The 57671-nt window shown below is 48.5% G+C and carries 49 protein-coding genes and 7 tRNA genes (1 of these 56 running past the window's edge); 5 read left to right on the forward strand and 51 right to left on the reverse strand.

Annotation, left to right across the window (positions count from 1 at the left end; translation table 11 throughout):
• From OCV62_RS13995 to OCV62_RS14020, 6 genes are all read right to left on the reverse strand, one after another.
• Positions 1-1005, reverse strand: a 1005-nt coding sequence (locus OCV62_RS13995) for an RNA-guided endonuclease InsQ/TnpB family protein (RefSeq protein ID WP_262587388.1), incomplete at its 3' end; no start/stop codon positions are given.
• Entirely contained in the window at positions 917-1591 is a 675-nt protein-coding gene (locus OCV62_RS14000) for an IS607 family transposase (protein ID WP_262587461.1), read from the reverse strand. The genes OCV62_RS14000 and OCV62_RS13995, both read right to left, overlap by 89 nt.
• A 55-nt stretch (positions 1592-1646) precedes the next feature.
• Entirely contained in the window at positions 1647-1835 is a 189-nt protein-coding gene (locus tag OCV62_RS14005; protein ID WP_262587389.1) for a hypothetical protein, read from the reverse strand.
• A 111-nt stretch (positions 1836-1946) separates the two neighbouring features.
• Positions 1947-5738: a phosphoribosylformylglycinamidine synthase gene (locus OCV62_RS14010; RefSeq protein ID WP_262587392.1), complete on the reverse strand. Its 3792-nt coding sequence runs from the start codon at positions 5736-5738 to the stop codon at positions 1947-1949.
• A 103-nt stretch (positions 5739-5841) separates the two neighbouring features.
• On the reverse strand, positions 5842-6537 hold the full coding sequence (locus tag OCV62_RS14015; RefSeq protein ID WP_118496385.1) for a trimeric intracellular cation channel family protein: 696 nt from the start codon (positions 6535-6537) through the stop codon (positions 5842-5844).
• A gap of 116 nt (positions 6538-6653) precedes the next feature.
• Positions 6654-7508, reverse strand: coding sequence for an AraC family transcriptional regulator (locus tag OCV62_RS14020; protein ID WP_262587395.1), 855 nt, complete (start codon positions 7506-7508; stop codon positions 6654-6656).
• Between the two features lie 219 nt (positions 7509-7727).
• On the opposite strand from OCV62_RS14020, the gene OCV62_RS14025 reads away from it, so the two are divergent.
• Entirely contained in the window at positions 7728-9503 is a 1776-nt protein-coding gene (locus tag OCV62_RS14025; RefSeq protein WP_262587396.1) for an ABC transporter ATP-binding protein, read from the forward strand.
• 6 nt (positions 9504-9509) lie between these two features.
• The gene (locus tag OCV62_RS14030; protein ID WP_262587399.1) at positions 9510-11294 is read left to right on the forward strand and encodes an ABC transporter ATP-binding protein; all 1785 of its coding nucleotides are present in this window, start codon (positions 9510-9512) and stop codon (positions 11292-11294) included.
• 156 nt (positions 11295-11450) lie between these two features.
• Here OCV62_RS14030 and OCV62_RS14035 read toward each other — a convergent pair whose 3' ends face one another.
• The 24 genes from OCV62_RS14035 to OCV62_RS14155 all read right to left on the reverse strand — a co-directional run bounded on the left by OCV62_RS14035 (position 11451) and on the right by OCV62_RS14155 (position 38614).
• Entirely contained in the window at positions 11451-12425 is a 975-nt protein-coding gene (locus tag OCV62_RS14035; RefSeq protein ID WP_117962031.1) for a translation initiation factor 2, read from the reverse strand.
• Between the two features lie 14 nt (positions 12426-12439).
• The gene (locus tag OCV62_RS14040; RefSeq protein WP_021915292.1) at positions 12440-12877 is read right to left on the reverse strand and encodes a DUF4869 domain-containing protein; all 438 of its coding nucleotides are present in this window, start codon (positions 12875-12877) and stop codon (positions 12440-12442) included.
• Positions 12878-13002: 125 nt separating this feature from the next.
• Positions 13003-13140 (reverse strand): hypothetical protein, encoded by a 138-nt coding sequence (locus OCV62_RS14045; RefSeq protein ID WP_262587405.1) that lies wholly within the window; start codon positions 13138-13140, stop codon positions 13003-13005.
• Positions 13141-13241: 101 nt separating this feature from the next.
• A complete protein-coding gene (locus tag OCV62_RS14050; RefSeq protein ID WP_262587407.1) occupies positions 13242-15083 on the reverse strand; it encodes a glycoside hydrolase family 127 protein in 1842 nt (613 codons plus the stop codon).
• Between the two features lie 364 nt (positions 15084-15447).
• Complete coding sequence (locus OCV62_RS14055; RefSeq protein ID WP_262587408.1) at positions 15448-16587, reverse strand: aldo/keto reductase; 1140 nt, start codon at positions 16585-16587, stop codon at positions 15448-15450.
• Positions 16588-16604: 17 nt separating this feature from the next.
• Positions 16605-17270, reverse strand: coding sequence for a GTP pyrophosphokinase (locus OCV62_RS14060; RefSeq protein ID WP_262587410.1), 666 nt, complete (start codon positions 17268-17270; stop codon positions 16605-16607).
• Positions 17271-17376: 106 nt separating this feature from the next.
• On the reverse strand, positions 17377-17883 hold the full coding sequence (locus tag OCV62_RS14065; protein WP_262587412.1) for a GNAT family N-acetyltransferase: 507 nt from the start codon (positions 17881-17883) through the stop codon (positions 17377-17379).
• 163 nt (positions 17884-18046) lie between these two features.
• Complete coding sequence (locus OCV62_RS14070) at positions 18047-19135, reverse strand: hypothetical protein (protein WP_262587415.1); 1089 nt, start codon at positions 19133-19135, stop codon at positions 18047-18049.
• Positions 19136-19452: 317 nt separating this feature from the next.
• Entirely contained in the window at positions 19453-19995 is a 543-nt protein-coding gene (yfcE, locus tag OCV62_RS14075) for a phosphodiesterase (RefSeq protein ID WP_262587417.1), read from the reverse strand.
• Positions 19996-20118: 123 nt separating this feature from the next.
• A complete protein-coding gene (locus tag OCV62_RS14080) occupies positions 20119-20730 on the reverse strand; it encodes a uridine kinase family protein (RefSeq protein ID WP_117962048.1) in 612 nt (203 codons plus the stop codon).
• Between the two features lie 147 nt (positions 20731-20877).
• Complete coding sequence (locus OCV62_RS14085) at positions 20878-21654, reverse strand: sulfite exporter TauE/SafE family protein (RefSeq protein ID WP_118496362.1); 777 nt, start codon at positions 21652-21654, stop codon at positions 20878-20880.
• Between the two features lies 1 nt (position 21655).
• Positions 21656-22093 (reverse strand): MarR family winged helix-turn-helix transcriptional regulator, encoded by a 438-nt coding sequence (locus OCV62_RS14090; protein ID WP_262587419.1) that lies wholly within the window; start codon positions 22091-22093, stop codon positions 21656-21658.
• Between the two features lie 365 nt (positions 22094-22458).
• Positions 22459-25068 (reverse strand): glycoside hydrolase family 3 C-terminal domain-containing protein, encoded by a 2610-nt coding sequence (locus tag OCV62_RS14095; protein WP_262587421.1) that lies wholly within the window; start codon positions 25066-25068, stop codon positions 22459-22461.
• A 113-nt stretch (positions 25069-25181) separates the two neighbouring features.
• The gene (locus tag OCV62_RS14100; RefSeq protein WP_021914014.1) at positions 25182-26480 is read right to left on the reverse strand and encodes an alpha-amylase family glycosyl hydrolase; all 1299 of its coding nucleotides are present in this window, start codon (positions 26478-26480) and stop codon (positions 25182-25184) included.
• A gap of 32 nt (positions 26481-26512) precedes the next feature.
• Positions 26513-26872, reverse strand: coding sequence for a hypothetical protein (locus OCV62_RS14105; RefSeq protein WP_147342717.1), 360 nt, complete (start codon positions 26870-26872; stop codon positions 26513-26515).
• Positions 26873-26991: 119 nt separating this feature from the next.
• The gene (locus tag OCV62_RS14110) at positions 26992-28755 is read right to left on the reverse strand and encodes a glycoside hydrolase family 13 protein (protein ID WP_021914016.1); all 1764 of its coding nucleotides are present in this window, start codon (positions 28753-28755) and stop codon (positions 26992-26994) included.
• A gap of 29 nt (positions 28756-28784) precedes the next feature.
• Entirely contained in the window at positions 28785-29666 is an 882-nt protein-coding gene (locus tag OCV62_RS14115) for a carbohydrate ABC transporter permease (RefSeq protein WP_021914017.1), read from the reverse strand.
• A gap of 10 nt (positions 29667-29676) precedes the next feature.
• Positions 29677-30567: an ABC transporter permease gene (locus OCV62_RS14120; protein WP_021914018.1), complete on the reverse strand. Its 891-nt coding sequence runs from the start codon at positions 30565-30567 to the stop codon at positions 29677-29679.
• A gap of 16 nt (positions 30568-30583) precedes the next feature.
• Positions 30584-32275 (reverse strand): extracellular solute-binding protein, encoded by a 1692-nt coding sequence (locus OCV62_RS14125; protein ID WP_262587424.1) that lies wholly within the window; start codon positions 32273-32275, stop codon positions 30584-30586.
• 148 nt (positions 32276-32423) lie between these two features.
• Complete coding sequence (locus OCV62_RS14130; protein ID WP_021914020.1) at positions 32424-33200, reverse strand: sugar phosphate isomerase/epimerase family protein; 777 nt, start codon at positions 33198-33200, stop codon at positions 32424-32426.
• A 213-nt stretch (positions 33201-33413) separates the two neighbouring features.
• A complete protein-coding gene (locus OCV62_RS18335) occupies positions 33414-35267 on the reverse strand; it encodes a Gfo/Idh/MocA family oxidoreductase (RefSeq protein WP_330667400.1) in 1854 nt (617 codons plus the stop codon).
• A gap of 69 nt (positions 35268-35336) precedes the next feature.
• Complete coding sequence (locus OCV62_RS14145) at positions 35337-36386, reverse strand: Gfo/Idh/MocA family protein (RefSeq protein WP_262587426.1); 1050 nt, start codon at positions 36384-36386, stop codon at positions 35337-35339.
• Between the two features lie 158 nt (positions 36387-36544).
• Positions 36545-37516, reverse strand: a complete 972-nt coding sequence (locus OCV62_RS14150; protein WP_021914023.1) for a sugar phosphate isomerase/epimerase family protein — start codon at positions 37514-37516, stop codon at positions 36545-36547.
• Positions 37517-37666: 150 nt separating this feature from the next.
• Complete coding sequence (locus OCV62_RS14155; protein WP_262587430.1) at positions 37667-38614, reverse strand: AraC family transcriptional regulator; 948 nt, start codon at positions 38612-38614, stop codon at positions 37667-37669.
• 121 nt (positions 38615-38735) lie between these two features.
• On the opposite strand from OCV62_RS14155, the gene OCV62_RS14160 reads away from it, so the two are divergent.
• Positions 38736-39650: a deoxyribonuclease IV gene (locus OCV62_RS14160; RefSeq protein WP_262587432.1), complete on the forward strand. Its 915-nt coding sequence runs from the start codon at positions 38736-38738 to the stop codon at positions 39648-39650.
• Between the two features lie 2 nt (positions 39651-39652).
• Here OCV62_RS14160 and OCV62_RS14165 read toward each other — a convergent pair whose 3' ends face one another.
• The 16 genes from OCV62_RS14165 to OCV62_RS14240 form a co-directional block, all read right to left on the reverse strand.
• Positions 39653-42046, reverse strand: a complete 2394-nt coding sequence (locus OCV62_RS14165; protein WP_262587434.1) for an ATP-dependent DNA helicase — start codon at positions 42044-42046, stop codon at positions 39653-39655.
• Positions 42047-42074: 28 nt separating this feature from the next.
• Positions 42075-42956: a TIGR03915 family putative DNA repair protein gene (locus OCV62_RS14170; protein ID WP_262587436.1), complete on the reverse strand. Its 882-nt coding sequence runs from the start codon at positions 42954-42956 to the stop codon at positions 42075-42077.
• Positions 42953-44302, reverse strand: coding sequence for a putative DNA modification/repair radical SAM protein (locus tag OCV62_RS14175; protein WP_262587438.1), 1350 nt, complete (start codon positions 44300-44302; stop codon positions 42953-42955). Before OCV62_RS14175 ends, OCV62_RS14170 begins: the two co-directional genes overlap by 4 nt.
• A 97-nt stretch (positions 44303-44399) precedes the next feature.
• Positions 44400-45062, reverse strand: coding sequence for a YkgJ family cysteine cluster protein (locus OCV62_RS14180; protein ID WP_117962075.1), 663 nt, complete (start codon positions 45060-45062; stop codon positions 44400-44402).
• Positions 45063-45262: 200 nt separating this feature from the next.
• Positions 45263-45335 (reverse strand) — tRNA-Lys (locus tag OCV62_RS14185).
• Positions 45336-45375: 40 nt separating this feature from the next.
• A tRNA-Gln gene (locus OCV62_RS14190) sits at positions 45376-45447 on the reverse strand.
• Between the two features lie 4 nt (positions 45448-45451).
• Positions 45452-45525: transfer RNA gene (locus tag OCV62_RS14195), tRNA-His, on the reverse strand.
• Positions 45526-45554: 29 nt separating this feature from the next.
• Positions 45555-45628: transfer RNA gene (locus OCV62_RS14200), tRNA-Arg, on the reverse strand.
• A 71-nt stretch (positions 45629-45699) separates the two neighbouring features.
• Positions 45700-45770: transfer RNA gene (locus tag OCV62_RS14205), tRNA-Gly, on the reverse strand.
• 13 nt (positions 45771-45783) lie between these two features.
• Positions 45784-45858: transfer RNA gene (locus OCV62_RS14210), tRNA-Pro, on the reverse strand.
• Positions 45859-46165: 307 nt separating this feature from the next.
• The gene (locus OCV62_RS14215) at positions 46166-46651 is read right to left on the reverse strand and encodes a metallophosphoesterase family protein (protein ID WP_021914448.1); all 486 of its coding nucleotides are present in this window, start codon (positions 46649-46651) and stop codon (positions 46166-46168) included.
• Positions 46652-46675: 24 nt separating this feature from the next.
• The gene (locus OCV62_RS14220) at positions 46676-47311 is read right to left on the reverse strand and encodes an XTP/dITP diphosphatase (protein WP_021914447.1); all 636 of its coding nucleotides are present in this window, start codon (positions 47309-47311) and stop codon (positions 46676-46678) included.
• A complete protein-coding gene (locus OCV62_RS14225; RefSeq protein WP_262587444.1) occupies positions 47308-48477 on the reverse strand; it encodes a THUMP domain-containing class I SAM-dependent RNA methyltransferase in 1170 nt (389 codons plus the stop codon). Before OCV62_RS14225 ends, OCV62_RS14220 begins: the two co-directional genes overlap by 4 nt.
• A 270-nt stretch (positions 48478-48747) precedes the next feature.
• The gene (locus tag OCV62_RS14230; protein ID WP_021914445.1) at positions 48748-48873 is read right to left on the reverse strand and encodes a hypothetical protein; all 126 of its coding nucleotides are present in this window, start codon (positions 48871-48873) and stop codon (positions 48748-48750) included.
• 222 nt (positions 48874-49095) lie between these two features.
• Complete coding sequence (locus OCV62_RS14235; protein ID WP_262587447.1) at positions 49096-49692, reverse strand: HD domain-containing protein; 597 nt, start codon at positions 49690-49692, stop codon at positions 49096-49098.
• A gap of 203 nt (positions 49693-49895) precedes the next feature.
• Positions 49896-49969: transfer RNA gene (locus OCV62_RS14240), tRNA-Arg, on the reverse strand.
• 185 nt (positions 49970-50154) lie between these two features.
• Here OCV62_RS14240 and OCV62_RS14245 point away from each other — a divergent pair.
• Both OCV62_RS14245 and OCV62_RS14250 read left to right on the forward strand, forming a co-directional pair.
• The gene (locus OCV62_RS14245; protein WP_262587450.1) at positions 50155-50538 is read left to right on the forward strand and encodes a hypothetical protein; all 384 of its coding nucleotides are present in this window, start codon (positions 50155-50157) and stop codon (positions 50536-50538) included.
• A gap of 14 nt (positions 50539-50552) precedes the next feature.
• Positions 50553-51308 (forward strand): DUF975 family protein, encoded by a 756-nt coding sequence (locus OCV62_RS14250; protein ID WP_262587452.1) that lies wholly within the window; start codon positions 50553-50555, stop codon positions 51306-51308.
• A gap of 69 nt (positions 51309-51377) precedes the next feature.
• Here OCV62_RS14250 and prfB read toward each other — a convergent pair whose 3' ends face one another.
• The 5 genes from prfB to ybaK form a co-directional block, all read right to left on the reverse strand.
• A complete protein-coding gene (gene prfB, locus OCV62_RS14255; protein WP_117962106.1) occupies positions 51378-52502 on the reverse strand; it encodes a peptide chain release factor 2 in 1125 nt (374 codons plus the stop codon).
• Positions 52503-52523: 21 nt separating this feature from the next.
• The gene (secA, locus tag OCV62_RS14260; protein ID WP_118763677.1) at positions 52524-55091 is read right to left on the reverse strand and encodes a preprotein translocase subunit SecA; all 2568 of its coding nucleotides are present in this window, start codon (positions 55089-55091) and stop codon (positions 52524-52526) included.
• 301 nt (positions 55092-55392) lie between these two features.
• Positions 55393-56460: a butyrate kinase gene (gene buk, locus OCV62_RS14265; protein ID WP_021914439.1), complete on the reverse strand. Its 1068-nt coding sequence runs from the start codon at positions 56458-56460 to the stop codon at positions 55393-55395.
• A 39-nt stretch (positions 56461-56499) separates the two neighbouring features.
• Complete coding sequence (ptb, locus tag OCV62_RS14270) at positions 56500-57435, reverse strand: phosphate butyryltransferase (protein WP_118496425.1); 936 nt, start codon at positions 57433-57435, stop codon at positions 56500-56502.
• A gap of 78 nt (positions 57436-57513) precedes the next feature.
• A protein-coding gene (gene ybaK / locus OCV62_RS14275; protein ID WP_117962111.1) for a Cys-tRNA(Pro) deacylase crosses the window boundary here: on the reverse strand, positions 57514-57671 show its final stretch. The gene runs 325 nt beyond the window's last position; only the last 158 of its 483 coding nucleotides appear in the window; its start codon lies beyond the right edge, outside the window — the gene reads right to left on this strand; its stop codon occupies positions 57514-57516.

Genomic DNA, 57671 nt, shown 5'->3' on the forward strand with positions numbered 1-57671 from the left:
CCATCTGTCTACGACTCTTAATTCAATACCATTTTCATCACACTTCGCTTTAAGCTTAGTTCTAAATTCATAGAACTTTTGTGATGCAACGGCTTTTGATAGATGTCTGTTCTTCATCATTCCCGATACATTCAAATCTTCAATCGTTATATAAGATGGCTTGGTTTTCACTATCTCGGCTATTGATTTATTGATATAATCAGTACGGATATTATCTATTTTATGATGAAGTCTTTGCACTTTGAGCTTTTGCTTTTGTATATTCTTTTGAGTGGACTCCCCTTTCTTTAAATTTTCATACTTGCGTGAGAGGCATCTTTGTTCTCTGCGCAATTTCTTTTCCAATTTCTTAACTCTTGCTGACTTATTGATATTTTTATAAGTTTTACCATTAGAAACAATCGCCAAGTCTTTCAAACCTAGGTCAATTCCTATACCGTCATTGCTATTATTAGCAATCTTAGCGTCGGGAATTTCTACAAGAACTGACACATAATATCTACCTGCTTTGATGGATACTGTACCGCTTTTGATTTTCCATCCGTCTTTAGTTGTTGGTATATAGCCTTTTTCTTTCATGCGTACCCAACCTAAAGTTGGTATGTTTAATCTATGTCTCTCACATCTACAATCTTTAGGATTGTTCTTTACGAAATACATTTTTACATCAGACTTACCTTTCCTTTTGAAATTAGGAAAAGCACTTTGGTGTTTAAAAAATCTTGTAAATGCAGTACATCCATCTTCAATAGATTTTTTTACAGCTTTTGAATATGCTTCTTTGATCCATATTTTATCAGGATTATTAGGAATGTACTCATTATTGAGCCATACGCTAAAACTCTTGCCGGTCATAAACTTTTCACCCTTATCGTATAAAGCTTTGTTGTGACCGAGATAGAAGTTGTAGACGTATCTACAAATGCCGATAGTCTTGTTGATCTTGATTTTTTGCTCGACGGTCGGATTGATTTCCGTTTTGAAGCTCTTTAGCAATTTCCGCATCCCCTTCTATTTGTTTTTTATACTTACGAAGGCCGTACAATCTACAAGAAAAAACGTGAAGTATGGATACAATATCCTGTACAAGTTCTTCCTGCGGTGATAATTCTTCATTATTCACTACCACTATGGTTGTATTAAACTTCATACAGAATTTTTCAAACCAATCATAGCCAAATCTGACAAATCTATCTTTATGTGTAACTATAATAGTTTTGATTTTTTGTTCCATTACTTCATCTAATAATTGATTCCACTTTTTACGATTGTAGTTAAGCCCACTTCCATAATCTTCAATACATTGATCTACAATGATACCTTTAGCATTGCAAAACTGACGTAAAAAAGTTACTTGATTTTGTAAATCATCTTTTTGGTTTCTTGTAGATACTCTGGCATAAATAACAATCTGACGATTATCGTTTTCAGTATTTATGTCCTTAAACTGAAGATATTGGTCATAAGTATAATAACGCCTATCAGTTGGAGTTCGATTTGCTTTCAGAATCCCCTCTCTATCCCAGCGTTGTAACGTTTTGACAGAGACACCCAATAATTCAGCAAAATCTTTTGGTTTGTAATTAGTGATATTAGATGTGTTCATAACAATGCCCTCCTCGAGTATATTTTAACACATTTAATCACTATTGAGAATGATTTTGATTACTTAAAGTTTCCTCCTGTCCTTCCATTCCCAGTATAACAAATTCCACGCCATATACGGTAGACTTTTTTCGAATTTTGACCGTATTTCTCGACGCTCCGATGCTTTCCGCATATTCTTTATGCTCCAAAACGGAGGATTCTTCCGTATCCAAATCGCATTGTTCCATAATAGTCCTATCTTCGTACTACCTTAAAAGGTACTACCCCATAACCACGAAGACCCCACAGAAGAGATTTCTCCCTTCTGTGAGGTCTTCGGAATTATTGTTTACAGCCTTTTACTTAAAGTATGCCACACCGGACTCGAAGATCTTCAGATCCTGTTCGCCGTAGATATTCTGTGCAACGCTTCTGTCGCGGCGCTCGGAGTGCGCCATTTTGCCCAGGATACGTCCATCCGGAGAGGTGATGCCTTCGATCGCGCTGTAGGAGCCATTGATATTCCATTCTTCATCCATGGAAATTCTTCCTTCCGGATCGGAATACTGGGTTGCTACCTGTCCGTTTGCAAACAGCTTGTCAATCCACTCCTTCGGAGCTACGAAACGTCCCTCACCGTGGGATGCCGGATTGACATATACTTTTCCAAGCTCAGCGCCCTGCAGCCAGGGAGACTTGTTGGAAACCACCTTGGTGTATACCATCTTGGAAATGTGACGGTTGATCGTATTAAAGGTCAGGGTCGGAGAATCGTCCTTCTGTCCGACGATTTCGCCGTAAGGAACCAGACCGAGCTTAATTAACGCCTGGAATCCATTACAGATACCAAGACATAAGCCATCTCTTTCCTTCAGAAGCTTCATAACCTCTTCTTTGATCTTCTCGTTCTGGAATGCAGTTGCAAAGAACTTTGCGGAGCCATCCGGCTCGTCGCCTGCGGAGAAGCCGCCGGGGAACATGATGATCTGAGCCTGGCTGATCTCTTTTGCAAACGCATCGACGGAAGAACGGATGTCCTCTGCGCTCAGGTTTCTGAATACATGGGTTACAACCTGTGCACCTGCGCGTTCAAATGCTTTTGTGCTGTCGTATTCACAGTTCGTTCCGGGGAATACCGGGATGAATACGGTAGGCTTCGCTACTTTATTCTTGCATACATAAATGTGATTCGTCTCATACAGGCCGGTTTCTACTGCGTCCGTGTCCTTGACTGCCTTTGTAGGGAATACCTTTTCCAGAGGCTTCTTCCACGCATCCAGCGCCTCTTTTTCGGAAAGGGTCATGTTTCCATAGGTAAATACCGGCTCTGCCGTTACCGTGCCGAGCAGCGTATAAGCAACATCCATATCCGCCAGACGGTCTGCCGGAACTTCTGCCACCAGATCGCCAAGGCCGTTTGTAAACAGCTCCTCTGCAGAAACCGTTTCCTCAATTGCAACGCCAAGTCCGTTACCGAATGCCATGCGGGACAGGGCTGCTGCCACACCATAGCTGTCCAGTGCATATGCGGAAACGATCACGCCCTTGCCCATCAGCTCGGTAATCTTTGCATACAGTGCCATTACCTGCTCATAATCCGGCAGATCGTAAGCATCCTTCTGAATGGAGAAACGAACCAGACGGTTTCCAGCCTGTTTTAATTCCGGGCTGATAACATCTTTTTCCTTTGCAACATCCACAGCGAAAGAAACCAGGGTCGGAGGTACGTCAATATCGTTAAAGGTTCCGGACATGGAATCCTTACCGCCGATGGACGGAAGTCCGAATCCCATCTGCGCGTCATAAGCGCCCAGCAGCGCCGCAAAAGGCTGGCTCCAACGTTCGGGATCCTGGGTCATGCGGCGGAAATATTCCTGGAAGGTAAAGCGGATTCCGGAGAAATCGCCGCCTGCCGCTACGATTCTTGCCATGGATTCCACAACCGCGTAAATTGCGCCGTGGTAAGGGCTCCAGGAGGACAGATACGGATCAAAGCCGTATGCCATCATCGTTACCGTATCGGTCTTTCCTTTCAGGACCGGAAGCTTGGCAACCATCGCCTGGGTCTCGGTCAGCTGATACTTACCGCCGTAAGGCATCAGCACGCTGCCTGCGCCGATGGAGGAGTCGAACATTTCCACAAGACCCTTCTGGGAGCAGACATTTAAATCCGACAGCAGTGCTTTCCATGCCTTTTTCAGATCGCCGGCTTTTACGGCTTCCTTTACAGCAGGAACTGCATACTGCTCAAAATAGTTATCTTCTTTCGACGGAACATCTACAAAAACATCGGTTTCCTGGTGTGCTCCGTTGGTATCCAGAAATGCTCTGGACAGGTTTACAATGCTCTTGCCGCGCCAGTTTAAAACCAGACGGGGTTCTTTGGTTACAACCGCAACCGGAACTGCCTCCAGGTTCTCTTCTGCCGCATAGCCTAAGAAGGTATCAACGTCTTTCGGAGAAACAACGACTGCCATTCTCTCCTGAGATTCGGAGATTGCAAGCTCTGTGCCATCCAGACCGGCATACTTCTTGGGAACCTTATCCAGATCAACGGTCAGACCATCTGCCAGCTCGCCGATGGCAACAGAAACGCCGCCTGCGCCGAAGTCGTTACACTTTTTAATCAGACGGGAAACTTCTTCTCTGCGGAACAGTCTCTGAATCTTTCTTTCGGTCGGGGCGTTACCCTTCTGCACCTCAGCACCGCAGGTTTCGATACTCTTTTCCGTATGCACCTTGGAGGAACCGGTTGCGCCGCCGCAGCCATCGCGTCCGGTACGTCCGCCCAGCAGGATGATGATATCGTCCGGATCGGAGTTTTCACGGATGACGTTGCGTCTCGGAGCCGCACCCATAACCGCGCCGATCTCCATACGCTTTGCAACATAATCGGGATGATAAATTTCTTTTACATAACCGGTCGCCAGGCCGATCTGGTTGCCGTAGGAAGAGTAACCGGATGCTGCGCCGCGCACCAGCTTTTTCTGGGAAAGCTTTCCCTTTAAGGTGTCCGCAACCGGAACGGTAGGATCCGCTGCACCGGTCACGCGCATTGCCTGATATACATAACCTCTGCCGGAAAGCGGGTCGCGGATTGCGCCGCCCAGACAGGTTGCCGCACCGCCGAAGGGTTCGATTTCGGTCGGGTGGTTGTGGGTTTCATTTTTGAAAAATACGAGCCATTCCTCGGTGACAGGACCATCGCCGTAGTCCATTTCAACGGGAACAATAACGGAACAGGCGTTGATTTCATCGGACTGCTCCATATCCTCCAGCTTGCCCTCTTTTTTAAGCTTACGCATCGCCATCAGTGCAAGATCCATCAGGCAGACAAACTTATCCGGACGGTCTTTAAAGATCTCTGCACGCGCATCCAGATAACTCTGGTAGGTTTTTTCCATCGGTTCCCGGTAAAAACCATCTCCGAATGCGACATTTTTCAGTTCAGTGGAAAACGTCGTATGACGGCAGTGGTCGGACCAGTAGGTATCCAGCACACGAATCTCCGTCATGGAAGGATCTCTCTTTTCCTCGCCTGCAAAATACTTCTGGATATGCTTGAAATCCTGCAGGGTCATCGCAAGACCAAGAGAATCGTACAGCTGCTTTAATCCGTCTGCATCCAGCGTAGTAAAGCCGTCTAAAATCCTGACATCTGCAGGCTCTGCAAACTCGGTTACGAGCGTCTTTGGCTTTTCCATACCGGTCTCTCTGGAATCCACCGGGTTAATGCAGTAAGCCTTGATCTTGTCAAATTCTTCGTCTGTCAGATCTCCTGTAATCAAATAAGTAACTGCGGTACGGATAATCGGCTGCTCCTCCGCTTTTAAAAACTGAACGCACTGTACGGCAGAATCTGCACGCTGGTCAAACTGTCCCGGCAGATATTCAACGCTGAATACGCGTCCGTTTGCAGGGATTTCGATCGTCTCGCGATACAGAATATCCACGGGCGGCTCGGAAAAAACAGTACGGCATGCCTGTTCAAAAACCTCATCACTGATATTTTCCACATCATAACGAATGAACATCCGGACATCTTCGATCCCTGACATATTCAGATAACCGATCAGATCCTCCTTCAGTTCCTGTGCCTTAACCGCGTAACCGGTCTTCTTTTCCACATAGATCCGTCTTACGTTTTCCATTTGTCCTCCTTTTGCCGCACAGGCGGCATTTTACGTTTCCAGCTCAGTCTTACCAATTCTATCACAAAATTTCTTTTCATGGTAGCAAAAGTGTCGATTCTGCTCAAGTATCGTCGGCATTACTATTTTCGGACAGATTTTTTGTTTTCGTGTGTGCATCTTTTTCATGCAGCGGCCGCGGCAGATCCCAACAGTAATGTGTCGCAAGCACCCGGATCACAATCACCACCGCAGTTCCTGCTGCCAGCGCCAGATACAGATGGATATGGATCAAAAGCACACACACCAGTGCTCCCGCAAAAGCCGCCATCGCATAGATATGCTTATACAGGATAAACGGCATCGTATCCGCTAAAATATCCCGGATCAGACCGCCTCCGATACCTGTCATCATGCCCAAAAATACTAAAAAGAAGATCCCGTCATAGCCCTCGCCGTGTGCGGTATATACGCCGAGGACAGTAAAAATCCCAAGTCCAACCGCATCACAGTAATTCATAACCTGCTCATAAATCGTCAGATAACGGCTCGTCATGATCTCCTGCTTTCCATAGACAAGTAAAAATAAAAGAGTGGAAGTTCCCAGCGCCACCAGCGCATAAACCGGATCCCGGAATGCTCCCGGCGGCGTCCGCCCCAGGATAATATCCCGGACAATGCCGCCTCCGACTGCAACACACAGTCCCAGCACCAGTACCCCGAACAGATCCAGATTTTTGCGGATACCCAGCATTGCCCCGGACGATGCAAAAGCGATCGTCCCGATGATCTCCGCCGTAAAAATAATCGGATTTTCCATGATCTCCTGTCCCCAGTTCCTTTTTTGTTAATACAATAGAATGCACGCTCTGTGAGCATTCTATTGTCATGAATTATGGCAGGCCGTATTCAGCCGAATGGGCGTATTCTGCTGCTTTATAGTATCCTGCGCCGCACTGCAGACGGAGCCACCCCATATTTTTTCTTGAACAGCTTGCTGAAATGATAGGCATCCTCATAGCCGACCTGCGCCGCGATTTCCTGAATGCTCATTTCCAGATTCTGTGTCAGCAGGTTATAGGCCTTGGTCAGACGAATATCAATCAGATAATGAATCGGTGTGTTTCCGGTTTCCGCCTTGAAAATCCTGGACACATAAAAGGTGCTCAGATACATATTGCCGGCGATCCGGTCAAGAGAGATTTTCTCTGCATAATGATCCTCAAAGTAATCCGTGATCTTCTCCACGAGATATTTCCGGTTCGCGGATTCAAAGGAGCATCCACCTGCCTTCTGCGGCTTACCGGTCTCTTCTTCTTCCCGCAGCAGCAAAAGAAGCATTTGCATGGCATACGTCTTCATCATATAATAGCGCCCGATCCGGCAAAGCTCCTGCTCTGCCTCCATTGCCATACAGAGCTTGGAAAGCTTACGCTGCAGCTCTCCCTCCGTACGAAATACCGGGCAATTCCCCGGTAGTGGAAAGTGGTTGCGCCCAAGCCCCGCCAGATTTAAATCTGTCAGCCCCACGTAAAATTCCGCAACCGGCGTTTTATGCTCTCCCGCCAGGCTTTGATGATAGACTCCTTCATTGATGACCAGCAGGTCACCCTCTTTTACTTCATATATAGTATCGCCGATTCTGTGCTTTCCTGTCCCGGATTGGATATAACACAGCTCCAGATGCTCATGGCAATGATAGTTCGGCTCATCCTCCACACGTGTTCCCTTCCACATAAACAAGAAAGTCGGATTTAACTCATCCTGAAATACCGTGTTTTCCCGTTCCATATCCACCAGCTTCCTTCCCGGATGCCTGAAATTTATCTTTTATTTTCCTGCAACATCCCACAAAAACATTTAACGTAACTGTTCAGTTTCCTCACAGTTACCATTCAACAACATTTTACATGAAACCTGCAAGATTGTACATTCCAAATAAAATATTTTGCGATACACTTTTTTTATCAAAGCCCATGGATACTTTTTTAAGGGAGGAAAAAAGGAAATATGACACCAATGAAATGGTTCTGGGGATTTCTCAGAAAGTACCGCTTCAAGCTTCTGGGCGGCCTGATCCTGACGACTTTCATTTCCGTTCTCGCCATCGTAAACCCTTACGTTTCCGGCATGATCGTAGATGATGTCATTCAGGGCGGTCAGTATGACCTGCTTTGGAAGCTTGTTCTCATCCTGCTTTTAGTTACGCTGGTCCGCGGTGCCCTGCGTTTCTTTTATCAGGTTATTTTCGAAGTATGCTCGCAGGGCGTGCTCTACGACATGCGGGACGTTGTTTACCGCCGCCTTCTGACAGAGGACTTCGCCTTTTACAGCAAGAAAAAAACAGGCGATCTGATGAGCCGTCAAACCGGCGACATGGAAGCAATCCGCCACTTCGTTGCTTACATTATCTATCAGGTTTACGAAAATATCCTGCTGTTCTGCTTTGCGCTCTTCATGATCTTTACGGTAAATGTGAAGCTGGCGCTCTGCATGCTGATCGTTCTGCCCTTTACAGCCATCACCACAGCAAAACAGTCCAAAGAGGTTCGACCGACATTCCAGCGCATCCGCGACTGCTTTTCTTCCCTGAATGCCTTCGTTCAGGAAAATGTCAGCGGCAACCGTGTCGTAAAAGCCTTTGCCAAGGAAGACTTTGAAATTGAAAAATTTAATAAGGAAAACGATGCCTACATGGACGCACAGTTGAACTCCTCAAAGGTCTGGATGAAATACCTTCCAATCTTCGAAGTTCTGGCATATGTCTTAAACGTTGTCCTGATGCTCTACGGCGGCTGGATGGTAATTACCGGAGAAATGACAATCGGTAACCTCGTAACCGTCAACGGCTATCTGTGGATGTTAAACGCTCCGCTGCGTATGGCAGGCTGGTGGGTCAATGATACCCACCGTTTTATCACCTCCGTAGAAAAAATTTATACAACCTATGTGGAAGAGCCTCTTGTAAAAATGCCTCCTGTGCCGGTTTCCCGCAAACATATGGAAGGAAATGTTGAATTTAAAGATGTTTCCTATACGGCAGATGATGAGGATATCGTAAAGGATATCAGCTTTTCTGTGAAAAAAGGACAGACAGTCGGCATTCTCGGTTCCACCGGTGCCGGCAAATCCACCATCATGAACCTGCTGTGCCGTTTTGTCGACGCGACCTCCGGCGAGGTTCTGGTAGATGGCGTAAACGTCAAGGACTGGAACCTTTACGATCTGCGTGACAACATCGGCATGGCAATGCAGGATATCTTTCTTTTTTCTGATACAATTGAAGGGAATATTGCATACGGTCGTCCGAACTGTACATTTGAGGAAATTCACGAAGCTGCTGTCATGGCAGATGCCAACCATTTCATCAAGGCTATGCCCGAAGGCTATAATACCATCGTCGGCGAGCGCGGTGTCGGACTCTCCGGCGGTCAGAAGCAGCGTATTTCCCTTGCGCGCGCCCTGTTAAAGAAACCGTCCATCCTGATTCTGGACGATACTACTTCCGCAGTTGATATGGAAACAGAAAGCTATATCCAGCAGCAGCTCGGCAAATTAAACGGCCAGTGCACGATCTTCGTCATCGCCTACCGTATTTCTTCCATTAAAGACGCTGATCAGATCCTGGTTATGGATAACGGGCGGATTATCGAACACGGAACGCATCAGGAGCTGCTTGCAAATGACGGCTACTATGCAAGCGCGTTCCATCATCAATACGGTGAGCTTCCTTCCAGAGAAGAACAGGAAGAATACCGTCAGGTTACAGCCAACGAAAGGAAGTGAGAACTCATGGCACGAAATAAATATGATGTGGACGAAGTCCTGGAAGATAAATTTGACCTCAATCAGTTAAAACGTCTGCTCGCTTATCTGATTCCTTACCGGAAACGGTTTGTCAGTGTCGGCTTCATGATGCTCTCCGCTTCCGCTTTTACCATGCTGATTCCGCAATTTTTTCAGAAGGTCATGGACGTCTGCATCCCGAACAAGGACATGAAGGGAATCGCATTTTACAGCTTTTTGACACTGCTTGCCGCATTTTACAGTGCCTTCAGCCTTCGCTACAAGATCAAATACACTAACCAGATCGGACAGCAGATCATTCACGACATGCGCTATGATATCTTTGAGCATCTGCAGGAGCTTCCGTTCTCCTACTATGATGACCGCCCCCACGGTAAAATTCAGGTACGTGTTGTAAACTATGTCAACAGCATCAGCGACCTGCTTTCCAACGGTATCTTAAATACCATCACCGACCTGTGCAACCTGGTGTTTATCATCGTTTTCATGCTGATCTTAAATGTCCGGCTGACGCTTGTATGTCTCTGCGGTCTTCCGGTCCTCGCGATCGTTATCGTTGTCATCAAGAAAAAACAGCGTACTGCATGGCAGGTTCAAAGCAATAAGCAGTCCAACTTAAACGCGTACATTGCTGAAAGTATCAACGGGATCCGTGTTACCCAATCCTTCGTCCGGGAAGACGTGAACAGCGGTATTTTCAACAACTTAAGCGGCAGCTACCGGAAATCCTGGATGCGCGCCGTTATGTTCAACTTTACGATGGGTCCCAGCATCGATATCATTTCAATAATTACAACTGCAGCGATCTATGTGCTCGGTGTCAGCTGGATGATCAACGGCGAAACCGGCATTACCGTCGGTGTGCTGGTCGCTTTTACTGCTTATATCGGACGTTTCTGGGCACCGATCAACACGCTGGCTGGCTTTTACAACTCTCTGCTGACCGCGATCTCCTATCTGGAGCGTATTTTTGAAACTATCGACGAGCCGGTTGTGGTCAAAGACCGGGAGGATGCAGTTGAAATGCCTCCGATCCACGGAGATGTTGCCTTCGACCACGTTACCTTCAGCTATGAGCCTGGCGTTCCGATCTTAAAGGATGTTTCCTTCCACGCAAACCAGGGGCAGTCGTTTGCAGTGGTAGGCCCCACCGGTGCCGGCAAAACAACCCTGGTGAATCTGTTGAGCCGCTTCTATAACGTAGATTCCGGGCGGATTTTAATCGATGGCGTCGATATCGCAGGCGTTACCATCCGTTCTCTCCGCAAACAGATGGGTGTCATGATGCAGGACAGTTTCATTTTCTCCGGCACAATCATGGATAACATCCGCTACGGCAACTTCAGCGCTACAGATGAAGAGGTCATCCGGGCTGCAAAAACGGTCTGCGCCCATGACTTCATCATGGAAATGGAAAACGGTTATCAGACACAGGTAAATGAACGGGGAAGTCGTCTGTCCGCCGGACAGCGCCAGCTGATCTCCTTTGCCCGCGCACTTCTGGCTGACCCGAAGATCCTGATCCTGGATGAGGCAACCTCCAGTATCGATACCGAAACAGAGATCATCCTGCAGAAGGGCTTAAATGAACTGCTGAAGGGACGTACCTCTTTCATCATCGCACATCGTCTTTCCACGATTAAAAATGCTTCCTGCATCATGTATGTGGATAAGGGAACGATTCTGGAAAAAGGCACACATGATGAGCTGATGGCCCAAAAAGGAGAATATTACAAGCTCTATATGTCCCAGTATGCATCGCTGATGTGAGTGAAGAGTGCTGGTCGCTAAATTCGACATTGCAGGTGTCTGTGCCTGCGCAAGACGGCTAAATGCTTGAATACCTGTTATTGGAAAAATATCCCCCAGCGCGTCGCGGTTTATATGATAATCGCGGTAACGCTGGGGATGTTTTTGGGGGAAACATTATTTTTTTCTATCTATCTTTATCTTTTTCATTTGGGATAAAATTGCTGTTTTTATGCTCTCATTTAAATATACCGGGTTCAGGTTTCGTTTGAAATAAGCCAAATAAGTTCCTTTTGTTTCTTCTATCAAAAGCGCTGTAAAAAAACGCTCCCAGCTAAAATAGTTCCTGCTTTCCACATATTCAGATGGATTCTTCAAAATCTTCTCCATCGCAGCATTTTTTAATACTCCTGCTGATAAAATCAACCATTCGAATGATTCCGGCAAGTATAATACGATATTTTTTCTGCTCTCCATCAATCGCATAACCCGATCCATTTCAGAACCAAACGCAGCACCATCTGCAATGACAAGAATCTTTTCATTCTTATGCACTTTCAAATAACGGAAAATATTGGATTTCCCATTCAGGGTTTCACACGTCAAACCGTTTTCTCTGCACACTGCGTCAAAAAACTGATATCCCGAATTACTGTCTTCTGTAACAACAGCCTCCGGCTCTATCTCACCTTTCGTTTCATCTAAGTTATATATTCTGTAAAACTCGTGATAGATCTGCTTCAGTGTTCCATATTTTCCAGAAGTCCGGATTCCATAAATTTCTTCCACACTATAGGGCAACGCCGGAAGAGACTCTCTCGACACAATAACATAATAATTATCCGTATTTTGAATGACACCTGCAAATTCTTCTGCTTTTACAAAGGTATTTCCTTCATCGATAAAAACAATACTGTCAGTGATTCCAGCCAATTGTTCTTTCCATAAAGCGCCCTCCAGCACATAACACTTTTTATCACTGATCAACTCTACCGGGCTTCCTAACGGATCATTTTCATGATCCTGTATCATCTCAATCAATGTCGTTTTCCCAGTCGCACTGTCTCCACGAAGTATCGTCAAATTACGCCGTAATTCAAATTCATATTTCTGTCGCTTCGTTGAAACGACAATCCTATGCTTTCCCTTCATACCCTAACTCTCCGTTATACAAATTCTCCTGCTATCGGTACCAGCTCTTCCATCGAATGAACGATCTGATCTGTATTTAAAATACGAATCTTGAATGGTTTCTTTCCAAAATTCATCAAATGACGCAGATTAATCGTTCGATCCTCCTCTTTTGCTATTTCTAACAGCCACTTTGCGCAGTTGTCGCCGCAGGTAGACGCATTGAACACCTTATCTTTTTCGAATTTAACAAGAATCAAAGTCTTTACCCCACCCGATAATCCAACCGGCGGTATCTTTCCAGAAACGGGACTGTCTATTACCCCGCTGTCCATTACGGTCGATTTGTCCACGTCTAGAATCATTTCCTTTACAAAAGGATCTACAATCCATTCATCTTCATAATCATATTTAAAATAACCTGCCGTATTGTAAACAGCTTCTTTCATATCTCCATAAAAAATGTTCAGCATTTCTTGTCCTCTCTTTTTACCATACTAGATTTTTGATATCCCGTAGAGCCTTTGATGTAAAATTTTAAAATATTGCCTTTTATTTAAATATGATACCTCAAAATACTGGAGGATTTCAATACATCTCATGTTTCTATTAATCTCGACAAAGAGAAAACGGAATTTCTGGCAACTGAACCATAAAGTATAATTGCCGCAATATCTCCAGAAAAAATATCCAGCGGCCCTTTGATCAAATCTTCTTTCATAAGATCACGCAACATGAACTCGCCCCTCCCGCAGCAATTTTCCCATTACTGCAGAAGGGGCGGTCTGTTCTCTTTCTTTTTATTCATGACAATAGAATGCTCGCAGAGCGTGCATTCTATTGTTTGATATACGGCATTTCCGTCATGCGCAGGTTCGTGCATCCGTAGGGCTGCAGCAGCACGTCTTTTGCCTCCCCAAGCGCTTTTCTTTCTATCGGGGAAATAGCGCAAATGCCGCCTTTTTCTTCCCACGGAACCGGAACCATCTTCGCTTTGATCCTGATGGGCGGGTTCTCAACAGAAAACGGAGTGTCTGTGACAGGCTCAAACATCACTTCAAACGCTTCGCTGTAAAAGCCATAATTCCACTCAGAATCCGGGAACATCTCATAATCGCAGTACGGGAACCTGCGCTCTACGCCGTCCCGCACATATTCGATACGGTTCACCTTTGCCTTTACCGGCAGGGAGAACAGGAGCGGTCCCCGAACCAGCACCTTTGCATCGTAAGGGCGGTCCTGTAAAATAGCTTCAAAGGTCAGCTCCACCGTAACGCATGTTACGCCGTCAACCAGAATGTTCTGCTCGAAATAAGTTCCGGGACATGCTTCTATTCCGTTGACTGTCGCTTTCTTTGCAAAGCCGGGAATACGGATCTGCAGACAGGTTTCGGCAGGCTTGTCCGAGCTCAGTTCAATCACTGCATTGTCACGGAACGGGTACTTAGAAACAATATGTACCTGAACAGTTCCGTTGGGTGTTTCCGCCTGTGCACAGCAGGGCACAAGGCTCTGTACAACCGGACCGCGTTCATTTTTCATCACTGCGGAAATTGCAAATTTCGGCCATGCCTGATTAAAGTTTGCGGTACAGCAGCCAAAGTGAGGCTCCAGCCCGAACATGTTCGCTTCGTTATTATTGGAATTATACGGATTCTCTGCATCCGGAATTCGCGCTGCCGAAATCTGGTTTGTCATCTGAAGGTACTGATGCGCCCACATATCCGGCGTCGTCGTTGCAGGCATGGAATTGAATGCCTCTCGCTCCAGTAAATCACCCCAGAAGGGATTTCCTCCAATGGAAAGCAGGGTTTCACAGGAATACATCATCTCTGCAACGCTGCAGCACTCGCTGCCCTGGATCGGCGCATCACCGGACAGGCACTCGTCACCGGTAAAATGTCCGGTCGCCATACTGTTGTATTTCATCACCTTTTGATACATGGAAAGAGCGAACTCATCCGGATCTTCCTCTGTCAGACAGGACATCAGTGCACGGCACTTAAATGCCATGGCGGTATTTACCACATGGTTTGTCTGCGTCCAGTATTTCTTCGAAGCAGGCTTTTGGAAATCAAAATAGGTATAAAGCTTTTCGTAATCGATACCATCTGCATCCAGCAGCTCCATCAGCTGCAAAAGCCAGGGCTCCGGTCTGCGCTCATACATCCACAAAATCGGGATCAGACATTCATACCAGCGTGCTGCCGACCAGTTAAACAGCGTATTTCTTGCAATATGAGGAAGAAGCTGCTTTAACGTGCGGTATACCGCTTCCTCAATCCTTTCATCCCCACTGCAGTCCTGGTACAGCACCAGAACCTTACAGATCAAAAATGCCGCCCAGAGGTCGTAGCGGTCGCGCTCTTCCAACGCACAGGGGCAGATCCAACCGTCTTCCTTCTGGGCTGCCAGAATCGCATCGATATATCTTTTTGCACGCTTTTTCAGATCTTCATCGTTCAGCAGATATGCCAGCGGGATAAAACCGTCCAGCCAGTACGGTACGCGCTCCCAGCCTTCCTTATCTCCGCCGATCCATTTACTCTCCCGTATATCCGGCCATACCAGATCCAGATGTCCGCTCAGCCCCTCCGCCTGAATTTCCAGCTGCCGCAAAAGCCAGCCCTCCGGTTTGATCTGCTGCGCAGTAAGCGCACGATATTTTGCACCTCTCATTTTCTTTTCCTCCCTTTGTATTCTTTTCTTTTTCCTCCGTTATGCTATACTGTCAGTAGAATTCTACCCCTAACTAGCGTGTGCCGCACGGAACAATCCGCAGGCATCAAGGCCGGGGCTTTTGCCTCTGACATCATTATATAAGATTCCTCTTCATTTCCAAAGTTCAAAATCAGCCTTATACATTGCAAAATTGAAACATGCACAACAATAGTGTTCCGAAAAACAAAAACAGACGGACTGCATCGCTACATTTCTATAGCTGTGCAATTCGCCTGCTTTCCATTTTGTCTATAAAAAACGATACCGCTCTTTATTCGTAACTCTGTGCGCCCATTTCTGTGCCGCAGCTACTGCAGTCCGCTTACTCCTGTGCCGCTGCCGCGCTGTCCAGATCCTTCTGTGCAAGCTCCAGATCCCTGCGGATGGAGAGATGCTGAGGACAGACTTTTTCACACTTGCCGCACTTCACGCAGCATTTCGCCTTTTCTTCGTCCTTCAAATCCTTTTCCCATGCATTTTTTACATGGTCGTAGGTTCCGTAAATGTGGTATTTGTTCCACAGTGCGAAGTTCTGCGGAATGTTTACGCCAGCCGGGCACGGCATACAATACCGACAGCCGGTACAGCCGTTCTGTACTCTGCTCTGCAGATCTGATACGATTTCAGAAATCATCTTTTCTTCTGCTTCATCCAGCGGCTTAAAGTTCGAGAAGGTCTTCAGGTTATCCTCAACCTGCTCTTCACTCGACATACCGCTCAGGATCACCTTTGCATTGGAATGGCTGCCAACCCAGCGAAATGCCCAGGATGCGATGCTGGCATCTTTATCCATCGCTTTGAACTTTGCATTGATATCATCAGAGAAGTTTGCAAGGCTGCCGCCCTTTACAGGCTCCATGATCACCAGAGGAATTCCAAGCTCTTCTGCCAAAGCGTAGCCTTTATCCCCTGCCTGCTCCTCGGTGTCCATGTAGTTATACTGAATCTGGCAGAAATCCCAGTCACGGCCGCGCAGCACTTCTTCAAATGCCTCGTAGGTATCGTGGAAGGAAAAGCCCAGATAACGGATTTTGCCCTCTGCCTTTAACTGCTCGCAGAACTCCACAATTCCGAGTTCTTTCACTTTATCCCATCTCTCTTTGCTCATTGCGTGCATCAGATAAAAATCGATATGATCTGTGCGCAGGCGCTCCAGCTGTTCTGCAAAAACGCGTTTTGCATCGTCTACACTCTCAATTGCCCAGACAGGCAGCTTTGTTGCCAGATAAAAGGAATTGCGGTCATATTTCTGCAGCACTTTACCAACAAACGGTTCACTGTCACCATTATGGTACGGATACGCGGTGTCGATGTAATTAACGCCTGCCGCGATGGCACGATCCAAAAGCTTCTCTGCTCTCGGCTCATCAATTTTGCCGTCCGGTGTGGCCGGAAAACGCATACAGCCAAAGCCAAGCAGTGATGTTTCGATTCCAAGCTTTTCAAATTTTCTCTTTTCCATGTCTGTTCTCCTTTTCATTATGAAATGATTGGACTGTCCGTATTCTTCGGCTCTGCCACATCTTTTTCCATCTTCTCCGGTTCTTTTAATTTACCGATTTCATTATGACTCTCGAAGCTCTTTTCGATCTCCTGCAGCTGGTTTGCGTAGCCTAACAGCTCTGTTGTCAGCTCCTCCTTATCCGCCCGTTCTTTTTTATAAGAAATGCGGTGTTCCATACTTGCCCAGAAATCCATCGATAATGTCCGCAGCTGTACTTCTACCGGAAAATATTCCATCCCATCCATGCAATAGACCGGAACGCCGACAATCAGATGATAGCTGCGATATCCATTTGGTTTCGGCGCTTTGATGTAGTCCTGTTCGCGGATCACGATCAGGTCAGCCTGCCGCTTTAAGCTTTTGGCAAGGTTATAAATATCGTCCACAAAGTAACAAATAATACGGACACCGGCGATATCCTGCAGATAGTCCTTAGCGTTGTCTACGGTCGGTTCTTTTCCGCGCCGGATCAACTTTTCTTCCAGGCTCTTTTTCTTCTTGATCCGGTTCTGGATGTAATGAATCGGGCGGCTGTCTGACTTACCGTAAAGGTTGTGGTTAAGCACATCCAGCCGGGTCAGGAGCATCTGCATCGCATCCGCATAAGGCCTCACAAAATTGTAGTATTCTTCGTCGTTCATAAAACTCCTCATTTCTGAGTGATCTGTTTTTCTGCGTTCCACAATCACCAGTATACAACAATTTTGTCAAAAAATCATGAGTTTTGGGAAAGAATTTGTTAATTTTTTATAACGTCAGGCGCATCTGATACCAAACGACATTTCCGTGTACCGATTTCGAAACGCCCTCGTTGACAAAGCCAAAGTTCTCATAATAATGGAGCAGTTTGTCCTTACAGGTCAGGACAAGCCCTTTGCGCCCTTCTTTTTTTGCCTGCTCAATAGCGCAGCGAATCAACTGTCCCGCGTAGCCTTTTTTGCGGCATTCGGGAATCGTATTGACGCCAAAAATCATCTGCCACGCACCGTTTTCGTCGTGCAGTGCTGCATTTTCATACATTTCATCCGCCAGATCCGGCGTATCCGTCACCATACCGTCCACAAAGGACACCAGCTTTCCGTTTTTAAACAGCAGCCAGAAATGATTGCCATATGCTGCGATCCGCTCTGCAAATTCTTCCTTCGAAGCCGCCTCCGCCGCCGGGAAGCATTCCGCCTCCACCGCCGCAACACAGTCCAGATCAGATGACGTCGCTGTCCTGATATTCTGATTTGTTTCCATAAAAATCTCCATTCCGCAGGCGCTTTGCGCCGAAGGAATCGCGGGGCGAACGTCCAGTTCGGCTCTGCGATCATAGCTACTTTGTGACGCCTGCGGCACAAACAATAGAATGCACGCTCTACGAGCATTCTATTGTCATGAATAGCTGTGTGAAAAATAAGCGCCCACGGTTTCCTTACAGAATGTATTTTCTCAGCGCGCCGGTGAACTCTGCAATTCTCTGCTCCGCCAGCTCCTTCACCGTCACATTTTTCATGCTCTCGACATAGCCCTGCTCCTGGCGATACAGCCATCTGGCGTCCTCCGGTCGGATTAAGCCGTAGTGGTTTGCCGCAATCCAGTCCTCATAGCCGATCGGCAGCTCATAGCCGAGCTTTTCTTCCAGAAGCTTCGGAAAATCGATCTGATCTGCGCGTTCCCGGATGCCCTCCCAGAACTCCAGCACTTCTTCCACGTGCTCGTGAATCTCATAGCGTCTCGCGCCGCCGTCATAAATGATGCACTTTTCAAACAGCGGGCTGCACATGGACAGCGTTTCCCGGCGAAACTCCGGCGCAACAATACCGCCCTTCCAGTAAAAGTCCACGTCCGGCAGGTTGATGCCGGAAACGCCCTTATCCTGGTAGGTTGCAAAAATTCCTTCATAATATACGGTAATAAAGCCTTCAAATTCCGGCCAGAATTCGCGGATATCCCGGGTCAGATCTTCTAAAATATCAATTCCCTTTGTACCGCCGATTGTAAAGATGATGATGTTGCGCAGCTTTGCGCCGTGCTCGCGGTAAAAATCTGTCACATAGCGCAGGCAGTGAATCAGCGTCTCGCCGCTTGCAATAATATCACCGATCATCAGCGTGCTGTCCGGCACCATCGTCAGCTTGCTGTATTTGATTTCCAGCCCGGCGATTTCTTCGTTTTCAAACACGCGCTCACTGGATAAAAAGCTGATGTCATGCACGCGGATATGCTCCCGGTAGCAACTTTCTTCCAGCGGATAGTTCAACGCACCCCTCAGGATGGAAAGGATATTCGCCGTCGTCACTTTTTTCTGCTCCTTCAGATAATACAGCATCTGGGAGGTAGAAGAAATCAGGCAGTTATAAACCTCATAGCCTACGATTTCCGGCGTGTTGAGCAGCTTTCTCGTCTCCGCCTCCGAAATAATATAGTATTCATTCAAAAAATCAGCTCCGGTCAGCCGATAACAGGCTACGCCCTGTTCATTAAATTCCGGTGCAATTTTTACGTCATCCCAGTTTTTCATCGGTTCTTCCTCTTTTAGATGTATTAGAAACAGTCACGGACATTTCTTTCTCTGAATATATTACCGGGATTCCGAAATACCGTCAAGGCAATTAGGGGAGATTCTTTGGAAAAAGAAGACACACAAAACGGCAGCCAGGATAGGAGGGCTGCCGTTTTGTGTTTATATGAGGGGGGAGATAGTGAGTCATTCATCTATCCGTAAAATAGAATACCGAATAAATGTGTCCTCGTTATGTCCAGTTCCTAAAAATGTCCTAAATTTTATAAAGGAAAAATAAAATCCGGATAATGAATTTCTTAAGGTTCCAAAAAAGTCTAAATTTCAACTGTTTCCCGAACCGTTCCATCCAATTCTTTCCAGACCGCCCGGTTTGCTTCCAGAATCATATATCCGCGCCAGCTGTCCTGCTTTGGCAGCGACACAGATCCCGGATTCATGCAGCGAATCCCGTTTTTTACCTCGTTTCTTGGCACATGGGTGTGCCCTTGCAAAAACAGATCGCCCTCCCGAAGCGGCGGCAACTGCTCTGCCGATGCCAGATGTCCGTGTGTAGCGTACACCAGTTTCGTTCCAAGGTCGAGCATACAGTAATCCGCCAGAATCGGGAATTCCAATACCATCTGATCCACTTCCGCATCGCAGTTTCCGCGCACGCACAAAATTTGATTCTTTTTCGCATTGAGCATGGCGATCACCATCTTCGGGGCATATTCCTCCGGCAGATCGTTGCGCGGACCGTGATACAAAAGATCTCCCAGCAAAAGCAGCCGATCCGCCTTTTCCCGTTCATATGCGTCAAGCAGCTCCCTGCAATACTTTGCGGAGCCGTGTATATCTGATGCAACCATCCATTTCATCTTTCAAATTCCTCATTTCGTAACATCCAAACGCGAGCCGGATATGCTCTGCACTATACCGCCTTTTCCACGCCCGGATACCGTCTGCGCAGCTCCGGCATCGCTGCTCTCTGCCCTCAGCGCTCAGCCCTCGAACAGCCCGGTCGTATCCAGACTGATATCGCAGGTCTTTTCCACGCCGGCTTTCCAGAAATAGCGCTCTTCCAACGGAATCCAGATCCGTTCAAACATTTCCTCCCGCTCTTCTCCGTTTCTTTTCCGAATCCGTTCCAGCTGTTCCTGTCGGTCAACCGTCAGAAAAATGCGCAGGTCATAGCTTCTGCGCAGTCTCGGATGACAGGCATAGGAACCCTCGATGATCGTCACTTTTTTCGGAGAAACTATTACCTCGGGCAAAAAACAGACTGCGTGCGCGTCATAGGGGCGATAGGAGAATGCCTCTCCTGTGAGCATTGGCTGCAGCACCTCTGTTTCAAACCGCTCATAGTCCACATTTCCACCAGGCTCCCGCAGGCGCTTGGTCGTGCGCTGATGGGGCTGAAGATAAAAATCATCCATGTGGATCACGTTGCAGTCCAGCTGCTTTTGCAGATCTTTTGCCAGTGTGCTTTTTCCGGAAGCACAGCGTCCGTCGATCGCCACAAGCAGCGGCTTGTCCTGCCTCACCTGCTGCCGCAGTTTTTCTTCCAGCAGCACCATTACCGTCGTTATAGGGGTAGTTGTTCTGGTTTCCATAGGTCTCCTCGTTTCCGGGTCATCGTTGAAATCACAATTGAAATTACGTTTCCCTTTTGATTGTATCACAAACAGAATCTCTCACGCAATCTGAATCGCGATCTTAATCACGCCGTACCTGCTGCAATCGTGCCCCACCGTTCTTTATTATGCAAAAAATTGAAACCCGAGGACCACAATCCCCAAAACGACTAAAATCACACCGGTCGCACGGTTTAAAGTCTTCGGCGTTGCTTTGTTGGCAAAAACAGCCGCAATCCGTGCCCACAGCAGCGTAAATACCATACACAGGATCAGCACCGTCCAGTCAGGCGCACCGCCGATGGCGAAATGCGAAACCGATCCGGTAAATGCCGTAAACGCCATGATAAATACGCTCGTTCCGACTGCAGTTTTTAATTCATAACCCAGCACAGAGGTCAGAATCAACAGCATCATCATGCCGCCGCCAGCGCCGACAAAACCGCAGATAAAGCCGATCAGCAGCCCGCAGACAATCGACTGTACCGCACGTTTTTTCGCAGAAACGCCCTGCATTGCCTCCTTGGTTGTCATAACCGGGCGTACAATGAATTTAATGCCGAGCAAAAGCGTCATAAACACAGAAAAGCTGCCCATCGTCCTGGAAGGAACCAGGCTGGAAACATAGCTGCCAACCACGGTAAATGCCAACACGCTTACCATCATAATCAGTCCGTTTCGGATATCCAGATTTTTATTTTTTCCATAGGTATAAGCGGAAACCGCACTCGCAAGCACGTCCGACGCCAGCGCGATGCCGACCGCCATATACGGATCCATCCCAAGAAACGTAATCAGAACCGGGCTGATGACCGCCGCTGCGCTCATCCCTGCAAAGCCGGTACCAAGACCTGCGCCCATTCCCGCAAAAAATGTAACCAATATTGTGATCAGTAACTGCATCTTATCTTTCGTCTCCTTTTATAATCTGATCCAGATTTTTTTCCATCTGTGAAAAATATATCGCCAGCTTTTTCTGGTCTTCGTCACTCAAGCCCATCATCAGCCGCTCTGCAAACTCCTGCTGCAGCTCTTTGCCCCGTTTCTGAATCGGCAGCGCCTTTTGCGTACAGATCAGCTCCGTTTTGCGGCGGTCCTTTTCCACCGCCTGCCGCTCAATATAGCCGTCCTGCACCAGCTTTTCCACATTTACCGAAACCAGGTTCGCCTTGATGTTACGGATTTCCACAATATCGCGTGCCGTTTTATACTCCGGATTATTGTACAAAAACATCAGGATATCAAAGGCGGTCTGCGGCAGCTTCATTTCCTGGCACAGCGGTCTGCATACCGCCGTATAGGCAAGGGCCATTTTTCTGGCAAACTCGATTTTCAGATTCATCCGTCGACTCTCCTTCCTTGATTATTTCATTTTTGAACTATTCACTTTTGAAGTAATTATACTTCTTTTTCCAGAAGCGTCAAGGGGGTTTTGGAAGAAAGGCGGAAAAAAGAGCGCACTTCGCAGGAGTCTCCGATATAAAAAAGAATGTGCCTTGGCACATTCTCGCGCCGAGGCGCGGTTGCCTCGGCAACCATCTACCCTTGCGCCGAGTGCGCATCCTCGCGGAGCATTTTTATCGTATGGAAACGAAGTTTCCTATACGATAAAAGAACTGCCGGAAATCGTTTCCCGGCAGTTCCCGTTTTTCTTATGAAGTTTTCACCTGAAGTCTTTGCAAAGACTGGGCAGCGCTTATCCTGTCCTCACACTACTCTGAAATCCGCCCTCAGCGGCAGATCCCCGGCATTCGCCCCCGCGAGCACTGTGAAGTCGCCCGGTTCCACCACCCAGTGATAGGAAGCGTCCAACAGGCGCAGCTCATCAAATCCGAGCGTAAAGTGCAGCGTCTTTGTCTCTCCTGCTTCCAGCTCCACGCGCTGAAATCCTTTCAGCTCCATAATCGGGCGTACCACGGATGTATAATGGTCATCGACATAAATCTGCGCCACCGTTGCTCCGGCACGGCTGCCTGTGTTCGTTACGTCTAACAGTACCTCCAGCGATTCGTCCCCATGAATTTCGGAAGCGGACAGCCTCAGATTCTCAAAGGAAAATGTCGTGTAGGACAGCCCATAGCCGAAGGGATACAGCGGGTTCCAGTCCATCTCAACGTATTTTCGCCCGCCTGCAGGTTTACGGGAATAGTGGCACGGAATCTGGCCTGCACTGCGCGGATAGCTCATTGTCAGATGTCCGGATGGATTCACATCCCCGAACAGAACCTGTGCCGTTGCCAGTCCACCCTTTTCCCCGTTAAAGCCTGCTTGTAGAATCGCAGGGATATGCTCCTGCTCCCAGGTACAGGAAACCGGACGTCCCGTATTCATGACCAGCACCACCGGGGTACCCGTTTCATACACTGCTTTCAGAAAATCCAGCTGCTTTCCGGGCAGGTTAAGCGTCGTCCGGTCAAAATTTTCTCCGGAGGTTTCTGTCGAATCCCCAAGTGCCACGATCGCCAGATCGCTTTCTTTTGCGAACCGGATCGCACGGTCGATGGTTTCTTCTCCGTGGTCGTAGCCGAAAATCACCCGCACGCCTCTCGCATCATTTCTAAATTCCACACGCACATCATATTTTCTGCCGCTCTCAAAGAAAAACGGAACCATCTGGCTTGCTTCCTTATCTTCTCCCCAGCCATCAATAACAAGTTCTCCGTCAATATACAGCCGCATACTGTCCGGACTGGATAACCCGATCCTTCCTTCAAAGCTCTTCGGGCTGCACATCGTTGCCGTCCAGCGGACGCAGAACTGTCTGGAATCTACTTTATCATCCGGAGCATGGTAGATCCAGTTGAAGTTGATCTGCGAATCGAGTCTCGTCAGAACCGGTTCTCCCGAAAAATCTGCACCGTTGAAATACTCCGCTGTAAAACCGTAATCGATCTCCGTGATACCCACCGCCGGACGCGGCTTTGCATTGAACCACCATCGCTCCAGCGGCTTGATCTCTGCACCCAGAATATTGCAGCCCTTGTCGTAGACAATTTCCGGATGTGAGGCATTGGCAGCTGTCTCTACATTCTCCGCCGGAACGCCCAGCACCTCCCGGATCCCCTCCAGCAGTGTTACTGCATGGTAATCCGGCTCCATACAATAATCGCCCATAACCGGAAGATTTGCGTTGGGTCCAAGCACCGCTATTTTCCGAATGCTCCTGGACAGCGGCAGCATATTATTTTCATTTTTTAACAGGACAACTGTTTTCTGTGCGATTTCCAATGCCTTGTCCTGATGCTCCTTGCAGTGTACCACCTTAGATTCCAGCGTCTCATCCACATAAGGATTTTCAAACAGTCCGAGCATGTCCTTCACACGCAGCACCCGGGCAGTCGAGGTATCCAGCTCCTCCATCGTAATGCTGCCATCTGCAAGCATTTCTTTCATCAGTCTCCGATATTCTTCGTGAGAATAATCCGCAAACTGCACGTCAACGCCGGCTTTGACCGCCTTTTGCAGTGCCTCCTTCGGCGTTGCTGCACTGTGATGCGCCGTATGCTGCATGATGATCGCCGTCATATCAGAGCGTACAAAGCCTGGCATTTTATAGGTTCCCCGCAGCACGTCTGTCAGAATTTCATGATCCGATACAACCGGAAAACCATCGATCGAATTGTACGAGCACATCGTATCCGTTGCACCCGCCTTTACAAATGCTTCCTCAAAGACCGGCATGCAATAGGAAAATACATCATGCCGTCCCATTGTAGTCGGTGCGCAGTTTAATCCGCCGATCGGATTTCCGTAGCCGGTATAATGCTTCAGTTCTGACGCTACTGTATGGTCGGTTGCAAGATCCTCTCCCTGCAATCCCCGCACAACCGCGGCACCAAGCTTCGAGGAAAGATAGGTATCTTCTCCGTAGGTTTCCTCCGTCCGCCCCCATCTTGGGTCGCGGGCAAGATCCAGCACCGGAGCCAGCACCTCATGTATATTTTTCGCGCGGGTCTCTGCCGCAACCATCCGCCCCATATCCTCACACAGTGCCGGTTCAAAAGCACCGGCAAGAGTCAGCTGCTGTGGAAAGATCGTTGCGTCACGGCGATGCAGCCCATGCAGGGCCTCCTCATGGAACAAAAACGGAATTCCCAGACGTGTTTGTTCTTTTGCATATTTCTGCAGTGCATTATAAACTCTTGCATCTGCCCGCCGTTTTTCCAGTTTTTCCAGGCATTCCCTGCGCATCGGTTCTTCGATTTTTTCCCAATCGATCCCCATAATATTCGGATCCAGCTCATCCAGCTTTTCTTCCACTGTCATCTCTGACAATAGCTCTTTGATATGTCTCTCTATCGCTTCTTTGCTTTTCATCTGCATCTTCCTCCAGACTGCAGTCCGTTATACAACAAAAAGAGCCTTTGAAGGCGTTCTTATCCTAAGAACATTTTCAAAGGCCTTTTGTTCCACATGCTCTTTTCATAGGCTCATTCTCCGTTTTCTTTTATGATGACCGGGCACATTTTCAAATCAATTTTTCCGTCTTCTATCCGAATCTCCTTTCCATTCACCATATTTGTGTAAGTTCCGTCCTGTATCCCTGCCTCTACCTGTCCGCATTTCCCTTCAAAGCTGAATATTCCCAAAAGCCTGCCCTTTCCCTGTATCTCCTTATGCTCGCCGATGGCTGCGCCCAAACCTTCATCAGCCGATAAACGGTAACTGCTCTTCGCAACAACCGGAAGCTTTTTTATCTGATAGAGCTGCCTCAACATATCTGAAATGTCACGGCTTCCATCCAAATTTATAACGTCCTTGTTGAACAGATCCGGCCTGGTTTCATTTTGGTTCTCCTGCCCGGCGTAAAGAAGCGTAGCCCCTTTCTGAAAATAAAGAAATGCCGTCCAGTTACGGAGCGCCGATTCCTTCGGGATGATTTCTTTGGCCCTGTCCTGATCATGATTTTCCAGGTATCTCATCTTTACATAATTGGCAGGGTAAATGTATTCCTGCATATTGACTGCTTCCACATACCTTCCCAGCGTACCTTCCCCATTCAGGTACTGCCTGAAATATTTAAAAATATCATAATCATAACACATATCGAAGGCTTGAAATATCTCCGAATCGGACAGGTTCGTCATTCCCTTTGCCCGCATGTCCACAATAAATTCCGGTTCTACAGATTCGCTGAGCCAGATACATTCCGGATTGACCCTTGCCACTTCTTCCCGGGCTTTCAGCCAGAACGCAAGGGAAACAAGCGGCGCAACATCACAGCGGAAGCCGTCTACGATGCCGGCCCACATTTTCAGCGTATCAATCTGGTAGTCCCATAATTCCTTATTCCCATAATCCAGGTCGACAATATCTCCCCAGTCCCCCACCCGGTTTCCCATCTCCCCTTCCGGTGTCTTGTAAAAGTATTCGGGATGGTTTTTGGCGAGCCACGAATCCGGTGATGTGTGATTGTACACAATATCCAGCATCACCCTCATTCCCCTTGTACGGATTCCCTCCACCAGATGCTTAAAGTCATCCATTGTACCCAGTTCCGGATTCACTTTCCTGTAATCGGCAATGGCATAGGGTGAGCCAAGGATGCCTTTCCGCTTTTCCTGCCCTATGGGGTAGATTGGCAGAAACCAGATGATATCTACCCCCAATCCCTTTATCCTGTCCAAATCCTTTTCTACTTCCAGGAAAGTACCTTCCTCACTGTAATTTCTCACATATATGGAATAAATAACCTGATTCCTTAAGTCTGTTTTCGTACAATACGCCACAGTATTTCCCTTCCTTTCTTAATCTGCCATACTTACATCCCATTTGCTCCATACGCCCAAAGTAATACGCTGACAACTTCATAAACTTCCCGGCCTAAATCCAGCGCTGACAGTTCCTGTATGATCAATGGATTTTTCCCATACTTTTCTACCAGCCTGTAAATCTGTTCCTTCTGTGTAAAGGAAATCTGCACCTCTTTCAGGAAGTCAAATATCTCCTGCCTGTAGTCCGTCTCTGAGACCTGCGGCGGCTCTTTCCAGTCAATAGTGAGCAAGGCGGTTATGGCTGCATTGTAGCCAATATGCTCTGGACGAACGCGGCCATCTGCTATCTGCGGTATCTGATGGGGGACAGAGCGCACTAGTGTCCGGCTCAACACCATCCCAGCCAACGTGGCAACATCCACCAAACGACAGTCCTACGTCGCCCCGGTCTGGAGAGGACTGGAACACAACATCCCCATCGCCACCGGCAAGCCGATGATGATGGGGATGAAAAGCACTGTCTTCATCACACCGTAGATGGCAGCCGCCGGATCAACGTCCCCCGCACATCCAGACTGTTCCCTTCGCATCTTCTGGCAAAAAGGATTTCCCCCTGGCCCTGTATCTCAATCGGCTCGCTGCCACAGTTCAGCAACACTTCTATCCATTTTCCATCCAGATTCAGCTTTCTGTATTCCACACATCGCTTCTGGGAATACTTATGCGGAAAGTCAAAGTACAGGCTTCTGCAGGCATCTTCCTGTATACGCATACGGATTAGCGATTTCATTAATTCGATTTTTTTCTGATTTTCGGCAGAATCAATCTCGTCCCAGGGCATGCATCTGCGGCAGTCCGGATCATGGGCGCCCTCTAAGGCAATTTCCGTCCCATAATAAATACAAGGACTGCCCGGCATGGTGAACAAAATTGCAAGTTGTTGGTAAAAGATATCCAAATCCTGGCATCGGTTCATAAGCCTTTCCGTATCGTGGGAATCCAACAAGTTGAAAATCACATTATTATTCTGCTGCATGTACATGGTATAGCAGCGGTTCACCATATACTCAAATTCATCCTTCTCTGCTGCCTGATCCAGGAAAAAATCCTGGATCCCGCTGGTCAGCGGATAGTTCATCACCGAATCGTATTCATCTCCCCCCAGCCACTGACTGGCATCATGCCAGATTTCGCCCAGCAGATAGAGATCCGGCTTCACGCTCTTCAATTGTCTCCTGAGCTCCTTCAGGAAACGGTGGGACACCTCATTTCCCACGTCGAACCGGATGCCGTCGATGTCGAATTCCCTGATCCATCTCTTACAGACCTGGCAGAAATATCGGATTACTTCCGGATTGTTGGTATTCAGCTTCGGCATCCTGTCCGTAAAGGCAAAGGAATAGAATCTCCCGTCCCTGGTATCCCCATGCCTCTCAAAGGCATCCCAGTCCTGTATCATGAACCAGTCGGCATAGGGGGATCCGCTCTTTTTCTCCACCACGTCCGCCCATGGGCCAAAGCTCCTGCCGCAGTGGTTGAAGACGGCATCCACCATGATGCGGATTCCATGGGCATGGGCTTCCTTTACCAGCCGGGCAAACTCCTCATTGGTGCCAAACTGCGGGTCGATCTTCGTGTAATCCCTTGTATCGTATTTGTGGGTGGACTCCGCTTCCATAATAGGGTTCAGGTAAATACCCGATATCCCCAGGTCATGTAAATAGGGAAGCTTCTTTCGGATCCCTTCCAAGTTTCCGCCGAACCTCTCTGCGTTGGAGACAGGCCCCGTGCGCCATTTTTCGATATCCGCGCCGTTTTTCTCAGGTGTCCCGTTGCAGAACCGATCCGGGAAGATCTGGTACCATACCGTATCGTTTACCCAGTCAGGCGTACTGTTCACATCGGCAGGGTTCATCCAGGGCATGACGAAGCATTGCAGCATCCTGCCCTCCATTCCAATCTGCTCTTCGCTAAGGAATCCGTTCTCGAAATAATACCATGTCTCCTCCTCCGTATGAAGCTCAAAATAATACTTGCACCGCTTGAACCTGGGTGTCAATGTGGTAGTCCACCACAGATGATGCCTCAGATGCTTCTTGAAACAAATCTCTTCTTTTTTTCCTGCCCACTGCTCTTTTCCGCCCAGGATTCCCGCTTCAAAGGGATCGCCATAATAGATAAAGACACGTTTCACATCATATCCTGTTTTTAGATTCACAATCAGTTCATCCTCATTTAAGGGATAACACATCTGTTCCGATGCTTTATGATATACGCCTGTAAAATCCATTCTTTTATTAAAACACCTCCTGTTTTTCTCTACTCTTTGACAGATCCCACCACAATGCCTGACACGAAATATTTCTGCATAAAGGGATAAATCATCAGAAGCGGAATGGTAGATACCACAATCTTTGCCGAGTTCAGCGTCCTACTGGAAATGCGCGCAAGCTGCTCCAGTTTGTCAGGATCGGTCACCTCCGTAATATCCACGTTCAGCTGCTGAATATATGTCTGCAAGGGATAGTTCGCCGTATCGGTAATGTAGACCAAAGCTGAGAAATAGTCGTTCCAGTGCCCCACTATGGTAAACAGCGTGACTGCTGCCAGAGTGGGCTTTACCACCGGCAGGAATACTTTCAGCAAAATCACCCACTGGGACCCCCCATCAATCATGGCGGCCTCCTCCAATGATTTGGGCACTCCCCGGAAGGCGTTCATCAGCAGAATCACATTCCCCAGCGGCACGGCTCCCGGCAATATCAGCGCCCAGATCGTATTGGTCAGCTTCAGTGAATTCACCACCATAAAGGTGGGAATCAGGCCGCCGGAAAACAGCATGGCGAACAGGATTAAGGACATATATACCTTCTGTCCGGTGAAGAACTTGGGGCTCTTGGACAGCGGATAGGCTGTCAGCACAAGCAGCGTTATATTGACAGACAATCCCAGGACCACTCTTAAGACAGAGATGCCAAAGGAACGCCAGAACTGCTTATCTCCCATGATTTCCTGATAGGAACTTATATTGAAGCCAATCGGGAATATATTCACCAGGTTGGCTGACACTGCGGCGTTGTCGCTCAGGGATATGGCGACTATATTCATCAGGGGCATCAGGCAGGACAGTGCCAGCGCTCCCACTATGATCCATATGATGATATCGGCGACAATGCCACCAAAGGTTCTCTTTTCAATCATTCCGCCCCTCCTAAAAGATCCTGTAATCTGTCACTTTTTGCGCGATTTTGTTGGCTGACAGCATCAAAATGATTCCCACGATCGAGCGCAACAGCCCCACTGCGGTACCAAGGCTGTACTGCCTTTCCACCAGGCCTACCCGGTACACCCAGGTATCGATGATGTCCGCCGTCTCCATGACCAGAGGGTTGTACAGGTTGAATATCTGGTCAAAGCCGGCGTTCAGCACATTGGGAAGGTTCATGATGGTCACCAGCATTATCGTAGGCAGGATTCCGGGCAAAGTGATATGCCATACCCGCTTGAACCGGTTGGCGCCATCGATGGCTGCCGCTTCATACAATCCCGGGTCGATTCCCGATAAGGCCGCCAGGTAAATGATGGCCCCATATCCGAAGCCCTTCCAGACATCCGTCACGATCAGGACAGAGCGGAACCATTTATTGCTGGCCATGAACAGAATCGGTTCGATCCCCAGCATTTCAAGGACTGCATTGATCGGCCCCTCGTAGGAAAAGATATTGACCACAACCGTCGCCAGAATGACCCAGGAAAGGAAGTTGGGCAGATACACGATGGTCTGGATGCTTCTCTTCATGAACTTGTTCTTGATTTCATTCAGCAGCAGCGCGAAAACAATCGTCACGAAGGTGCTCAGGATGATCTTTCCCACCGCAATCGTGATGGTATTGATGAAAATCTGCTTGCTGTCCGGCATCTGGAACATGAATATAAAGTTGTCCATGCCTACCCAGGGGGATTTCGCGATCCCCCTGGCAGGCATGTAGTTTTGGAATGCCATGATGATTCCAAACATTGGTGTAAACGAGAATATTGCCAGCAAGATCATACCCGGGAGCATCATAAGATGCAAAGCCATTTGGTCTTTTTTGCGCTTCATGCCTGATCGCTCCTTCCTATTGTTTGATAGCCTGGTTCACTTCCTCAGTAATCTGTTCACCGCCTGTCTTGTTCCACTCTGTCACGAATTCGTCAAAGTAGTCCACGGGCTTCTCGCCTGTTATTATCTTTAACAGCATTTCCTGCTCCATCTTGTCCAGGGTGGGCCACTTCAATGGCATGGACTTAGTGCTCCCAAAGAACACAGGGGTCACTTTATTGACTTCCGTCTCGGCCACAAGGCTCGCGGCTGTCATGGAATTGTAGGAAGCCCATCCGGCTGATGTGGATTCTTCCCCATTGGCAAGGCTGTCCAGATATTTCTTGCTGTTCACGTATGTACCCATGTCATGACGGTTCAACGGACTGGTATCTCCGCTCTCCAGCGCATCCACCACCTTCTTGCTGCTCCTGGGGAAGGCATCATAATAGTCAATGTTCATGGCAAGTACGGTTCCGCCCGCGTTCAGCTCGCTGTAATCTGCCAGCTCCTTATAGGCCTCGTCATCCTTTTCCTCATAACGGGAATAATCGAACTGCATGTTTGCCAGCTTCACAATCAGCTCCGGATGTTCGAAGCCCTTTCTCACCACCACATAACCGCTGTTGGGATTGCCCGTGAACATGGTCACTTTCCCATCAGCACCCACAGGGCAGATGTAAGGCTCCCACCTTGCCTCTTTGTTCAAAGTCATGCTGTCAGCCACTTCCCATGCACCCCACCAGTTGCCGAAAAAGGCGCCGCTCTTCCCGCTGTTGAGAAGACCCTTTCTGTCATCGCCGGTCCTGGTGACGAACTGTTTGTCAATCAACCCCTCATTGTACATCTTGGAAAGCTGTTCAAGGGCACCTTTCATTTCAGGCTGCACGGAGCCGTAGATGGCATTGCCGCTTCCGTCATCAATCCACTGCTTCGGAAATGCCCCATACAGGGTGAAGATATTGTTGAGCATATAGCTTCCGCCGGAATCGCCTGCTATCTCCGGATCGATTACAAGGCCCACTGTCTTGCCCTCGCCGTTCCCGCCGGGATCCTGTACCAGGAACTGCTCCAGGATATTATAGATGTCCTCCATGGTCTTGGGCTCTTCCAGGCCGCATTTGTCCATCCAGTCTTTTCTCAGCCACAGGATCCCAGGCCCGTGGGAGATTTCCGTGGTAGGCAGTCCCATCAGCTTTCCGTCGAACATGGCTGTCTTCAGGCACACGCCGTCATAGGAATCATAGATCTCCTTGATTTTGTCGCTGGCGCAGTTTTCATAGACCTCTGTCAGGTCCGCAATCAGGTCGTTCTCATACAACTGCTTTAATGTATCGTAATCTCCCACCCCCATGATATCCGGTATCTCGCCGCTGACGATGGCCATGGACACCTTCTGCTCATAGTCATCCCCGTCATTCGCCTCGAACAGGTCCGTGTTCTGTACGTTCAGCTTCTCCTTCAGATATCTGGTCCATGCATTGTTTTCATCGTCATCGCCCTCATATTTCGTCCCATCCAGCACGTCAAAATTCGTTACCTCCTTCCCCAGGGTGTAGTTCACTGTTTCCGGATATTTCCCATAGGGCGTGGTCATGGCTTCCTTCCATGCAGGATCCTCCTGATTCACGCTGACTGTGCTTTCGCCCTCGTCCTTGCCGCACCCTGCGAAGGACCCCAGCACCATTGCGCTTATCAGGCACATTGCCAGTACTTTTTTGATTTTCATAAATTTTTCTCCTCCATCAAACATAGTAAAACTGTTTATCAACTGTCATTTGAATTTATTTTATCAAAAGCATATCCTTAAGTAAAGTTTAGAACCTTTTGTTCATGACAATAGAATGATCGCAGAGCGTGCATTCTATTGTTTGTACTTAAATCATCATATTTCTGAAATACCGGATTGTGTAATCAACGCCTCTGTCGGAAAGCTCACCATGCCAGTATGCAGATTCCGGCTCGATGCTCAGGCCGCCGTCATACCCCAAGCCGTACAGAATACCCATAAAGGAGGTCCAATCGGTCTGATCCATGCCTGCGGGCGGGTTGTCATATACCTTGCCTTCGATTTTTACAGCGCCCTTTAAGTGCACATGTATAAATCTCTTGCCCCAGTCTCTTGTCTCCTGCAGATAATCGCCGCCTGCATTGATGCAATGGGAGGTATCATACTTGATATACAGGTCTTTTAAATAACCATGAATGATCTTATATGCTTCCGCATTGCACACAAAGTTATTCCAGCGGCAGTTGTAGGTTGCAATTTTTATATTCTTTTCTTTGCCGTATGCGATGAGCTTTTCAAAATATGCAATGGCAAAGGAGCAGTTTTCATAATAAGAAAGGCTGTCTACATAGTTGCAGCCGGTGATATAAATGCCAGTGCCAAGCTCTGCTGCCGCATCGATCAGGCTGTATTCTATTGCAAGCTCTTCCTCACGGATGCCGTTTTCATCGATTCTGGCACTTCCCCAACGTCCGATGGCCGCTACCGGAAGATCGTACTTTTTGCTATATTCCTTTGTCTGCTCCAATGCATCCAAAAATTCCTTCACTCTGTCATTAACATCCAGCTCTACGAAGGACAGTCCTTTTGCTTTTACCCGCTGAAAATCCTCTTCACGGATCCAGCTAATCATCCCCAATGTCATATCCAGTTCTCCTTTTTATTCAGGAATCCACCAGTCAGACCTTCTAATACAGCCTGGTAATTCCTTTTCCCCAAAAATCCTGCCCGACCGTCTTGCAACCGGGCAGGATCTACATTTTTATTCATGACAATAGAATGCTTGCAGAGCGTGCATTCTATTATTCATGACAATAGAATGTTCGCGGAGCGTGCATTCTATTGTTTACTTCCAGAATCAGTCAAAGTAAATGGTCTTGCCAGTCTTTGCAGATTCATAAATTGCTTCCAGCAGCTGTGTAACAACCAGAGCCTGCTCCGGTTCTACAGTCAGAGGAGTGCCCTTGGTTACTGCATTGTAGAAAACTTCTGCTTCGATATCTGCGGGTTTTTCTTCTGTGCCATCGTAGAAAGCAACACCGCCTGCACCTAAGTCGGGTTTTTCTACACACTGACGTCCGTGATGTACGCGGTTGATGCGAAGGCCATCCTTCATATCAGCGCCTGCTTTGGTACCGCACAGGCTGGTCTTTGCTTCATCTACATCCAACGAATTTAATGCCCAGGAAGCTTCCAGAACGATGGTCGCGCCATTCTTCATCTTGATGAAGCCGAATGCAGAATCTTCTACAGTGAACTTCTTAGGATCCCAGTCTCCCCAAGCATTGCCGGTCTGAGTCTGGTCTGCCAGCTTACGGTAGGTAGAACCGGTTACGCTTGCGGGCTCGTAGTTGTTCATCATCCACAGTGTCAGGTCAAGTGCATGAGTACCGATATCGATCAGGGGACCGCCGCCCTGCTTTTCTTCATCAATAAATACGCCCCAGGTCGGAACGGCTCTTCTGCGAATCGCATGAGCCTTTGCATAGTAAATCTCACCCAGCTCGTCTGCTTCGCAGGCACTCTTTAAATACTGGGAATCTGCACGATAACGGTTCTGGTAGCCGATGGTCAGGATCTTACCTGTCTCTTTTGCGGTTTTTACCATTTCCTTTGCCTCTGCATAGGTCTTTGCCATAGGCTTTTCACACATAACGTGCTTGCCGGCTTTCATTGCTGCAATGCTGACCGGTGCATGTGCGTTATTGGGAGTCAGAACGTAGACAACGTCCACATCCTCTTTCACCAGCTCTGTATAATCGGTATAAACTCTTGCGTCGGGTGTGCCGTATTCTTCTTTTGCTTTCTCCGCCCGCTCTTTGATCAGGTCACAAAATGCAACCAGCTCGATCTTTCCGTTTTTCTTGATTGCGGGAAAATGCTTTCCGTTTGCAATTCCGCCGCAGCCTACTACGCCTGCTTTAATAATTTTTGTCATGTCAGACTCCTTTCCAAGTTCTTTTAAATAATTAAGGCTTTTTTTCATATCTCCCATGGGTGTCCCGTAGGGATGATCATCCTGTTCAATAACCAGCCACTGTGCACCGCACTCTTTTGCGGTCTTTACCAGAGTCGGAAAATCCTGTTCTCCTTCGCCCAGTGCCAGCAGATCTACGCCATCTGCTTTGCGCCGAAAATCCTTTACATGTACCAGCGGGCAGCGTCCGCTGTATTTTTTCAACCATTCGCTGGGATCCGGTCCGCCAACCTTGATCCAGCAGGTGTCCGGCTCTGCACCCAGCACATCCGCAGGAACCTCTGCATACAGCTGATCCAGCGCATAGGTACCGTCCGGTGTCTTTGCAAATTCAAAATCGTGATTGTGATACAGAAGCGTCATGCCGTGTTTTTTACAGCCCTCTGAAATCACCGGGATTCCCTTTATTGTTTCCTCATATAAAGCTGCTCCAAATCTGCGGTCTTCCCCCAGCCAGGGAATTACGATATAGCGGCAGCCGATGGTTTCATAGTCCTGCAGAGTCTTTTCCAAATCTCCAGCCAGCTCGTCATAGGAAACATGTGCACTGATCGCAGTCAGTCCTGCCGCTTTTATGCTGTCACGGATCTCTTCTGCACTTTTTCCATATAATCCTGCCAGTTCTACACCGTCGTAGCCCATCTCACCCAGCTTTTTCATTGTGCCGGCAAAATCACGCTCCGCCTCTTCCCTTACCGAATAAACCTGTACTGCAATCGGTAATGTTTTGCTCATGGATCCCTCTCCTTCTATCTATGCTGTCGGAACGCCCATTTTGCAGGCACTCCGACTGTTCCCCTGTTTTCAGGCTTCGAATTTGATAACCTGTTTCTTTTCTGCAGATTCGAAAATTGCTTCCATCAGGCGCATAACTCTTGCAACCTCATCCAGCTTGATCCTGCTCTCTGCTTTTCCTTCGATCACTGCCATTACATTGCGGTAGAAATCGCGGATGTCACTATCTGCCCAAGGCAGATCCTCTGTGCGGATGGTATCCTCTCTTCTCGGAGCCATGGTCTTTGTCAGGCCTGCTGCCGTGATGACCGGAACAACATCACCTTCATTGACGCCGGTTGCACATACCATCTTGCCGTCTCTGCCGAAATCCTGGATGACAGCCGTTCCGTCAGCGCCTAATACATACCAGCGAGGCAGGGATACAAAGTTGCTCGTGCCAACCTCAACCAGCACATGCACTCCGTTTTCAAACCCGAGGTCTGCAGAAAAGCCGTCGTCAACCAGCTGGTTGGTTACGTTGGTCAGAGTTGCATAAACAGTGTTTAACTTCACACCGGGATATAATAACAGCGCCTGATCCAGAAGATGTACGCCCCAGTCAAGCACCATGCCGCCGCCATGCTCTTTTTCCTGTCTCCAGTCACCGGGGATACCTCTGGAACCGTGTACTCTGGATTCAATTCTGAAAATCTCGCCCAGCTTGCCTTCTGCCATGATATTCTTTACCGTCAGGAAATCTTCATCCCAACGACGATTCTGATGTACGGTAAAGAATTTGCCGGTCTTTTCCGCAGCCGCGCGCATTTCTGCAAGATCCGCAGAGCAAAGAGTTACAGGCTTCTCGGAAACGGCGTTCTTGCCAGCTTCCATGGCACGAATGACAACACCTTTATGAACATCATTCGGAGTTGCTACCAGTACGATATCAACAGTCGGATCTGCCATCAGATCTTCTTCGCTTTTATATACATGGATGCCCTTGCCTTCTGCATAGGTTCTGCGTTCTTCCTTAATATCCCAGATACCTGCAACTTCCAGGTCGTCAATTCTCTGAATCAAATCATAATGCCAGCCTGCCATTCCGCCAAAGCCGACCATCGCAAGTCTATGTTTCATGTCTTTTCCTCTTTTCTGTTCTGTCGCAGCAGGACGCTTCTGCGTCCCTGCCTATATGCCGAGTTGCAAAAGCAACTCGGTAAAACCATCCGGAACTGTTTTCGCAAACACGCCGGGTTACGCAGTAACTCGCCGGAACTTCCGACGGAAGTTCCATGTTATGCCCAATACATATTTCCTCTGTCCTCAAAGATCAGGGAATTCTTCAGGCATCCGATTGCCTTTAACAGTCCTTCCTTACCAGACATCAGGCTGTCTTCATGCTCGATGCTGATCGCATAGTCATAACCTGCAAGACGAAGTTCGGAAGCGATCGCTTTCCAGTAATCTTCGCCATGACCGTAACCAACAGAGCGGAAGATCCAGGAACGGGTCAGTTCTTCGCTGTAATGCTGAGTATCCAGTACGCCGTTTACTGCAGTGTTGATTGCATCCACTTTGGTGTCTTTTGCATGGAAATGGAAAATCGCATTTGCCTTGCCAAGCTCTCTGATTACTGCGATCAAATCCATTCCCTGCCAGATTAGGTGGCTGGGATCCAGGTTCGCGCCGATTTCCGGACCAACTGCCTCACGCAGCTTTAACAGGCTTCTTGTATTGTATACGCAGAAGCCGGGATGCAGCTCCAGTGCGATTTTATGTACGTTATGCGCTTTTGCAAAAGCAACCTTTTCTTTCCAGTAAGGAATCAGAACATCGTTCCACTGATATTCCAGAATCTCGGAAAAATCATCCGGCCAAGGACAGGTAACCCAGTTGGGTGTCTTGTCCTCCGGAGATCCGCCAGGGCAACCGGAAAACGTATTTACAACCGGAACACCAAGCTTTTCTGCCAACAGGATCGCATTGGTCAGATCCTCATCGAATTTCTTTGCAATCGCTTTATCAGGATGTACTGCATTCCCGTGTGCACTCAGTGCACTGATCTCCAAGCCATATTTGTGAATTGTGTCTAAAAACTCTTTCTGCTTATTTTCATCCGCCAGAAGCTCTGCCGCGTTGCAGTGCGCCGTTCCAGGGAAGCCGCCGCAACCGATCTCCACCATCTGTACGCCCTGTTCAGACAAAAATTTACATGCCGCATCCAGGGACATATCGCCCAAGGCAACCGTCAATACTCCTAATTTCATGTGCATTTTCCTCCTTTAGCATTGATCAGATTCGTCATTTTGTATTCATTTCCAACAATCACTGTTTTTATTTTGTTTCTATGCTACACATTTTAATGAATAAAACGAAAGAAAGATAGACCTCCTTTGCTACTCTCTCATACGATTCTGCTATTTCTTCTTTTCTTTTTCCGATTTTACATCCACTGGATCTTCTTTTTTTATGGATCCGATTTCGAAGGTTTTGATTCCTTCACTTCTACCCGGACGCTTTGCACTCTTGCCCTCGGATTCCCGCACCGCTTCCATCGGTGTACATTGATAATACCGCCGGAACAATCTTCCGAAATGATTGTAATCCGAAAATCCGACCGCATCCGCAACCTCTGCCGCAGAATAATTTCCGCTTTTTAACAGATGCATGGCTTTCTTTAGACGCACCTCATTCATATACTGCAGCGGCGCCATCCCCATACTCTCCCGAAACAGATGGTTAAACCTGTCTTCGCTGACATGGATCAGTTCAGCCAGCTGTGCATTTGATATGCTGTCCGTATAATTTTCCTCAATATAATGGACAACCGTGTTCAGGCGCTCCAGATTTTTCCGACGCTTTAAGCTCTCTTTATCCGTCAGCATCTGTTCTGCGTAGCGGCGCACCAGATAAGCGATCAGCTGCAGCAATGCTCCCTTACAGGCAAGCTTCCAGCCAAGGCTTCTTTCATTCTGTTCCTGATAGATCAGGCTCATGAGCTCCTGTATCTTTGTATCTGCACAGATCATTGGCTGAAACAAAATATTTTTTTCCGCTACCTGCGCAGACAGCTCGTCCAGCTCAAAAATAACAACCAGCACCTCTACCGGGGTTCCGTTGCAAAAACCGGCATGCAGGACATTGCTGTTAATGACAGCAAGATCGCCTTGTCGAAAGGTATACCTGGTCTGATTGAGCAAAATATCCGTCTCCCCATGTACAACGTAATGCAGCTCAATGTGCTCATGCCAGTGTGTGTGGAAATACTGGCATTTGTCCTGAACCCGGTTCATAAATACTTCGATTGGAAACTCTTTATCGCTGATAATTTTCTGTTCATAAAATTGCAGCTGCTGCGATGACATTGAAATTCTCCTTTTTGTACTTTCTCCCACTCTGTACTCATGCTACAATATATCGATGATACTGATATCCGTCGGTCAAACTACACACTCGTTTAAAAATCTTTACAGAAATGGAGAACCTATGAATCCACTTTGTAAACCCTCTGGCAAAACAGCTTGCCAACCGCTCCTGATCGGCTCCCATGTGGGCATGAGCGGAACATCTATGATGGACGGTTCCGTCCAGGAAGCGCTTTCCTACGGAGCCAATACCTTTATGCTTTATACCGGCGCGCCGCAGAACACACGACGTAAACCGGTGGATGAGCTCTGCATCCCACAGGCAAAGGAACGGATGCGCCAGAACAATATTACCCGCTTCGTCGTCCACGCCCCTTATATCATCAATCTCGCCAATACCGTAAAACCGGAGGTCTTTTCCCTCGCGGTTGAATTTCTCGCAAAGGAAATCGAGCGGACAGAAGCGATGGGCAGCGACGTGCTCATCCTGCATCCCGGTTCCCACGTCGGCGCTGGAACGGACGCTGGAATCCATCAGATCATCGAAGGCTTAAACGAAGTGCTTTCCCAGCCTTCTCCGGTCCGCATCGCACTGGAAACAATGGCAGGCAAAGGCTCCGAAATCGGCAAACGCTTTGAAGAACTGGCTGCAATCTATGACGGTGTCCGTTTTCCTGACCGGCTGCGCGTCTGCTTCGACACCTGCCACGTCCACGACGCAGGATATGATCTCACAGCAAATCCTGATCTCGTCCTGGACGAGTTTGACAAAACCCTCGGCAAGGATCAGATCGCAGTTTTCCATATCAACGACAGCAAGAACGAAAAGGGAGCCGCCAAAGACCGACATGCCAATCTCGGTGTCGGTCAGATCGGGTTTGCACCGCTGTACCATATCGTCCATCATCCTGATTTTTTGACTATCCCCAAAATCCTCGAAACGCCCTGGTATCCTGACCCGCAGAATCCAAAAAAGCTGCTGCCGCCATACCGCCGGGAAATCGCGTGGCTGCGCGCCGGACGGATAGACGCATAGTCCTATAACCAGTCGTTCCAGAACTTCTCCACCCGGCTTCCGATGCTCTCTCCCCGGACGACCTCAAACTGCTCCCACTCCCGTGGAAACAGCCTGCGGTAGCCCGGCGTCAGGAACCGGTCGTCCAAAAGCGCCACGATTCCGACATCATCCGCTGTCCGGATAACCCTGCCTGCCGCCTGAAGCACTTTGTTCATGCCAGGGTACCGGTAGGCATAGTCAAAACCATTTTCTCCGTTTTCTTCGAAATATCCCCGAATAATCTCCCGTTCCGTGCAGACCTGCGGCAGTCCGGTTCCTACAATCAGCGCGCCGATCAGGCTGTCCTCCTTTAAATCGATCCCCTCGGAAAAAATCCCACCCAGCACGCAAAAGCCAACCAGACTGCTTTCTTCCTCCACTTCGATTTCCATATGGATAATATCGGACAGGTTCATTCCGGGATTTCCCTCAAAGCGCTGCAAAAACGCCTCCCTCTCAGCCTCATCCATATGCTCGGTCTGTACCAGGCACTCTGTATCGTCTTTTACCGCATAACACCTCAGATAACGCTCATACACCTGCTGCAAAAAGACGTGTGATGGAAAAAAAACCATATAATTTCCATGCCGCTGCGACACGGTTTGATGAATGTAATTCGCGATTTTATCGTATTCCCGGTCGGAACGCCTCGTATAACGGCTGGTCACATCCTCCGCCAGAAACAGCCCCTTTTTCTCCGGCGAAAAAACGGACTTCGCGTAGACCTCATAATCCTCTGCCTCTCCGCCCAGAAGCTTTTTATAATACTGGATCGGAAGCAGAGTCGCGGAAAACAACACACTGCTGACGGAACGCTGCAGACACTCCTTGAGGTTCGTCGACGGGTCAACATTGAACAGTCGCAACAAAAAGCGTCCATCTTCATCCAGCTTTGTATACACAACATATTTCTGATCCAGCAGCTCATAAATCTGCAGAAAATGACTGATTTCAAAATAAAAGTCCAGAATCTCCCGCCGAACCGGGCTGTCATCGTGATTTTCGAGATAGTCTTCCATACAGGGCGACAACCGCAAAAGTGCCTGTACGAACGCATCTATCTCCACCACGATACACCAGTCCCCGCATTCGCGTTTCAGGAAAAGCAGCTCACGATTGCACTTATCCAAAAGCTTCTCCATGCGAGGAGAAAATGCCTTCACAGTCTTTTTCAAGGTCAAGAAATCTTCTTTATATAACTGAGCGCTGTACATTTCCCGACCACGCTCCAAAAGATTATGCGCTTCATCAATCAGAAACAGATACTGCTCTCTGCCTGCACCTTCTCCGAAAAAGCGCCGCAGATAGACATGCGGATCAAAGACATAATTGTAATCGCACAAAATACCATCGGAAAACAGGCTCATATCCAGCCCCAGCTCAAAGGGGCAAACCTTATATTTCTGAGCACAGGCCTCGATTTCTTCCCGGCTGTAATGCTCCTTTGTCGTCATCAATTCAAAAATCGCATCGTTGATCCGGTCAAAATGTCCCTTTGCATAAGGACAGGAGTCCGGATTGCATTCCGATTCTTCCATAAAGCAGATTTTATCCCGTGCCGTCAGCACCACCGTCTTAAAATGTAATCCGCGCTCCCGCAAAAGGTCGAACGTACGATCCGCGACTGTCCGGGCAATCGTCTTCGCTGTCAAATAAAAAATCCGATCCGCCTTTCCTTCCCCGACTGCCTTGACTGCCGGAAACACCGTCGAAATCGTCTTACCCGCCCCGGTCGGTGCTTCGATAAACAGTTTTCTGCTGTGGCAGATCGTATGATAAACATGCGTGACCAGCTCTTTTTGTCCCTCCCGGTACGGGAACGGAAAAGACAGGCTGTGAATGGAATCCTGACGAAGTTTCTTCCAGGCAATGTCTGCATCTGACCACTTCCGATATTCCTGCAGCAAACTGTCAAACCATTCTTCCAGGTCTGACATCTCATACACAAACTTGAAATAGCGGATTTCTTCTGTCTCTATGTTGCAGTAGGTCATACTGACCTCCATCCGCTCTTTTCCATGCTCCTGCCCATACATCCAGGCATAGCATTTTGCCTGGGCCAAATGCACCGGATTCGGCTCCTTCATCCGGGACAAATCCCGATACGTCCCCTTGATCTCGTCAACTGCAACGGGATCGGAATCGATAATCCCATCTGCCCTGCCCTCTACGACAAGATCATATTCCCCGCAGTCTCTGCGGTAACGCAGCATAACCTCTGCATGGTAACTGGAACCCATCTTTTTCTGGATCATGCGGTGAATTCGGCTTCCCTCCGCCATAGCGTCGTCCGGGGCAGATTTTTTGCGATTGTCAATATCCCCTGTGCGAAGCAAAAACTCCACCAGTCCTCTTACTGAAACCTTGATCTCCACGACACTGTATCCTCCACATGCTTTTGCCTTATTTTTTCTGAAATTCCGTCATGTGCATCCGATACTTTAACGGCACCAGCTGTTGCTGCAAGGGTTGATTTTGCCGCTCAAGGATTGAAAGGGACCGACAAAAGCTCTGAAACAGCACTTCGATCTCCTGTTCGTTCTCATCCTTCTGCTGTCCGGCCTGCTGCAGTGTATCCAACTCCTGCTTTGAAAGCTTTGCCAAAAACCACGCCTTTCCTGCCGGATGGATTCCTGCTGCTGCCCTGCGTTCATCCAGAATCACAAAATTCTCCAACGGGAAACGGTCTGCAAAATGCGGCATAACAAACGCAAGAACGTCTGCATCCGGCGCAATCTCCCCATATAAAATTCCGCCGGTGATCTCCTGAAACCGAAGAAACTGAAGCACTCTTTCCCGCACCCTGTGTACACTCCGGCTCAGTGCAAACACCCGATGGATACATGGCTCTGCAAGTGCCTGTAAAAGCGGTCCCCGGATCCGACCGGACAGACCAGCTGCAACCGTCTCATAAACTGCCTGACTCTTGTCGGCTTCCTCTGACGCCAGCGCATAGCTGATCGCTTCCCACGCCTGCTCTCCGAAACGTCTCCGCAGGGTTCGTGCTACCTTCGCCGCGCACTCTGCATCCGGCATTACCTCCCGGTACTGGGCAAACAGACATAAATCCGACGCACCTGTTTGAATTTTAACACGTTTGCCGCAAAGCTTCCATTCATAAATCCGATAAATTGCAGTAAGTATCCCTTCGACCGAGTTCTCGCATATCAGAATCAGCTCTTCCATTTCGTTTTCCCCCACATCAGATTCGGTCAGACCATCATCTCCTTCCCCATACAGGGCTTTTCGGCTCGCAGCGCTTCTCTCCCCGGTTCTCGGTTTCACCCCGCTGCACCCCTCCAGGCGCTTTCCGGCTGTACCAGCTGCTTCCCATCGTAGCCGAAGTTCCGATCATCAAATAAAGACAGCTGCTGATACGTTACACCATCCTTGTCGAACGGGAGATTTTCCCGGATGCCGAGAAGCTGCCGCGTAATAAAGTTTTCCTCAATTCGAAGTGGATACATCTGTCTGCCGTTGCAAGTGATAAAATAAATCGCACGCTTCAAAACGACACCAATCTTTTTCAGATGCTGATACTCCAGACGGCTGCTTCTGCGCGCCTGAACAATCCTGCGGGCACTTTTGACACCGATCCCGGGCACGCGCAAAAGCTCTTCATAGGAAGCGCAGTTGACCTCCACAGGGAACTGTTCCAGATGCCGCAGCGCCCAGTCTGCCTTCGGGTCTAAAAACAGATTAAAGTCCGGATTCTTCTCGCTTAAAAGCTCTCCTGCCTCAAAGCCGTAAAAACGAAGCAGCCAATCTGCCTGATACAGCCGGTGTTCCCGCAGAAGCGGCGGACCTCCCTGCAGCGCCGGGAGGTCTTTATCCTCATTGACTTTTACAAATGCGGAATAGAATACTCGTTTTAAATCGAATTTGCGATACAGGCTCTCTGCCACAGACAAAATTTCATAATCATGCTCCGGTGTCGCGCCGATAATCATCTGCGTAGACTGTCCAGCCGGAACAAATTCCGGGGCGTGCCGGTAAAGCGCCACCTCCTGTTTGCTCACAGAAATCCCGTTCTGAATCTGCCGCATCGGTGTCAGGATCGTCTTGCGGTGCTTGTTCGGTGCAAGGCGCGATAAGCCCTCCGCCGTCGGGAGCTCCAGATTGATACTCATGCGGTCCGCCAAAAATCCCGTCAGCCGGATCAGCTCCGGATCCGCCCCCGGAATCGCTTTGACATGGATATAGCCCTGGAAATGATACTGCGTGCGCAGTTTATAAATCGTCTGATACAAAAGCCCCATCGTCACATTCGGATTCTGTATAATCCCGGAGCTTAGGAAAAGTCCTTCGATATAATTACGGCGATAAAACTCGATCGTCAGGCGACAGACTTCATCCGGCGTAAACGACGCCCGCGGCACGTCGTTGGAACGCCGGTTCTGACAGTATTTGCAATCATAAATACATTCGTTGGTAAACAGAATCTTCAGCAGGCTGATGCATCTGCCATCCGCTGAAAAGCTGTGACAGATTCCCGCGTTTACCGTGTTGCCGATCCCTTTTCCATCACCCCGGCGATTGCTCCCACTGCTCGTACAGGCAACGTCATATTTCGCCGCATCGCTCAGAATATTCAGCTTCTCCATCAGGGACATTTCCTGCATGATCCTCATCCTGTACTCCATTCCGCAGACAGAGGTTCCTGAATTTTGTTTGATTTGCTCGAACGTTTGTTCTGTCTGTGGTTTTATGATAGTACGTATGTTCGATTTATGCAAGCACTTTTTGTGCTTTTTTTAGACGTTCTGAGAACTGATCGTAAAAATTCTGTTCTGCATCCCAGCCCCGGAAATAAAATTCCTGCAAAATGTATCGATTGATCCTCTGCGCTGCCTCCATATCGGACTGCTGCATCAGGCGATCCTGCAGCCTGCGCACAAAAAAATGCCAGTCCGCCACAAACGTCTCATAACGACCAAATTCCGGCATATCGATCCATTTGCGAATTTTCTGCTTTGTGCGGTTTTCCCTGCTGCACTCTTTTGTCTGTAAAAAATATCGGAAGCTCCCGTTTTCATAAAAACGTCCCAGCGGAAACAGCCGGCAAATGCCCGGGCGGAACGGATGGATGCTGCAGCGTCCTTTTTCGTTCAAATATACGCACTGCTCCTTTTCCCCCGCCATTTTCAGGTTCGGCAAAATTACACCGTCCTGTACATGCAGATCCAGACTTTCGTCCAGAAGCTGTTCAAAGCTTTTGCCGCGTCCCTGCATCAGCTGCCAGACGTCCAGCGGGTCTAAAATAATCGTATCCCCCATCTGACAGCAGCAATCGCAGCACCCCTCGCAGTCCTGACAGCCGACCTTCGCAAGATCTCCCGCTGTATACAGTTTTCCATCCGAAATTTCATCCAGATCGATATTGCGCAGCATAATGATTTCCTCCCAAATAGATGTTTCCATACAACTTGAAAAAACTTGTGCCCTGACGCATGCTCTGCCTGCAGCGGATCGCGAAAGCGACTTTCTTCCGCTCCGCCGCTTATGCGTCCCCGTAGAGCGTTTTTTACCGTATAGAAACGAAGTTTCCTATACAACAAAAAAGAGACCTGACTCTTCAGGTCTCTTTGGAGTGAAGCACGGGGGATTCGAACCCCCGACAACCTGATTAAAAGTCAGGTGCTCTACCGACTGAGCTAGTGCTCCATAAAATTAAATTACGGGCGTCATCCGTCCGCATCAAAAGCTGGGCTAGCCGGATTCGAACCGGCGAATGCAGGAGTCAAAGTCCTGTGCCTTACCGCTTGGCGATAGCCCAGGAAGGTGGATACAGGGATTCGAACCCTGGGCCTCCAGAGCCACAATCTGGCGCGCTAACCAACTGCGCTATACCCACCATAGGGAAAATGATCACTCACTTTCCAACGTGCCCGAAGGGATTCGAACCCCCGACCCACGGCTTAGAAGGCCGTTGCTCTATCCAGCTGAGCTACGGACACACGTTGCGGCGTATCGCCTTGGCAATGTCTACAGGACTTCTTCCTGAGAAACGACTGCTAGACACAGTCGAAGCAGGTGATGGGAATCGAACCCACGTATCCAGCTTGGAAGGCTGGTGTTCTACCATTGAACTACACCTGCATATCATATAATATCGGGGTGACAGGATTCGAACCTGCGACCTCCTGGTCCCAAACCAGGCGCTCTAGCCAAGCTGAGCCACACCCCGTCGCTTAACTAAAAGGCCTTATCCGTGACGCAAGATTCATTATATAGAAAGAGTTCCAATATGTCAACAACTTTTTTAAATTTTTTATTTTTATTTTTTCAACAGTTCACTCGTAGCTTACTGAGCACAGATTCCATGCTTGCATGAGGATCTGTGCACGGGAAGCTACGAAGGGAGCGGAGCGCCGCTCTATGAGCAAAAGGGAGCTGCGAAGCAGCGGAAAGCCTCGCAGAGGCGATTCATGACAATAGAATGTTCGCGGAGCGTGCATTCTATTGTATTGCGAATGGCGCTGTGCCTCGGCCTCTTACAAATAGCTCAGATGATAATGGGCATTGCCCTCCCGATCCAGCTCCATCAGGACATAGGACGGTCGTCTGCCCTCCTGCCGTGGGTAGGAAATGCTGCCCGGGTTGATTGCCGTCACGTTCGTCTGCGGATCTGTAAAAATCAACGGGCGGTGCGTATGTCCAAACATCACGATATCGACGCCCCGGCTCTCCGCTTCTTCCAGAATCGCTTCTGTCCCAACCGACACATAATAATGATGTCCATGGGTCAGCCAGACCCTATATTTGCCGATCTCAAATTCCTCTTCCTGTGCAAGATCCGTAAAAAAGTCGTTGTTGCCCGCTACCATATGCACCGGACAGCCTGCGATGCTTTTGATAAACGCTTCACTCCCCTCCACGTCCCCGCAGTGGATCAAAAGATCGATCTGCCCAACCATATCGAGCACCTGGGTCAGGTTCCCGTCTCTTCTGTGTGTATCACTGACGATCAGTATCTTCATCTGTTTTCTCCATCCGGCACCGCCCTATTTCTGCTCTTCCAACATCTTTTTCATCTGACGCAGCGCCTTTCCCCGATGACTGATCGCATTCTTTTCCTCCGCGGAAAGCTCTGCCGTGGATTTATCATTTTCGTACAGATAAAAAATCGGGTCATATCCAAATCCGTTGCTGCCGCATTCTTCCCAGCCGATATAGCCCTCAATTGTTCCTCGCGTCACAAGACTATTTCCGTCCGGCAGGGCTGCTGCAATGGCGCAGACAAAACGTGCTGTGCGCTTTTCTTTCGGGACGCCGTCCAGACGGCTGATGAGGTTGGCGTTTTTTTCACGGTAAGAGGTTTCATGCCCCATATAGCGCGCAGAATAAATGCCCGGCTCGCCGCCCAGCCAGTCGATTTCCAGTCCGGAATCATCTGCCAGCACAATAATTTCTTTCGCCGAAATCCCGCTGCAGCCCGGAATCCCGTTTTCCAGACACCAGTTTCGGATGCCCTCCGCCTTGATCTTTGCGTTTTCTTCAAAGGTTGTGCCGTTTTCTTCGATTTCCGTGTCGATGCCCGCGTCCTTTAACGACAGCACGTTCCATCCGGTTCCATTCAGGATTTCCCGGATTTCCTTCATTTTTCCTGCATTTCCCGTTGCAAAAATGATCTGCTTCATCTTTTTGCCTGTCCTTCCTGCTTTGCTCTCTTCGGCGGTTTTGCCCCCTGATACTGATAAAAATAGGTCTTCATCATACCGTTGTAGATTTTGCGGTTCTTGTCCGCCTTGCGTCCGATGTCCTGCTGCGCATTTTCATAAGAAGTAATCAGATACATCGACCAGTCATCCAGCTGTGCATAGCGTTCGCCAAGCGTCCGGTACAGCGCCGGAAGGTCCTTTTTATCCTCCAGACGTTCACCGTAGGGCGGATTCGTAATCAGGAAGCCGTATTTTTTCGGATGGGAAAGCTCTGCAACCGGTCTGCGCTGAAAATGGATCAGGTGATCCACGCCTGCGAGTTTTGCATTTTCCCGTGCAATATTAACCATTTCAGCATCAATATCGTAACCCTGAATATCCGTCTTTACATCCAGATCAACCAGATCCTGCGCTTCGTCCGATGCGCGATACCAACATTTGCGATCAATAAAATGTCCCCACTCTTCCGCGGTGAACTCCCGGTTCATGCCGGGCGCCATATTCGCCGCCATCATCGCTGCTTCGATAGGGATCGTGCCGCTTCCGCAGAACGGGTCTACCAAAATCCGATCCGCTTTCCAGGGCGTCAGCATAATCAACGCCGCTGCAAGATTCTCCGCGATCGGAGCCTTCGCCGTCAGCTTGCGATAGCCTCTTTTATGTAAGGATTCCCCGGTCGTATCCAATCCCACAGTCACTTCATCTTTTTTCAGAAAAACCCGTACCGGGAACGGTGCTCCGGTCTCCGGAAACCAGCTGACCTTGTATACACCTTTCAAACGTTCTACCATCGCTTTTTTCATGATAGACTGAATATCCGACGGGCTGAACAGCTTGCTCTTTACACTGGCAGCCTTTGCCACCCAAAATTTTCCGTCCGCCGGGATGTAGCTTTCCCATTCCAGCGCTTTCGTGCCCTGAAACAGCTCTTCAAAGGTCTCCGCATGAAAGCTGCCGACCTTGATCAGCACGCGCTCCGCCGTCCGCAGAAAAATATTAGCGCGGCAGACCGCTTCCTCGTCGCCGAGAAACGCAATTCTGCCGTCCTCCACTTCGCTGATTTCATATCCAAGATCCGTGATTTCCCGTCGAAGAACCGCCTCCAGACCGAAATGACACGGTGCAATCAATTCCATTTTTCTCATTTTTTCTTCCATTTCTATCGGTGCACGGGCAGCATTACTCCGGCATTTATACCACGGTAGCTTTACTTCGGCATTTATGCGCAGGCATCCTTGCCCCGGCACCTTTTCTTTGATTTCTCGCTCTTTTTATTGTACGGGCATTTTCTGTGGGCTGTCAAGAAAAACGCGCCGAAATTTCTTCCCACCCAAAAAGGAGCCAGCGCTCCCGGATTTTCACCCGTTCTGCGCCGGCTTCTCTTTTCGTCTGCATTACAGCCTTCAAAGGCTCACTTACTGATTGTTCTTGTCCTTGCAGTCAGAAGTGCTTTCCTTGGTGCTGTTCTTGCTCTGGTTCTTCTGAGTATTTTCAGAATTATTCTTGTTGGTCTGTTTCTGTGTGTAATCGTTCTTGGCCATAATGCCCTCCTGTTTTCGCCGCTTTTGTTTTCCATGAAAATCAAAATGCAGCAGATAATATTTGTCGCGCAAGAAAGGCTGTCCATCCTTGCTGCCATCACTGTCTCTCCTGCGTTTACAGACACTAGTATCGGCACGCTGCAGGAAAATTATACACACAGATTATCCCGAAAAAATTTTTTATCCCCGGTCGGGGAATTTTTCCCCACGGCTGTTGTCCGCTCAGCACTTTTTCGGATCGTAGGTTTCCTTTTCGCAGACCTCGTAAACATCCCGCCCCATTTTCTCTTCGAAATACCGCCGCAGTCCGATATGCGCGTCCCATTTTTCCTGCGGATAGAAGCCATAACGCCTTTTGACGTCCAACATCCGCTCTTCTATGTCAAGCACGCCCTCCGCTCCGGCAATACTGTCGCACAGCTGAACCAACCGGTCGTAATCATCGTAAACCGATTTTTCCAACTCTGTCCGGATCAGGGACAACTCGTCCTCCGAAACGTCATATTTTCCGATATATTCCTCCAGCGTCTGCGTCGCAAAGGAATGCGTCAGGCACACCTTCGCCACCTCGTCGCAGCCGATCTTCTTCATATAAGAATAGCCGTCCGAAACGTGTCCTAAATGTCTCACGCCAAATGTCCGCCCGATGTCGTGCAAAAGTCCCAGCACATACGCTTTTTCCGGGTCAAGGTCACCACACGCGGCTGCGATTTTTTCCGCGCAATGCGCCACCGTTTTGGAGTGATCGCCCCACGGTCCGGGATTTTTCTGCAGTCCCTCCTGCAGCAGTTGTTCTGCTTTTTCTCTCGATGGAATCATAAGCTTCTCCCTCGCTTCCTGTCATGGACAGTTTTTGTGAAAACCAGAATGTATTCCGCACATTCTCGCGCCGAGGCGCGGTTGCTTCGGCAATCATCTACCTTTGTACCGAGTGCGCATCCTAGCGGAGCCTTTTTATCGTATAGAAAAAAATTTCTTATACGATAAAAAACCGGAATGCTTTCACATTCCGGTTCCAGTCGCGTGCGCGAGAAGATTCGAACTCCCGACCTTCTGATCCGTAGTCAGACGCTCTATCCAGCTGAGCTACGCGCACATTTTTGTTGTTCAGGACTTCGTGTCCCTCACAACAAAAATTATTCTACCTTCTTTTTCTCGAATTGTCAACACTTTTTTTCAAAAACTTGAATCTTACCATAAAAAATGTTAGAATATCTCAAAAGAACGCGGAAAGTGCAGGCATTTCATCGACTGCATTTTTCCCAGAACGGAGACTATATTATGGAAATGAAACCTCAGCCAAAGCGCAACGGCTTTGCGACGTTTTCGCTGGTTCTCGCCATCGCTGCGCTCGCCAGCACCCTTACGATGACAATTGTCATTCCGATCTTTCTCGCGATCCTGTCCATCATGTTTGGGCTGTTGTCCCGAGGGAACACCTCCATGTCCAATCACGCCCTCGCAGGTGTCATCGTCGCCTGCAGTGCACTCCTCATCAATATTGCTGTCGGTGGGTTTTCTTTTTTTATTGTCTTTTCCAACTCCGATGCAAAACAGCAGTATTGGACAATGGTCAATGACACCTACGAGCAAATGACCGGTCTGACCTTTGACGAGATTCTGAACGAATACGGGATCGAACTTCCCGAAAGCTTACATGACTGAGAGGTAACCTACAAATGAATGATCAGACTACAACCACCGGCACAGCCTCCCCGTTAAAGAGGTCTGTCCTGAAGGGAAAAGCGCGCGCATCCCTGCTTGGACATTATGTGCCGCTCTCCAGCGCCTTTCTTTCTCTCGCTATTTTGCAGTATATTATCACAGCTCCCTCCGGATTGATTCAGGTGCATCCGCCCTTTGGTACAATTTTGTATTATGCCGTCACATTTGCCATCAGTGTTTTCTTTGGGATTTTCCAGGTCGGCATCACAGGACTGTTTCTGAGCAATGCCTGCCATCAGCCGGTCTATGCGGGCGGCATTTTCTCTGGCTTTTGGCATGAGCCGTTAAAGGCCATCCAGATTCAGCTCGTTTTGTCCCTGCTGTTATGTATCCCGGAAATCGTGCCGTCGCTTCTTTTCAGCCTGTACCTGCAATCCGGTCGCGTGAATATGGTTTATCTCTATGCTGCAGCAGGGATCAGCATCGTTTTCCTGCCTTTTGTGCTGTATGTAAAAACGCTGTATTCCCAGGTTTTCTTCATCATGCTGGACTTTCCCGAGCTGAGTGCAAAGGAATGCTTAAAACGCTCCAGAAGGCTCATGAAAGGCCACAAATGGCAGTATTTCCTCCTGATGGTAAGCTTCCTGCCCTGGCTAATGGGCGGGTTCTTAACCTGCGGCATCGGACTGCTGTATGTGTATCCTTATCAGAAGCAGACCTATGCCTACTTCTATCTTGAGCTGGTATCGTTAAAAAGCGCTGAAGCGTAAAAAACCGGACACCTACTTCCTGACTGATTGCTCAGCCGGGAGTCGGTGTCCGGTTTCTTTATACTCTTTTTATTCTTCCGTCGCTTTATCCTTTGTGTTGATCCACTTCAGATATGCGTTGATGAAGGGGTCGAGACCGCCGTCCAGTACGCCATCTGCATTTGCAACCTCCTGATTTGTCCGAAGGTCCTTCACCAGCTTATAAGGCTGCAGGACATAGGAACGGATCTGGTTGCCCCATGCGATATCCTTGATCTCGCCACGGATGTCAGAAAGCTTCTCGGCGTTTTCTTCCTGCTTTAACAGATACAGCTTCGCCTTCAACATCTGCATCGCCTTATCCTTGTTCTGGAACTGAGAACGCTCATTCTGACACTGTACCACGATACCTGTCGGCAGATGCGTGATACGGATCGCAGAAGAGGTCTTGTTGATATGCTGACCGCCTGCACCGCTGCTTCGGTAGGTATCAATGCGCAGATCCTCCGGGTTGATCTCAATATCCAGATCTTCTTCGATATCCGGCATAACATCCAGAGATACGAAGGAGGTCTGGCGCTTGCCCTGGGCGTTGAAGGGGGAAATCCGGACAAGACGGTGTACGCCTTTTTCCGATTTCAGATAGCCGTAAGCGTTCTCGCCGTTTACCTGGAAGGTAACAGACTTGATGCCCGCTTCTTCACCGTCCAGATAGTCCAGAACTTCCACGGAAAAGCCCTTTTTCTCCGCCCATCTGGTATACATACGGTACAGCATGCCGCACCAGTCGCAGCTCTCTGTGCCGCCTGCGCCCGCATTGAGCTTTAAGATCGCATTATCCTTATCATATTCGCCGGACAGCAGCGTGCTGATACGCAGCTCATCCAGCTCTTCGATAAACTCATCCAATTCGCCCCGGATTTCTTCTACCATATCCGGATCTTCTTCCTCGTGCCCCATCTCAATCAGGGTTTCGATATCGGAATACTGCGTTTCCAGCTTATTGCACAGCTCCGCAGTATCCTTTAAATTTTTGAGCTCTTTCATCTTGCGGTTGGAGGAATCCGGATCGTCCCAGAAGCCGGGTGCTTCCATTTCCATCTCCAGCTCTTCGATGCGCTTCTTTTTTCCTTCCAGATCCAGGGAATCCTTCACTTCATGAAGGGTATTTTCGTAGCTTTGCAGCTCGAACTTCATCTGATCTAATTCTACCATTGCCATAATATTCGTCCACCTTTACCGGTTCTTTCCACAGCAGTTTTTATATTTCTTACCGCTGCCGCAAGGACAGGGATCGTTCGGGTAAATCTTGACGCTTTCCCGCTTTGCAGGCCGTCTCGGACCGCTCTCGTCCTTATTGGTGCCGGTCACCTTTGCTACCTGTTCTCTTTCTACCTTCTGCTCGATGCGGATATGGCAGAGCACGCGGATCGTATCCTCTTTAATGCTCTCTGTCATATTTTCAAACATCTCATAGGCATTCATCTTATATTCTACAAGCGGATCTCTCTGTCCATAGGCCTGCAGGCCGATACCCTGACGCAGCTGATCCATATCGTCGATGTGGTTCATCCACTTTCTGTCGATAACCTTTAACAGAACAACTCGCTCTGCCTCACGGATCATTTCGGGTTCAGGGAACTCTGCTTCTTTTGTTTCATAGAAACGAACAGCTTCTTCCTTGAGCTGCTGCTTTAAACTGTCCTTTTTCGGCTTGGAAATCCGTTCCTTTGTGATCGGCTCAAGCGGAATGATCGGAAGCAGCAGAGAATTTAACTCCGCCAGGTTCCATTCTTCAGAATCGTTTTCTTCGCCGATGACCATATCCACCGTATTGTCTACGATATCGGTAATCATCTTGTAGATCACATCGCGCATGCTCTCTCCGTCCAGAACGCGGCGACGCTCCGCATAGATGATTTCACGCTGCTCGTTGTTGACCTGATCGTATTCCAACAAATTTTTACGGATACCGAAGTTGTTGCCCTCGATCTTCTTCTGTGCGTTTTCAATCGCCTTGGAAAGCATCTTGTGCTCAATTTCCTGACCTTCCGGAATGCCCAGCGCATTGAACATGCTGATCATCTTCTCAGAACCGAACAATCTCATCAGATCGTCTTCCAGGGAAATGTAAAATCTGGATTCACCGGGGTCTCCCTGACGGCCGGAACGACCGCGCAGCTGATTGTCGATACGGCGGGATTCATGGCGCTCAGTACCGATGATTTTCAGACCGCCTGCTGCCTTTGCTTCTTCATCCAGCTTGATATCCGTACCACGGCCTGCCATGTTGGTTGCAATGGTAACCGCACCGTGAATACCGGCGTCTGCAACGATTTCCGCTTCCAGCTCATGGAACTTCGCATTCAGCACCTTATGCTGGATACCCTCGCGGCGCAGCATACCGGAAAGCTGCTCAGACGCTTCGATCGTAATCGTACCAACCAGAACCGGCTGTCCCTTTGCATGTGCTTCCTTGACCGCTTCCACAATGGCGTTGAGCTTTTCTTTCTTTGTCTTGTAAACCGCATCGTGCAGGTCTTTTCGGATAACCGGACGGTTTGTAGGAATCTCCACAACGTCCATTCCATAAATATCTCTAAATTCCTTTTCCTCTGTCAGAGCGGTACCGGTCATACCGGATTTTTTCTCAAATTTATTAAAGAAGTTCTGGAACGTGATGGTTGCCAGCGTCTTGCTTTCTCTCTTTACCTTAACGTGCTCTTTTGCTTCAATTGCCTGATGCAGACCGTCGGAATAACGGCGTCCGGGCATGATACGTCCGGTAAATTCATCGACAATCAGAACCTGATCCTCTTTTACCACGTAGTCCTTATCGCGGTGCATCAGGTTGTGTGCACGCAAAGCGAGGATGATATTGTTCTGGATCTCAAGATTTTCGGGATCTGCAAGGTTTTCGATATGGAAGAATTTCTCAACCTTTTCGATACCCTCTGCAGTCAGGTTTACAACCTTATCCTTTTCATTTACAACGAAATCACCGTTTTCTTCCTGCTCGATGCCCATGATCGCATCCATCTTGGAAAACTCGCCAACATCGTCACCGCGTTTTAACTGTCTTGCCAAAATGTCACAGGCTTCGTACAAGCTGGTAGATTTTCCGCTCTGTCCGGAAATGATCAGAGGAGTTCTCGCTTCATCGATCAGGACAGAGTCCACTTCGTCGATGATGGCATAGTGCAGATCACGCAGTACCAGCTGCTCCTTGTAAATCGCCATGTTGTCACGCAGATAATCAAAGCCCAGCTCGTTGTTGGTGACATAAGTAATATCGCAGGCATATGCTGCCTTCCGCTCTTCCGGCTTCATGCTGTTTAATACAATGCCGACCTTTAAGCCCAGAAATTCATGAATCGCTCCCATCCACTCTGCGTCACGGGCTGCCAGATAATCATTGACCGTTACAACGTGTACACCCTTACCCTCCAGCGCGTTTAAGTAAGCGGGAAGCGTGGATACCAGCGTCTTACCTTCACCGGTTTTCATTTCTGCGATACGTCCCTGATGCAGGATAATACCGCCGATCAGCTGTACGCGGAAATGCTCCATGTTCAGGACACGACGTCCCGCTTCCCGAACCGTTGCATATGCTTCCGGCAAAAGGTCGTCTAAGGTCTCGCCCTGCGCCAGACGTGTTTTATATTCTTTCGTCTTATCTTTCAGCTGTTCATCCGTCAGCGCCATCATGTCGTCACGCAGAGACTCAATTTTATCCACGATCGGAAGGATTCGCTTTAACTCTCTTTCGCTGTGTGTACCAAAAACTTTTTCAATGACATTCATCCGTTATTCTCCATTCAAATGCGCCCGCCGGACGCCTTACTCCTGCCAAAACAGGGCAAAAAGAGCCCTCTTTGCCACGATAACTAAAAAACTAAAGGTTATTTTAACAGATTAAGCCCGAAAATGCAAGGCGCGCGCCCCTTTGACAACAGGTTGTTACAGTTTTTTCACAAATTCTTAATATATGATTCCCGGCTTTGTGACCCGCAAAAAAACTGCGGAAGCCTTTTTTGACCTCCGCAGTATCTTTTGATCCTTTCCTGCTGCCTTTTAGAAGATCGCAGGAATGTTCTGTATCAGCTTAATATTCTTTTGCAGCTTCTTCTCCACGGATAACGCGCAGACCACCCTGTGCCAGAGCCAGCAGCTCATCCTCACCGGGATATACAGTGAACGGAGCGATCCAGCCAAGCTTTTCTTCCAGCATCTTCCTGGTAACAGGTGCATATGCAATACCGCCGGTCAGAATGATCTGATCAACCTTACCATTTAATACTGCTGCCATTGCACCAGCATCCTTGGAGATCTGATAGAAGAAGGCATCTCTTACCAGAGCGGCATATTCGTCACCCTCTTCTGCCATCTTCTGCATATCACGGAAATCGTTGGTGTGCAGATAAGCATTTAAGCCGCCGTTTCCGCAGATCTTTTTATAAACTTCCTTCTCGGTATATTTACCGGAATAGCACATTTTAACCAGATCGCCAACCGGAACGGTACCTGCTCTCTCCGGAGAGAATGCACCCTCACCGTCCAGGATGTTGTTTACATCTACAACCTTGCCCTGGCTGTGCGCACCAACAGAAACGCCGCCGCCCAGGTGGATTACGATCAGGTTCAGATCTTCGTATTTTACGCCGTGCTCTTTTGCATATCTTCTTGCAACAGCCTTCTGGTTCAGCGCATGGAAAATACTTCTTCTGGGAAGCTCAGGCATACCGGAAAGGCGCGCAACAGGCTCCAGCTCATCCACAACGACAGGATCTACGATATAAGAAGGAACACCGATCTCATCACCGATTTCCCGTGCAAGGATACCGCCTAAGTTAGAAGCATGCTGACCCTGTACACCCTTTTTCAGGTCTGCAAGCAGTTCATCGCTTACGGTATATGTGCCGCCCGGGATAGGCTTTAACAGACCGCCGCGACCTACGATCATATCGAAACTCTTAACATCGAAATCTTTTGCCTTCAGGAAGTCCAGGATAATGTTCTTTCTGAAATCCTTCTGGTCGATAATGGACGCATACTGTGCAATCTCTTCTGTGGAATGACGCAGTGTTTCTTCAAATAACAGGTTCTCATCCTCGAATACACCGATCTTGGTGGAGGTGGAACCGGGATTGATAATCAGACTCTTGATTGCCATATCTGTCTCCTTTTTGCAGCTTCCAGTTATGCTGCGAAATTATTTGTTTTTCTTTAAGCCTTCTGCTACAACCGCTGCCAGAGCGATGGAATTTACCTTGGTCTGGAAGGTATCGGAACGGCTGGTCAGGATTGCGGGAACCTGAGTACCGGTGAGGATGCATCCGTTCTTTACCTCTGCAGTGTGTACCAGAGTCTTGTATACCAGGTTGCCGGCGTGGATATCAGGGAACAGCAGGATATCTGCATCGCCCTGGATCTTACGGTCAGTAGCACCCTTATGCTTTGCAGCTTCCGGATCAATTGCCAGATCCATAGACAGAGGGCCATCTACGATACAGCCTGTGATCTTGCCTTCTTCGTTCATCTTGGTCAGCTCAGCAGCTTCAACGGTAACAGGCATCTTGGGGTTTACAACCTCAACTGCTGCCAGAGGAGCAACCTTCGGACACTCAATACCGCATGCATGTACAACCTCTACGGTATTTTCAATGATATGTACCTTATCTTCCAGGGTAGGATATGTCATAAATGCAACGTCTGTCAGGAACAACAGCTGCTTAATGCCTTTTACTTCAAAACAGCATACGTGGGACAGCGGTTTGCCGGTGCGCAGACCAACTTCCTTGTCCAGAATGCTCTTTAAGAAAGATTTGGTATCGATCAGACCTTTCATATACATGTCAGCAACGCCGTCATGTGCCAGCTTAACTGCCTTTAAAGCAGCCTGCCAGTGATCCGGCTCGTTGATGATTTCGTAAGGAGTCAGGTCGATATTTAAACCTGCAGCGATCTCGCGAATCTTTGCTTCATCACCAACCAGGATAGCATCTGCAAAGCCCTGTTTTCTTGCTTCTTCTACAGCTTCCAGAATCGGAGCATCTTCTGCTACAGCAACAGATACTTTCTTTTTGCCGTACTCTTTGACCTTGGAGATCAGTTCTTCAAAATTTGCACTCATCTTTCTACACCTCATTTTTTCTTCTGAAACCTGTGCGCGTCCACAAAACACGCACTTCACCATCCAAAATAATAACACTTACCCACTTGCGGGTCAAGCGATAATCTCCGCAAATACCGCATTGGCTGCCTTTGCAAGATCCTCCGGAGTCAGTTCGATCTGCGATCCGATCCGTCCGCCGCTAACGATCATTGTCTGCAATGTCTGAGCACTGGCATCGATTACCGTTTTATACTGTTTTTTCATGCCGA

It is taken from the genome of Gallintestinimicrobium propionicum, from assembly GCF_025567525.1.
Taxonomy (GTDB): domain Bacteria; phylum Bacillota; class Clostridia; order Lachnospirales; family Lachnospiraceae; genus Gallintestinimicrobium; species Gallintestinimicrobium propionicum.

Excerpts from the sequence above, each read along its gene's own strand:
- OCV62_RS14005 (WP_262587389.1), bottom strand. The coding sequence starts at position 1,835 with ATGGAACAATGCGATTTGGATACGGAAGAATCCTCCGTTTTGGAGCAT.
- OCV62_RS14010 (WP_262587392.1), bottom strand. The coding sequence starts at position 5,738 with ATGGAAAACGTAAGACGGATCTATGTGGAAAAGAAGACCGGTTACGCG.
- OCV62_RS14015 (WP_118496385.1), bottom strand. The coding sequence starts at position 6,537 with ATGGAAAATCCGATTATTTTTACGGCGGAGATCATCGGGACGATCGCT.
- OCV62_RS14020 (WP_262587395.1), bottom strand. The coding sequence starts at position 7,508 with ATGGAACGGGAAAACACGGTATTTCAGGATGAGTTAAATCCGACTTTC.
- OCV62_RS14025 (WP_262587396.1), top strand. The coding sequence starts at position 7,728 with ATGACACCAATGAAATGGTTCTGGGGATTTCTCAGAAAGTACCGCTTC.
- OCV62_RS14030 (WP_262587399.1), top strand. The coding sequence starts at position 9,510 with ATGGCACGAAATAAATATGATGTGGACGAAGTCCTGGAAGATAAATTT.
- OCV62_RS14035 (WP_117962031.1), bottom strand. The coding sequence starts at position 12,425 with ATGAAGGGAAAGCATAGGATTGTCGTTTCAACGAAGCGACAGAAATAT.
- OCV62_RS14040 (WP_021915292.1), bottom strand. The coding sequence starts at position 12,877 with ATGCTGAACATTTTTTATGGAGATATGAAAGAAGCTGTTTACAATACG.
- OCV62_RS14045 (WP_262587405.1), bottom strand. The coding sequence starts at position 13,140 with ATGTTGCGTGATCTTATGAAAGAAGATTTGATCAAAGGGCCGCTGGAT.
- OCV62_RS14050 (WP_262587407.1), bottom strand. The coding sequence starts at position 15,083 with ATGAGAGGTGCAAAATATCGTGCGCTTACTGCGCAGCAGATCAAACCG.
- OCV62_RS14055 (WP_262587408.1), bottom strand. The coding sequence starts at position 16,587 with ATGGAAAAGAGAAAATTTGAAAAGCTTGGAATCGAAACATCACTGCTT.
- OCV62_RS14060 (WP_262587410.1), bottom strand. The coding sequence starts at position 17,270 with ATGAACGACGAAGAATACTACAATTTTGTGAGGCCTTATGCGGATGCG.
- OCV62_RS14065 (WP_262587412.1), bottom strand. The coding sequence starts at position 17,883 with ATGGAGATTTTTATGGAAACAAATCAGAATATCAGGACAGCGACGTCA.
- OCV62_RS14070 (WP_262587415.1), bottom strand. The coding sequence starts at position 19,135 with ATGAAAAACTGGGATGACGTAAAAATTGCACCGGAATTTAATGAACAG.
- yfcE (WP_262587417.1), bottom strand. The coding sequence starts at position 19,995 with ATGAAATGGATGGTTGCATCAGATATACACGGCTCCGCAAAGTATTGC.
- OCV62_RS14080 (WP_117962048.1), bottom strand. The coding sequence starts at position 20,730 with ATGGAAACCAGAACAACTACCCCTATAACGACGGTAATGGTGCTGCTG.
- OCV62_RS14085 (WP_118496362.1), bottom strand. The coding sequence starts at position 21,654 with ATGCAGTTACTGATCACAATATTGGTTACATTTTTTGCGGGAATGGGC.
- OCV62_RS14090 (WP_262587419.1), bottom strand. The coding sequence starts at position 22,093 with ATGAATCTGAAAATCGAGTTTGCCAGAAAAATGGCCCTTGCCTATACG.
- OCV62_RS14095 (WP_262587421.1), bottom strand. The coding sequence starts at position 25,068 with ATGAAAAGCAAAGAAGCGATAGAGAGACATATCAAAGAGCTATTGTCA.
- OCV62_RS14110 (WP_021914016.1), bottom strand. The coding sequence starts at position 28,755 with ATGGATTTTACAGGCGTATATCATAAAGCATCGGAACAGATGTGTTAT.
- OCV62_RS14115 (WP_021914017.1), bottom strand. The coding sequence starts at position 29,666 with ATGATTGAAAAGAGAACCTTTGGTGGCATTGTCGCCGATATCATCATA.
- OCV62_RS14120 (WP_021914018.1), bottom strand. The coding sequence starts at position 30,567 with ATGAAGCGCAAAAAAGACCAAATGGCTTTGCATCTTATGATGCTCCCG.
- OCV62_RS14125 (WP_262587424.1), bottom strand. The coding sequence starts at position 32,275 with ATGAAAATCAAAAAAGTACTGGCAATGTGCCTGATAAGCGCAATGGTG.
- OCV62_RS14130 (WP_021914020.1), bottom strand. The coding sequence starts at position 33,200 with ATGACATTGGGGATGATTAGCTGGATCCGTGAAGAGGATTTTCAGCGG.
- OCV62_RS18335 (WP_330667400.1), bottom strand. The coding sequence starts at position 35,267 with ATGAGCAAAACATTACCGATTGCAGTACAGGTTTATTCGGTAAGGGAA.
- OCV62_RS14145 (WP_262587426.1), bottom strand. The coding sequence starts at position 36,386 with ATGAAACATAGACTTGCGATGGTCGGCTTTGGCGGAATGGCAGGCTGG.
- OCV62_RS14150 (WP_021914023.1), bottom strand. The coding sequence starts at position 37,516 with ATGAAATTAGGAGTATTGACGGTTGCCTTGGGCGATATGTCCCTGGAT.
- OCV62_RS14155 (WP_262587430.1), bottom strand. The coding sequence starts at position 38,614 with ATGTCATCGCAGCAGCTGCAATTTTATGAACAGAAAATTATCAGCGAT.
- OCV62_RS14160 (WP_262587432.1), top strand. The coding sequence starts at position 38,736 with ATGAATCCACTTTGTAAACCCTCTGGCAAAACAGCTTGCCAACCGCTC.
- OCV62_RS14175 (WP_262587438.1), bottom strand. The coding sequence starts at position 44,302 with ATGAGGATCATGCAGGAAATGTCCCTGATGGAGAAGCTGAATATTCTG.
- OCV62_RS14180 (WP_117962075.1), bottom strand. The coding sequence starts at position 45,062 with ATGCTGCGCAATATCGATCTGGATGAAATTTCGGATGGAAAACTGTAT.
- OCV62_RS14215 (WP_021914448.1), bottom strand. The coding sequence starts at position 46,651 with ATGAAGATACTGATCGTCAGTGATACACACAGAAGAGACGGGAACCTG.
- OCV62_RS14220 (WP_021914447.1), bottom strand. The coding sequence starts at position 47,311 with ATGAAGCAGATCATTTTTGCAACGGGAAATGCAGGAAAAATGAAGGAA.
- OCV62_RS14225 (WP_262587444.1), bottom strand. The coding sequence starts at position 48,477 with ATGAGAAAAATGGAATTGATTGCACCGTGTCATTTCGGTCTGGAGGCG.
- OCV62_RS14230 (WP_021914445.1), bottom strand. The coding sequence starts at position 48,873 with ATGGCCAAGAACGATTACACACAGAAACAGACCAACAAGAATAATTCT.
- OCV62_RS14235 (WP_262587447.1), bottom strand. The coding sequence starts at position 49,692 with ATGATTCCATCGAGAGAAAAAGCAGAACAACTGCTGCAGGAGGGACTG.
- OCV62_RS14245 (WP_262587450.1), top strand. The coding sequence starts at position 50,155 with ATGGAAATGAAACCTCAGCCAAAGCGCAACGGCTTTGCGACGTTTTCG.
- OCV62_RS14250 (WP_262587452.1), top strand. The coding sequence starts at position 50,553 with ATGAATGATCAGACTACAACCACCGGCACAGCCTCCCCGTTAAAGAGG.
- prfB (WP_117962106.1), bottom strand. The coding sequence starts at position 52,502 with ATGGTAGAATTAGATCAGATGAAGTTCGAGCTGCAAAGCTACGAAAAT.
- secA (WP_118763677.1), bottom strand. The coding sequence starts at position 55,091 with ATGAATGTCATTGAAAAAGTTTTTGGTACACACAGCGAAAGAGAGTTA.
- buk (WP_021914439.1), bottom strand. The coding sequence starts at position 56,460 with ATGGCAATCAAGAGTCTGATTATCAATCCCGGTTCCACCTCCACCAAG.
- ptb (WP_118496425.1), bottom strand. The coding sequence starts at position 57,435 with ATGAGGTGTAGAAAGATGAGTGCAAATTTTGAAGAACTGATCTCCAAG.